The organism is Nocardioides sp. JCM 18999 (genome assembly GCF_055391175.1).
In genome coordinates this window covers 1,410,614-1,465,545 of the sequence record NZ_AP043887.1, presented here as the reverse complement: position 1 = coordinate 1,465,545, position 54,932 = coordinate 1,410,614, and the positions used below count along the sequence as shown (strand labels likewise).

At 70.2% G+C, this 54,932-nt stretch carries 59 protein-coding genes, 1 tRNA gene and 1 riboswitch (2 of these 61 running past the window's edge); of the genes, 16 read left to right on the top strand and 44 right to left on the bottom strand.

The window, feature by feature from the left end:
* Nucleotides 1-203 carry the 5' portion of an OsmC family protein gene (locus ACZ5J1_RS07090; protein WP_464563835.1) on the bottom strand. The gene continues 241 nt to the left of window position 1, outside the view, so only the first 203 of its 444 coding nucleotides appear in the window; it begins with the start codon at nucleotides 201-203; the stop codon falls past the left edge of the window.
* 22 nt (nucleotides 204-225) lie between these two features.
* On the opposite strand from ACZ5J1_RS07090, the gene pepN reads away from it, so the two are divergent.
* Both pepN and ACZ5J1_RS07080 read left to right on the top strand, forming a co-directional pair.
* On the top strand, nucleotides 226-2,697 hold the full coding sequence (pepN, locus tag ACZ5J1_RS07085; protein WP_464563834.1) for an aminopeptidase N: 2,472 nt from the start codon (nucleotides 226-228) through the stop codon (nucleotides 2,695-2,697).
* A gap of 78 nt (nucleotides 2,698-2,775) precedes the next feature.
* On the top strand, nucleotides 2,776-4,245 hold the full coding sequence (locus tag ACZ5J1_RS07080) for a DNA recombination protein RmuC (protein WP_464563833.1): 1,470 nt from the start codon (nucleotides 2,776-2,778) through the stop codon (nucleotides 4,243-4,245).
* A 26-nt stretch (nucleotides 4,246-4,271) separates the two neighbouring features.
* Here the strand turns inward: ACZ5J1_RS07080 and gcvP are convergent, their stop codons facing one another.
* The 13 genes from gcvP to ACZ5J1_RS07015 all read right to left on the bottom strand — a co-directional run bounded on the left by gcvP (nucleotide 4,272) and on the right by ACZ5J1_RS07015 (nucleotide 16,724).
* On the bottom strand, nucleotides 4,272-7,163 hold the full coding sequence (gcvP, locus tag ACZ5J1_RS07075) for an aminomethyl-transferring glycine dehydrogenase (protein ID WP_464563832.1): 2,892 nt from the start codon (nucleotides 7,161-7,163) through the stop codon (nucleotides 4,272-4,274).
* 71 nt (nucleotides 7,164-7,234) lie between these two features.
* Nucleotides 7,235-7,321, bottom strand: a riboswitch (glycine riboswitch).
* A gap of 28 nt (nucleotides 7,322-7,349) precedes the next feature.
* Complete coding sequence (locus ACZ5J1_RS07070) at nucleotides 7,350-7,952, bottom strand: MerR family transcriptional regulator (protein WP_464563830.1); 603 nt, start codon at nucleotides 7,950-7,952, stop codon at nucleotides 7,350-7,352.
* A 199-nt stretch (nucleotides 7,953-8,151) separates the two neighbouring features.
* Nucleotides 8,152-8,661 carry a bifunctional nuclease family protein gene (locus tag ACZ5J1_RS07065; RefSeq protein ID WP_464563829.1) on the bottom strand — a complete coding sequence of 170 codons (510 nt, stop codon included), beginning with the start codon at nucleotides 8,659-8,661 and terminating at the stop codon, nucleotides 8,152-8,154.
* Nucleotides 8,662-8,699: 38 nt separating this feature from the next.
* Nucleotides 8,700-9,353: a transcriptional regulator FtsR gene (gene ftsR / locus ACZ5J1_RS07060; protein WP_464563827.1), complete on the bottom strand. Its 654-nt coding sequence runs from the start codon at nucleotides 9,351-9,353 to the stop codon at nucleotides 8,700-8,702.
* 59 nt (nucleotides 9,354-9,412) lie between these two features.
* The gene (locus tag ACZ5J1_RS07055; RefSeq protein WP_464563826.1) at nucleotides 9,413-9,898 is read right to left on the bottom strand and encodes an FHA domain-containing protein; all 486 of its coding nucleotides are present in this window, start codon (nucleotides 9,896-9,898) and stop codon (nucleotides 9,413-9,415) included.
* A 91-nt stretch (nucleotides 9,899-9,989) separates the two neighbouring features.
* Entirely contained in the window at nucleotides 9,990-10,379 is a 390-nt protein-coding gene (gene gcvH, locus ACZ5J1_RS07050) for a glycine cleavage system protein GcvH (RefSeq protein ID WP_464563824.1), read from the bottom strand.
* 22 nt (nucleotides 10,380-10,401) lie between these two features.
* Nucleotides 10,402-11,130, bottom strand: coding sequence for a DUF881 domain-containing protein (locus ACZ5J1_RS07045; protein WP_464563823.1), 729 nt, complete (start codon nucleotides 11,128-11,130; stop codon nucleotides 10,402-10,404).
* Nucleotides 11,123-11,455, bottom strand: coding sequence for a small basic family protein (locus ACZ5J1_RS07040; RefSeq protein WP_464563821.1), 333 nt, complete (start codon nucleotides 11,453-11,455; stop codon nucleotides 11,123-11,125). The genes ACZ5J1_RS07045 and ACZ5J1_RS07040 overlap by 8 nt, the downstream gene beginning before the upstream one ends.
* Complete coding sequence (locus ACZ5J1_RS07035) at nucleotides 11,452-12,267, bottom strand: DUF881 domain-containing protein (RefSeq protein ID WP_464563820.1); 816 nt, start codon at nucleotides 12,265-12,267, stop codon at nucleotides 11,452-11,454. The genes ACZ5J1_RS07040 and ACZ5J1_RS07035 overlap by 4 nt, the downstream gene beginning before the upstream one ends.
* A gap of 35 nt (nucleotides 12,268-12,302) precedes the next feature.
* Complete coding sequence (locus tag ACZ5J1_RS07030; RefSeq protein WP_464563818.1) at nucleotides 12,303-12,689, bottom strand: hypothetical protein; 387 nt, start codon at nucleotides 12,687-12,689, stop codon at nucleotides 12,303-12,305.
* Nucleotides 12,686-13,750: a hemolysin family protein gene (locus ACZ5J1_RS07025; protein WP_464563816.1), complete on the bottom strand. Its 1,065-nt coding sequence runs from the start codon at nucleotides 13,748-13,750 to the stop codon at nucleotides 12,686-12,688. The genes ACZ5J1_RS07030 and ACZ5J1_RS07025 overlap by 4 nt, the downstream gene beginning before the upstream one ends.
* Nucleotides 13,747-15,066 carry a hemolysin family protein gene (locus ACZ5J1_RS07020; protein WP_464563814.1) on the bottom strand — a complete coding sequence of 440 codons (1,320 nt, stop codon included), beginning with the start codon at nucleotides 15,064-15,066 and terminating at the stop codon, nucleotides 13,747-13,749. Before ACZ5J1_RS07020 ends, ACZ5J1_RS07025 begins: the two co-directional genes overlap by 4 nt.
* Nucleotides 15,067-15,080: 14 nt before the next feature.
* Complete coding sequence (locus ACZ5J1_RS07015) at nucleotides 15,081-16,724, bottom strand: SulP family inorganic anion transporter (protein WP_464563812.1); 1,644 nt, start codon at nucleotides 16,722-16,724, stop codon at nucleotides 15,081-15,083.
* A 95-nt stretch (nucleotides 16,725-16,819) separates the two neighbouring features.
* Between ACZ5J1_RS07015 and ACZ5J1_RS07010 the strand changes: the two genes are divergently transcribed.
* Complete coding sequence (locus ACZ5J1_RS07010) at nucleotides 16,820-17,761, top strand: YihY/virulence factor BrkB family protein (RefSeq protein ID WP_464563810.1); 942 nt, start codon at nucleotides 16,820-16,822, stop codon at nucleotides 17,759-17,761.
* Here the strand turns inward: ACZ5J1_RS07010 and ACZ5J1_RS07005 are convergent.
* Nucleotides 17,725-18,642 (bottom strand): DUF1838 family protein, encoded by a 918-nt coding sequence (locus ACZ5J1_RS07005; protein WP_464563808.1) that lies wholly within the window; start codon nucleotides 18,640-18,642, stop codon nucleotides 17,725-17,727. The two genes, ACZ5J1_RS07010 and ACZ5J1_RS07005, sit on opposite strands and share 37 nt — an antisense overlap.
* A gap of 1 nt (nucleotide 18,643) precedes the next feature.
* Nucleotides 18,644-19,321 (bottom strand): nitroreductase, encoded by a 678-nt coding sequence (locus ACZ5J1_RS07000; RefSeq protein WP_464563806.1) that lies wholly within the window; start codon nucleotides 19,319-19,321, stop codon nucleotides 18,644-18,646.
* 79 nt (nucleotides 19,322-19,400) lie between these two features.
* Here ACZ5J1_RS07000 and ACZ5J1_RS06995 point away from each other — a divergent pair, with 79 nt between their 5' ends.
* Together ACZ5J1_RS06995 and ACZ5J1_RS06990 are read left to right on the top strand one after the other, a co-directional pair.
* Nucleotides 19,401-19,751 carry a DUF4235 domain-containing protein gene (locus tag ACZ5J1_RS06995; protein ID WP_464563804.1) on the top strand — a complete coding sequence of 117 codons (351 nt, stop codon included), beginning with the start codon at nucleotides 19,401-19,403 and terminating at the stop codon, nucleotides 19,749-19,751.
* 28 nt (nucleotides 19,752-19,779) lie between these two features.
* The gene (locus tag ACZ5J1_RS06990; RefSeq protein ID WP_464563803.1) at nucleotides 19,780-21,306 is read left to right on the top strand and encodes a catalase; all 1,527 of its coding nucleotides are present in this window, start codon (nucleotides 19,780-19,782) and stop codon (nucleotides 21,304-21,306) included.
* A 24-nt stretch (nucleotides 21,307-21,330) separates the two neighbouring features.
* On the opposite strand, the gene ACZ5J1_RS06985 is transcribed toward ACZ5J1_RS06990, so the two are convergent.
* The 4 genes from ACZ5J1_RS06985 to ACZ5J1_RS06970 form a co-directional block, all read right to left on the bottom strand.
* On the bottom strand, nucleotides 21,331-22,746 hold the full coding sequence (locus ACZ5J1_RS06985; protein ID WP_464563801.1) for an alanine racemase: 1,416 nt from the start codon (nucleotides 22,744-22,746) through the stop codon (nucleotides 21,331-21,333).
* Nucleotides 22,743-24,269 (bottom strand): FAD/NAD(P)-binding protein, encoded by a 1,527-nt coding sequence (locus ACZ5J1_RS06980; RefSeq protein WP_464563799.1) that lies wholly within the window; start codon nucleotides 24,267-24,269, stop codon nucleotides 22,743-22,745. Before ACZ5J1_RS06980 ends, ACZ5J1_RS06985 begins: the two co-directional genes overlap by 4 nt.
* Nucleotides 24,266-25,228 carry a 2,3-diaminopropionate biosynthesis protein SbnA gene (sbnA, locus tag ACZ5J1_RS06975; RefSeq protein ID WP_464563798.1) on the bottom strand — a complete coding sequence of 321 codons (963 nt, stop codon included), beginning with the start codon at nucleotides 25,226-25,228 and terminating at the stop codon, nucleotides 24,266-24,268. The genes ACZ5J1_RS06980 and sbnA overlap by 4 nt, the downstream gene beginning before the upstream one ends.
* A gap of 77 nt (nucleotides 25,229-25,305) precedes the next feature.
* Nucleotides 25,306-25,533: a hypothetical protein gene (locus tag ACZ5J1_RS06970; RefSeq protein ID WP_464563796.1), complete on the bottom strand. Its 228-nt coding sequence runs from the start codon at nucleotides 25,531-25,533 to the stop codon at nucleotides 25,306-25,308.
* Nucleotides 25,534-25,681: 148 nt separating this feature from the next.
* On the opposite strand from ACZ5J1_RS06970, the gene ACZ5J1_RS06965 reads away from it, so the two are divergent.
* A complete protein-coding gene (locus ACZ5J1_RS06965) occupies nucleotides 25,682-26,476 on the top strand; it encodes a sigma-70 family RNA polymerase sigma factor (protein WP_464563794.1) in 795 nt (264 codons plus the stop codon).
* Nucleotides 26,477-26,594: 118 nt separating this feature from the next.
* Here the strand turns inward: ACZ5J1_RS06965 and ACZ5J1_RS06960 are convergent, their stop codons facing one another.
* From ACZ5J1_RS06960 to ACZ5J1_RS06950, 3 genes are read right to left on the bottom strand one after another with little or no spacing between them, the layout of a single operon-like run.
* On the bottom strand, nucleotides 26,595-27,035 hold the full coding sequence (locus ACZ5J1_RS06960; RefSeq protein ID WP_464563792.1) for a response regulator: 441 nt from the start codon (nucleotides 27,033-27,035) through the stop codon (nucleotides 26,595-26,597).
* A complete protein-coding gene (locus ACZ5J1_RS06955) occupies nucleotides 27,032-28,666 on the bottom strand; it encodes a sensor histidine kinase (RefSeq protein WP_464563790.1) in 1,635 nt (544 codons plus the stop codon). Before ACZ5J1_RS06955 ends, ACZ5J1_RS06960 begins: the two co-directional genes overlap by 4 nt.
* Nucleotides 28,663-29,883 carry a PP2C family protein-serine/threonine phosphatase gene (locus tag ACZ5J1_RS06950; RefSeq protein WP_464563788.1) on the bottom strand — a complete coding sequence of 407 codons (1,221 nt, stop codon included), beginning with the start codon at nucleotides 29,881-29,883 and terminating at the stop codon, nucleotides 28,663-28,665. Before ACZ5J1_RS06950 ends, ACZ5J1_RS06955 begins: the two co-directional genes overlap by 4 nt.
* 240 nt (nucleotides 29,884-30,123) lie before the next feature.
* On the opposite strand from ACZ5J1_RS06950, the gene ACZ5J1_RS06945 reads away from it, so the two are divergent.
* From ACZ5J1_RS06945 to ACZ5J1_RS06920, 6 genes are all read left to right on the top strand, one after another.
* Nucleotides 30,124-30,537, top strand: a complete 414-nt coding sequence (locus ACZ5J1_RS06945) for an ATP-binding protein (RefSeq protein ID WP_464563786.1) — start codon at nucleotides 30,124-30,126, stop codon at nucleotides 30,535-30,537.
* Between the two features lies 1 nt (nucleotide 30,538).
* Nucleotides 30,539-30,844: an STAS domain-containing protein gene (locus tag ACZ5J1_RS06940; protein ID WP_464563784.1), complete on the top strand. Its 306-nt coding sequence runs from the start codon at nucleotides 30,539-30,541 to the stop codon at nucleotides 30,842-30,844.
* Between the two features lie 55 nt (nucleotides 30,845-30,899).
* Nucleotides 30,900-31,232: an STAS domain-containing protein gene (locus ACZ5J1_RS06935; protein ID WP_464563782.1), complete on the top strand. Its 333-nt coding sequence runs from the start codon at nucleotides 30,900-30,902 to the stop codon at nucleotides 31,230-31,232.
* Entirely contained in the window at nucleotides 31,229-31,672 is a 444-nt protein-coding gene (locus tag ACZ5J1_RS06930) for a hypothetical protein (protein WP_464563781.1), read from the top strand. Before ACZ5J1_RS06935 ends, ACZ5J1_RS06930 begins: the two co-directional genes overlap by 4 nt.
* Nucleotides 31,669-32,457, top strand: coding sequence for a SigB/SigF/SigG family RNA polymerase sigma factor (locus ACZ5J1_RS06925; RefSeq protein WP_464563779.1), 789 nt, complete (start codon nucleotides 31,669-31,671; stop codon nucleotides 32,455-32,457). The genes ACZ5J1_RS06930 and ACZ5J1_RS06925 overlap by 4 nt, the downstream gene beginning before the upstream one ends.
* Nucleotides 32,458-32,547: 90 nt before the next feature.
* Nucleotides 32,548-32,685, top strand: coding sequence for a hypothetical protein (locus tag ACZ5J1_RS06920; RefSeq protein WP_464563777.1), 138 nt, complete (start codon nucleotides 32,548-32,550; stop codon nucleotides 32,683-32,685).
* A 34-nt stretch (nucleotides 32,686-32,719) separates the two neighbouring features.
* On the opposite strand, the gene ACZ5J1_RS06915 is transcribed toward ACZ5J1_RS06920, so the two are convergent.
* A complete protein-coding gene (locus ACZ5J1_RS06915; RefSeq protein ID WP_464563775.1) occupies nucleotides 32,720-33,859 on the bottom strand; it encodes a PP2C family protein-serine/threonine phosphatase in 1,140 nt (379 codons plus the stop codon).
* Entirely contained in the window at nucleotides 33,856-34,659 is an 804-nt protein-coding gene (locus ACZ5J1_RS06910) for an alpha/beta fold hydrolase (RefSeq protein WP_464563773.1), read from the bottom strand. The genes ACZ5J1_RS06915 and ACZ5J1_RS06910 overlap by 4 nt, the downstream gene beginning before the upstream one ends.
* Before the next feature lie 130 nt (nucleotides 34,660-34,789).
* Between ACZ5J1_RS06910 and ACZ5J1_RS06905 the strand changes: the two genes are divergently transcribed.
* From ACZ5J1_RS06905 to ACZ5J1_RS06890, 4 genes are all read left to right on the top strand, one after another.
* Nucleotides 34,790-35,104, top strand: a complete 315-nt coding sequence (locus ACZ5J1_RS06905; protein ID WP_464563771.1) for an STAS domain-containing protein — start codon at nucleotides 34,790-34,792, stop codon at nucleotides 35,102-35,104.
* Between the two features lie 136 nt (nucleotides 35,105-35,240).
* On the top strand, nucleotides 35,241-36,344 hold the full coding sequence (locus tag ACZ5J1_RS06900) for a PP2C family protein-serine/threonine phosphatase (RefSeq protein WP_464563769.1): 1,104 nt from the start codon (nucleotides 35,241-35,243) through the stop codon (nucleotides 36,342-36,344).
* An 88-nt stretch (nucleotides 36,345-36,432) separates the two neighbouring features.
* Complete coding sequence (locus ACZ5J1_RS06895; protein ID WP_464563767.1) at nucleotides 36,433-36,741, top strand: dihydrofolate reductase family protein; 309 nt, start codon at nucleotides 36,433-36,435, stop codon at nucleotides 36,739-36,741.
* Nucleotides 36,738-36,887, top strand: coding sequence for a hypothetical protein (locus ACZ5J1_RS06890; RefSeq protein ID WP_464563765.1), 150 nt, complete (start codon nucleotides 36,738-36,740; stop codon nucleotides 36,885-36,887). The genes ACZ5J1_RS06895 and ACZ5J1_RS06890 overlap by 4 nt, the downstream gene beginning before the upstream one ends.
* An 87-nt stretch (nucleotides 36,888-36,974) precedes the next feature.
* Here the strand turns inward: ACZ5J1_RS06890 and ACZ5J1_RS06885 are convergent.
* The 19 genes from ACZ5J1_RS06885 to recN all read right to left on the bottom strand — a co-directional run.
* A tRNA-Pro gene (locus ACZ5J1_RS06885) sits at nucleotides 36,975-37,048 on the bottom strand.
* Between the two features lie 49 nt (nucleotides 37,049-37,097).
* On the bottom strand, nucleotides 37,098-37,856 hold the full coding sequence (locus ACZ5J1_RS06880) for an MBL fold metallo-hydrolase (RefSeq protein WP_464563763.1): 759 nt from the start codon (nucleotides 37,854-37,856) through the stop codon (nucleotides 37,098-37,100).
* Between the two features lie 49 nt (nucleotides 37,857-37,905).
* The gene (gene der / locus ACZ5J1_RS06875) at nucleotides 37,906-39,300 is read right to left on the bottom strand and encodes a ribosome biogenesis GTPase Der (protein WP_464563761.1); all 1,395 of its coding nucleotides are present in this window, start codon (nucleotides 39,298-39,300) and stop codon (nucleotides 37,906-37,908) included.
* Nucleotides 39,300-39,995 (bottom strand): lysophospholipid acyltransferase family protein, encoded by a 696-nt coding sequence (locus ACZ5J1_RS06870; protein ID WP_464563760.1) that lies wholly within the window; start codon nucleotides 39,993-39,995, stop codon nucleotides 39,300-39,302. The genes der and ACZ5J1_RS06870 overlap by 1 nt, the downstream gene beginning before the upstream one ends.
* Complete coding sequence (gene cmk, locus ACZ5J1_RS06865; protein WP_464563758.1) at nucleotides 39,992-40,687, bottom strand: (d)CMP kinase; 696 nt, start codon at nucleotides 40,685-40,687, stop codon at nucleotides 39,992-39,994. Before cmk ends, ACZ5J1_RS06870 begins: the two co-directional genes overlap by 4 nt.
* 20 nt (nucleotides 40,688-40,707) lie before the next feature.
* Nucleotides 40,708-41,781, bottom strand: a complete 1,074-nt coding sequence (locus tag ACZ5J1_RS06860; RefSeq protein ID WP_464563756.1) for a prephenate dehydrogenase — start codon at nucleotides 41,779-41,781, stop codon at nucleotides 40,708-40,710.
* Entirely contained in the window at nucleotides 41,778-42,143 is a 366-nt protein-coding gene (gene aroH / locus ACZ5J1_RS06855; protein WP_464563754.1) for a chorismate mutase, read from the bottom strand. The genes ACZ5J1_RS06860 and aroH overlap by 4 nt, the downstream gene beginning before the upstream one ends.
* A 58-nt stretch (nucleotides 42,144-42,201) precedes the next feature.
* Complete coding sequence (locus ACZ5J1_RS06850) at nucleotides 42,202-43,005, bottom strand: pseudouridine synthase (protein ID WP_464563753.1); 804 nt, start codon at nucleotides 43,003-43,005, stop codon at nucleotides 42,202-42,204.
* Entirely contained in the window at nucleotides 42,998-43,636 is a 639-nt protein-coding gene (gene scpB / locus ACZ5J1_RS06845) for an SMC-Scp complex subunit ScpB (protein ID WP_464563751.1), read from the bottom strand. The genes ACZ5J1_RS06850 and scpB overlap by 8 nt, the downstream gene beginning before the upstream one ends.
* On the bottom strand, nucleotides 43,629-44,528 hold the full coding sequence (locus ACZ5J1_RS06840; RefSeq protein ID WP_464563750.1) for a segregation and condensation protein A: 900 nt from the start codon (nucleotides 44,526-44,528) through the stop codon (nucleotides 43,629-43,631). The genes scpB and ACZ5J1_RS06840 overlap by 8 nt, the downstream gene beginning before the upstream one ends.
* 5 nt (nucleotides 44,529-44,533) lie before the next feature.
* Nucleotides 44,534-44,875 carry a hypothetical protein gene (locus ACZ5J1_RS06835; RefSeq protein WP_464563748.1) on the bottom strand — a complete coding sequence of 114 codons (342 nt, stop codon included), beginning with the start codon at nucleotides 44,873-44,875 and terminating at the stop codon, nucleotides 44,534-44,536.
* Complete coding sequence (locus ACZ5J1_RS06830; protein WP_464563746.1) at nucleotides 44,860-45,813, bottom strand: ParA family protein; 954 nt, start codon at nucleotides 45,811-45,813, stop codon at nucleotides 44,860-44,862. Before ACZ5J1_RS06830 ends, ACZ5J1_RS06835 begins: the two co-directional genes overlap by 16 nt.
* Nucleotides 45,755-48,328: a DEAD/DEAH box helicase gene (locus ACZ5J1_RS06825; protein WP_464563744.1), complete on the bottom strand. Its 2,574-nt coding sequence runs from the start codon at nucleotides 48,326-48,328 to the stop codon at nucleotides 45,755-45,757. The genes ACZ5J1_RS06830 and ACZ5J1_RS06825 overlap by 59 nt, the downstream gene beginning before the upstream one ends.
* Nucleotides 48,329-48,346: 18 nt before the next feature.
* Nucleotides 48,347-49,279, bottom strand: a complete 933-nt coding sequence (gene xerD / locus ACZ5J1_RS06820) for a site-specific tyrosine recombinase XerD (protein ID WP_464563742.1) — start codon at nucleotides 49,277-49,279, stop codon at nucleotides 48,347-48,349.
* A complete protein-coding gene (locus ACZ5J1_RS06815; protein ID WP_464563740.1) occupies nucleotides 49,276-49,854 on the bottom strand; it encodes an NUDIX domain-containing protein in 579 nt (192 codons plus the stop codon). The genes xerD and ACZ5J1_RS06815 overlap by 4 nt, the downstream gene beginning before the upstream one ends.
* 8 nt (nucleotides 49,855-49,862) lie before the next feature.
* Entirely contained in the window at nucleotides 49,863-51,578 is a 1,716-nt protein-coding gene (locus tag ACZ5J1_RS06810) for a CTP synthase (RefSeq protein ID WP_464563739.1), read from the bottom strand.
* 11 nt (nucleotides 51,579-51,589) lie between these two features.
* On the bottom strand, nucleotides 51,590-52,450 hold the full coding sequence (locus ACZ5J1_RS06805; RefSeq protein WP_464563738.1) for a copper transporter: 861 nt from the start codon (nucleotides 52,448-52,450) through the stop codon (nucleotides 51,590-51,592).
* The gene (gene steA, locus ACZ5J1_RS06800) at nucleotides 52,447-53,589 is read right to left on the bottom strand and encodes a putative cytokinetic ring protein SteA (protein WP_464563736.1); all 1,143 of its coding nucleotides are present in this window, start codon (nucleotides 53,587-53,589) and stop codon (nucleotides 52,447-52,449) included. The genes ACZ5J1_RS06805 and steA overlap by 4 nt, the downstream gene beginning before the upstream one ends.
* Before the next feature lie 55 nt (nucleotides 53,590-53,644).
* Nucleotides 53,645-54,932, bottom strand: partial view of a DNA repair protein RecN gene (gene recN / locus ACZ5J1_RS06795; RefSeq protein WP_464563734.1) — the 3' portion only. It continues 449 nt past the right edge of the window; the window shows 1,288 of its 1,737 coding nt (coding positions 450-1,737); its start codon lies off the right edge, out of view — the gene reads right to left on this strand; it ends in the stop codon at nucleotides 53,645-53,647.

Sequence of the window (54,932 nt, the reverse complement as noted above, 5' to 3'; positions counted from 1 at the left end):
CGCTTGCCGGTGATGAAGTCGACGTCGAGCGCGCTGCACCCGACGACCGCGGCCAGCAGCAGCTCCACCGGGGTGAAGTCCGGGTCGTCGCCGTGACCCATGCTGATCACGCCACCACGGTCGTTGGTGGCCTTGAACCGGTGCTCACCCTGCTTGGTGAGTTCCACACGGCGCGGCGACGGGACTGGCTTCTGCTCGCTCATGGCTCAACATTAGGGTCGAGCCATGGTCGATCTCATGCCGAGCCTCAGCTTGACCCGCGACGAAGCGGTAGCCCGCAAGGAGCTGCTGGGGCTCCAGGCCTACGACGTCTCCCTCGATCTCGCCCGGGACGAGGCCACCTTCGGCTCCCAGGCCACGATCCGGTTCACCAGCGGCGACGGCACCACGTTCCTCAACCTGCGCCCCGTCACGCTGCACCGGATCCGCCTCGACGGCGCCGACCTGGACGTCGACCGTCTCGAGAACAGCCGGTTCCCGTTGACGCTGACGGCCGGAGAGCACCTCCTCGAGGTGGACGCCACGATGCCGTTCCGCAACGACGGTGAGGGGCTGCACCGCTCGGTCGATCCCACCGACGGGAAGCCCTACGTCTACGGCATGTCCTTCATGGACGCGGCGCCGACGATCTTCGCCTGCTTCGACCAGCCCGACCTCAAGGCGCCGTACACCTTCCAGGTGACCGCTCCCACCGACTGGGTCGTGCGCGCCAACGCCGCGGGAACCCAGGACGCCCCCGGACACTGGGTGTTCGAGCCGAGCCAGCCGCTGTCGACGTACTTCGTCACCCTGGTCGCCGGGCCGTACCACGTGATCGAGACCGAGCACGACGGGATCGCCCTCGGGCTGCTCGCTCGCGCCAGCCTCGCCACCCAGCTCGAGGAGCAGGCCGAGGAGATCTTCACGATCACGAAGCAGTCCTTCGACGAGCAGCACCGGCTCTTCGGGATCCGCTACGCGTTCGGCAAGTACGACCAGTGCTTCGTGCCGGAGTTCAACGCCGGCGCGATGGAGAACCCCGGCTGCGTCACGTTCCGCGACGGCCTGATCTTCACCTCGCGGGCCACCCGCGGCGCCCGGATCCAGCGGGCCACCACGATCGCCCACGAGCTGGCCCACCAGTGGTTCGGCAACCTGGTCACGCCGGCGTGGTGGGACGACCTCTGGCTCAACGAGTCCTTCGCGGAGTACGTGGGCAACCGGGTGACGGCCGACGTCACGCAGTACGACGACACGTGGACCGACATGGCCTACGCCCGGCGCCAGTGGGGCCTGATCGCGGACCAGTCCCCCACCACCCACCCGGTGGCCGGCAACGGGGCGGCCGACGCGCTCGGTGCCCTGCAGGACTTCGACGGGATCTCCTACTCGAAGGGGTCGGCGCTGCTCAAGCAGCTGGCCCGGACGATGGGCGACGAGGTCTTCTTCGCCGGCGTGAGGGCCCACTTCGAGGCCCACCGGTTCGACAACGCCACGCTCGCGGACCTGCTCGGCGCCTGGAAGGACGCCGGGGCCAGCGACCTGGACGGCTTCGCCGACGAGTGGCTCGTCACCCCCGGCGTCGACCGGCTGCACTGGGACCGCGACGCCGACCGCCTCGTCCGCACTCCCCCCGCGACCGCCTCGGTCGACGCGACCCCGGGGCGGACCCACCGCTTCCGGACCGCGGTCGCTCGCGACGGCGCCTGGAGCCTCGACGAGGTCACGGTCGACCCGAGCATCGACGCCGGCGGGACGCCGTACGCCGTGGAGGCCGACGCCGTGCTCCTCGACCCGCTGGAGGACACCTGGGCGGTGGCGGTTCCCGATCCCGCCACGGTCGAGGCGCTGGTCACCCTGCTGCCCCGGATCACCGACCGCCGGCTGACCGCCGGGGTATGGAACACCCTGCGCAGCGGGTTCTACAACGCCGCGGTCGACCCGGCCCGGATCATCGACATCGCCGTCGCGGCGCTCCCCCTCGACGACGCCGAGGACACCCCGCGTCGCACCTCGGGCTGGCTCAGTCGCCAGGTGATCCCGCTGGCGCCGGCCGGATCGGCCGACCGGCTGCACGCCGCGGCGCTCACGGCCGTCGGGGTCGAGGAGACCGGCTCCGAGCGTCAGCTGGCCGCCTTCCGCACCCAGATCGGCACCGCCAGCGACGCGGCCGAGCTCCGCGGCCTGCTCGAGACGGCCCCCGACGGCATCGTGGTCGACCGCGCCCTGCGGTGGCGCATCCTCACCCGGCTCGCCAGCCTGGGCCGGATCGACCGGGACGAGCTGGCCGCCGCCTTCGAGGCGGACCCTGCCGTCGACGCCAAGGTCGCCCTGACCGCGGCGTTGTGCTCACTGCCCGACGAGCAGGCCAAGGCGCACGCGTGGTCGATCTTCCTGGGCGAGACCGAGGCGTCGAACTACGAGATCACCGCGGCCGGCGGCGGCCTGTGGCAGGGCGGCCAGGAGGAGCTCACCGCTCGGTACGTCGACGCCTACTTCGACTCCATCGCCGGCACCGCCCGGGTCCGCAGCGGATGGGTGCTCGGGGATGCCGCCGCGGCCTTCTTCCCGACCGGCTCCGTCGCCCCGCGCACCTTGGAGCGTGCCCGGGCGACGATCGCCGATCCTGAGCTGGCCGGCCCGCTCCGGCGGCGGTTGAGCGACCTGACCGACGAGCTGCGACGCCTGCTCGCCGTCCAGGAACGCTTCGGTTCCTGACCCGTTCACCCCGGGTGAGCACTGGGGTCCCGGCGTGGGTCCCCGGTTCTGTCGGTAGGCGCTGCGAGACTTCGGCCCATGGGAGCGGAGTTGTTGGTGTTCATTGCCCTCGTGGTCGGTCTGGCCGCAGGTGCAGCAGTCGGAGCGATCGCTGGATCGGCACGGACGGCGGCCACGTGGAGCCGTCGTGTCGACGAGGCGAGCGCGACGGCCTCGACCGAGTTCGACCAGCGGTTCCAGATCCTCCAGGCGCGCCTCCAGTCCGAGGCCGCCGCGTCGACCCAGGCGGAGGTCGCTCAGGCCGAGGCGATGATGGCGGCCCGACAGGACGCCACGGTCGCCCAGCTGCTGCAGCACGAGAGCGAGATCCGTTCCACCACCGAGGCGGAGCTCGCCGCGGCTCAGGCGGCCCTGATCGGCATGCAGGAGACCGTCAGCGAGCTGCGCCAGCAGTACCGCGAGCTGTTGGAGGCCCAGCGGGTCACCGCGGCCGAGCGGGAGCGCACCGAGGCCGGCCAGGCCCAGGTGCTCAAGACCATCGCGCCGGTCGCGGAGCAGCTCGAGCAGATGCAGAAGCGCGTCCACCAGATGGAGGCCCAGCGCGCGGAGCAGCACGGCGAGCTCGCCCAGCAGATCCGGCAGACCCAGACCAGCGTTGAGGAGTCGCGCCGCGCCGCCGACAGCCTGGCCGGCGCCCTGAAGAACAACGCGGTCCGCGGCGTCTGGGGCGAGACCCAGCTGCGCACGCTGGTCGAGTCCGCAGGCCTGCTCCCCCGGGTGGACTTCTCGGTGCAGCACACGATGGAGGCCGAGTCGGGCGCCCGCCGTCCCGACATGGTGATCAACCTCGCGGGCGGGAAGCAGATGGCGATCGACGCCAAGGTCCCGTTCAGCTCCTTCCTCGAGTCCCAGCGTGAAGGGATCGAGGCCGGTGAACGACTCAGCCTGCTGCAGGACCACGCGCGCAAGGTGCGCGGTCACGTCGACGTGCTCAGCCAGAAGGGCTACTGGACCGGCCTCGACGCCAGCCCGGAGTTCACGGTGGCGTTCATCCCCAACGACCAGATCCTCGCCCTGGCGCTGGAGACCGACCCCTCGTTGATGGAGTACGCGTTCCGCAGCGGCGTGATCCTGGCGACCCCGACGAACCTGTGGGGCCTGCTCAAGACCGTGGCCTACACCTGGAAGCAGGAGGTCCTCACCGAGGACGCCAAGGTGCTCTTCGACCTCGGCAACCAGCTCTACGACCGGATCGCCACCATGGTGACGAAGATCGAGAAGATGCGCCGCTCGCTCGAGACGACGGTCAAGGACTACAACGGGTTCGTCAGCACGCTGGAGACCCGGGTCCTCGTCTCGGCGCGCAAGATCCACAACCTCGACGAGTCCCTGGTGCTCGGCTCCCCCGCCCAGATCGACACCACCCCGAAGCCGCTCACGGCCAGTGACTTCGACGCGCTCGCCGACGTCGAGCGGCCCGAGATCCCCGAAGGCGCCGACCGGATCACCCTCGAGGCCGTCCGGCTGGACGACTCCGAGGCGATCTGATCGACGCCTCCGGTCGCTGCTGAGTCCTACTCGGCGAAGGCCTCCACCGGCGGGCAGGCGCACACCAGGTTGCGGTCGCCGTAGGCGTTGTCGATCCGCGCGACCGGCGCCCAGTACTTGTCGGGGTCGATGCCGGTCGGGAAGACGGCCTCGGTCCGCGAGTAGGCCCGGTCCCAGTCGCCGACGAGTGCACGGGTCGTGTGGGGTGCACCGCGCAGCACGGAGTTCTCCGGGGTCCACTCCCCTGAGGCGACCCGGTCGATCTCGCCCCGGATCGCGATCATGGCGTCGATGAACCGGTCGAGCTCGGCCAGGTCCTCGGACTCGGTGGGCTCGACCATCAGCGTGCCGGCGACCGGGAACGACATCGTCGGGGCGTGGAAGCCGTAGTCGATGAGTCGCTTCGCGACGTCGTCGACCGTGACTCCCGTGGCCTGGGTGAGGGGACGCAGGTCCAGGATGCACTCGTGCGCGACCAGTCCCGAGTCGCCGCGGTAGAGCACCGGGAAGGCCTCACCCAGTCGAGCCGCGATGTAGTTCGCCGACAGCACCGCCGTCGCGGTGGCCCGGGTCAGTCCCTCGGCCCCCATCAGCCGGACGTAGGCCCACGAGATCGGCAGGATGCCGGCGGAGCCGTGCGGCGCCGCCGAGATCGGACCGATCCCGTCGCGACGCTCGACCTCCGGGTGCAACGGGTGCGTGGGCAGGTACGGCGCGAGGTGCTCGCGCACCGCCACCGGACCGACACCCGGGCCACCGCCGCCGTGCGGGATGCAGAAGGTCTTGTGCAGGTTGAGGTGCGAGACGTCGCCCCCGAACTGCCCGGGCTTGGCGTAGCCCAGCAGCGCGTTGAAGTTGGCGCCGTCGATGTAGACCTGGCCACCGTGGGAGTGCACGATCTCGCAGAGCTCGGTGATCCCCTCCTCGTAGACCCCGTGGGTCGACGGGTAGGTGACCATGATCGCCGCGAGGTCGTCGCTGTGCAGGTCGCACTGGGCGCGCAGGTCGTCGAGGTCGACCGTGCCGTCCTCGTGCGACTTGACCACGACCGCGCGCATCCCGGCCATGATCGCCGAGGCGGCGTTGGTGCCGTGCGCCGAGGAGGGCAGCAGGCAGACGTCGCGTTGACCCTCGCCGTTGGCCAGGTGGTAGCCACGGATGGCGAGCAGCCCGGCCAGCTCGCCCTGGGATCCGGCGTTGGGCTGGATGGAGACGCGGTCGTAGCCGGTCACCTCGGCCAGCCACCCCTCGAGCTCGGCGACCAGGACGGCGTAGCCGGAGGCGTCCTCGGCCGGGACGAAGGGGTGCAGGTCGGCGAAGCCCGGAAGGCTGATCGGCTCCATCTCGGTGGTGGCGTTCAGCTTCATCGTGCACGAACCCAGCGGGATCATGCCGCGGTCGAGCGCGTAGTCACGCCCCGAGAGCTGGCGCAGGTAGCGCAGCATCTGGGTCTCGGAGCGGTGCGCGCCGAAGACCTCGTGGGTGAGGAACGGCGTCCGGCGCACCAGGGCGTCCGGGATCGCCGACGCGGTGGTCCGGTCGAGCTCGTCGACGAGACCCTCGACGTCGGTGCCAGCCGGCACCGCACCGAACGCGGTGAGGACGCCGACGACCGTGGCCCGAGAGGTGACCTCGGAGGTCGAGAGCGCGACGGTGTCGGCGTCGACCAGACGGAGGTGGAACCCGGCGGTGCGGGCAGCCTCGACCACAGCCGCAGCCCCGCCCGGCACCGCGACGGTGATCGTGTCGAAGAACGACTCCGAGACCAGCGCGAGGCCGGCGCGACGCAGGCCCGCGGCGACCACGGCGGCGTAGCGGTGGGTGCGCCGCGCGATGTCGGTCAGGCCCTCGGGACCGTGGTAGACCGCGTACATCGCGGCACCGACGGCCAGGAGCACCTGGGCGGTGCAGATGTTGGAGGTCGCCTTCTCCCGGCGGATGTGCTGCTCCCGGGTCTGCAGCGCGAGCCGGTAGGCGGGCCGGCCCTCGGCGTCGATCGACACCCCGACCAGGCGTCCGGGCAGGTGCCGCTCCAGACCCTGGTGCACGGCCATGAACCCGGCGTGCGGGCCACCGTAGAAGAGCGGGATGCCGAACCGCTGGGCCGATCCGACGACGACGTCGGCACCGAGCTCGCCCGGCGACTCCAGCACCGTGAGGGCCAGCAGGTCGGCGGCGACGACCGCGAGGGCACCGCGCTCGTGGATCCGGGCGACCAGCGCACCGAGGTCGGGCAGCGACCCGTCCGCGGCGGGGTACTGGACGAGCACACCGGCGATCGAGCCCTCGGGGAGCTCGTCGGCGAGGTCGGCGACGATGACGTCGATCCGCATCGCCTCGGCACGGGTGCGCACGACCTCGATGGTCTGCGGCAGCGCGCGGGCATCGACCACGAAGGACCCGTTGCCGTTGGCCTTGTTGGCGCGGCGGACCAGGGTCATCGCCTCGGCGGCGGCCGTTCCCTCGTCGAGCAGCGAGGAGTTCGAGACCGGCAGACCGGTGAGGTCCCCGATCATCGTCTGGAAGTTGATCAGGGCCTCGAGGCGGCCCTGGGAGATCTCGGGCTGGTACGGCGTGTAGGCGGTGTACCAGGCCGGGTCCTCGAGCACGTTGCGCCGGATGACGGGCGGCGTGATGGTGGCGTGGTAACCCAGGCCGATCAGCGACTCCGCCGGGTTGTTGCGTCCAGCCAGCTCACGGGCCAGGGCGCTGACCGCCTGCTCGCTCATTGCGGGCGGCAGGTCGAGCTGCTCGTGGCTGCGGATGCCGGCCGGGACAGCGGCGGCCATCAGCTCGTCGAGCGAGCCGAAGCCGAGTCGCGCGAGCATGGTCTGCTCGGCCTCGGTGGTGACACCGATGTGGCGACGTACGAACGGGGACGCGGCGTCGAGCTCGGCGAGCGTGGGCGAGTCGGTCACTCAGACCTCCAGGGGCGTAGGGGTGATCACCCTCCCCCTCTGTCGCCCCGACGGTGGGACTTCAGACTCGCCATGTCCGCGCGGTCGTGGTGCCTGAGAGATTCCGGGGAGGAATTGCCCCTTCGGCGCCCGACTCGGGACTCTCCCGCGCGGCCTTCGTAGCAGCGCTGAGTCTAGCGCAGCCGATCAGCCGATCTTGCGGGCGGCCCGACGCGCGGCGAGTTCGTCGCCCTCGACGGACCCCGTGGACTCGTCGTCCGCGGCACGCTCGCTCGGCAGGGCCGACAGCGTGCCCTCGATCTCGCGCCACACGCCACCGATCGCGATACCGAACACGCCCTGACCGCCCTGGAGCAGGTCGATGACCTCGTCGTTGCTGGTGCACTCGTAGACCGAGGCACCGTCGCTCATCAGGGTGACGCGGGTGAGGTCGTCGGTGCCGCGCTCACGCAGGTGGGTGACGGCCGTGCGGATCTGCTGCAGGGAGATGCCGGCGTCGAGGAGGCGCTTGATCACCTTGAGGATCAGGATGTCGCGGAACGAGTAGAGCCGCTGGCTGCCCGAACCGCTGGCACCACGGACGCTCGGCTCGATCAGGCCGGTGCGGGCCCAGTAGTCGAGCTGGCGGTAGGTGATGCCGGCCGCGTTGCAGGCCGTCGGTCCGCGGTAACCCGCGTCACTGGGCAACGGAGAGACGTCATCAGTGAACAGCAGGCCCTGCTCGTCCGCTTCGGCGGCGGCCGCGAGTACCTCGGCGCTCTGGCCGTTCTCCTGCTCGTGCTCCAACACGTTGTCCTCCGTGAGGTCTACTCCGTTGAGCGTAACTCCGAAAGGGGAAGTCCGGGTCATCCCGATCAGGGAATCTCACCGGTGGAGTTACAACAGAGACACTTCACCGTAGGCCTCGTCCCCCATCGGGTCAAAGACCTTCCCGGCGTGTCGCAACCCTCAACCTCAGATTGAGACTCAGGGTTGGTGCCGAACCTGCTCAATCGGTGGAGAAGTCCTCCGGGCTGACGTGGTCGAGGAACTCGCGGAACCGCTCGACCTCCTCCGCGGCATCGACCTCGGGCGCCTCGGCGTCGGCCTCGTCATCGTCCCCGCCCTCGGGGATGTAGACCCCCGCCTCGGCGAGCACCCCGTCGGCACAACGGACCGGCGCGCCGACCCGCAGGGCCAGGGCGATCGCGTCGGACGGACGGGCCGAGACCTCGACGCCGTTGTCGAAGGCGACCACGGCGTAGAAGACGTTGTCACGGACCTCGGTGATCCTGACCTCGGCGACCTCGGCGCCCAGCGCGGTGATCACGTCTCCGAGCAGGTCGTGGGTCAGCGGTCGCGGTGGCACGACGCCCTGCTGGGCGAAGGCGATGGCCGTGGCTTCGACGGCACCGATCCAGATGGTCAGGTAGCGCGAGCCGTCGACCTCGCGGAGCAGCACGAGGGGCTGGTTCGAGGGAACCTCGACCCGCACCCCCAGGACGTCGACCTCACGCACGTCGTCAGCCTACGTCAGTGGAGAAGTCGGGGGTCGGGTCAGTCGCGGAGCGAGGACTTGAGCAGCAGTCCGTGCATCCGTGCCGTCAGGGCAGCCAGCGTCGCGCCCACCTCGTCGCTGTCGCGTCGCCCGCTCAGCGCCTGCCGGACGAGGTCGGCCTCACGGTCGGCAGCATTGCGGAACACGCGGAACGCCGCGGCGTGGAACCCGAAGTCAGCCAGGTCGCTCGCCGTCCGGACCAGCGAGAGGTCGTCGGTCGTGTAGTGCCCGGAGCGCGACGGAGTGACCACCTTGGCCGCCTCCAGCTCGGCCAGGAACTCCTCGGTCACTTCAGCCACCTTGAGGACTTCCTTCCGCGACAGGCGCAACGCGTCGCGTCGCTCGAACAGCTCCTCGGTGGGCAGCCCGTCCTCCGAGACGGACTCGACCGGCACCGTCGGAACGGTCACCTGCACGGTCGGCGGCTCGAGACCGCGGTCGATCGCGTCGAGGTGCTCGGCGATCACCTTCTTCGGGAGGTAGTGATCGCGCTGCATCGTCAGGATGTAGCGGATCCGGGCGACGTCGGCGTCGGAGAACTTCCGATAGCCGGCAGCCGTCCGCTCCGGCGCGATCAGCCCGTCCTCCTCGAGGAGCCGGATCTTGGGGATGCTGATCATCCCCGGGAACTCCGGGGCGAGCAGGTCGAGCACGCGCCCGATGTTGAAACGCTCAGCGTGGTCCGACGAAGCGTGTGCGACGCCGTACGACATCAGCTGGCGTGCCCCGCGTAGAAGACCAGGCGGAACTTGCCGATCTGGACCTCGTCGCCGTCCTTGAGGACGGCGCGATCGATCCGGTCCCGGTTGACGTAGGTGCCGTTGAGGCTGCCGGAGTCCGAGACCACGTAGGTCTGGCCGTCACGGTCGAACTCGGCGTGCCGACGGGAGACCGTGACGTCGTCGAGGAAGATGTCGCTCTCCGGATGGCGCCCGGCGTGCACCGTCGGCTGGTCGAGCAGGAACCTGCTCCCGGAGCCGGGGCCGCGCTGCACCACGAGCAGCGCCGAACCGGGCGGCAGTGCGTCCACCGCGGCAGCATCGACGGGAGCGAGCAACCGGTCGGAGGTCTCGGAACGGCCGTCGGCGAGGTTGATCGTCGTCGTGGCGTCCGAGCCTTCGGGCAGACGCGATCCGCACTGCGCGCAGAAGCGCGCGCCCTCGGCATAGGACGTCCCGCAGGATCCGCAGAACGGCATGTCGCCCCCTCCTTGATTCCTCGCCCGGGCCATCACGTTAGACGCCTGACCCTCAGGCTCACCGTGATGGTTTCCCCGAACTTACCAGCCCTCAGGCGTCGAGCGTCGCCTGATAGGCCACCGCGTCGAGCAGACCGTCCACGGCGCCGGCATCGGACGGCACGACCTCGAACAGCCAGCCGGCGCCGTACGGGTCGCCGTTGACCTGCTCGGGAGCAGCGTCGAGTGCGCTGTTGACGGCGACGACCTCACCGGTGACCGGCGCGTAGAGGTCGCTGACCGACTTGGTGGACTCGAGCTCGCCGACGGCGTCGCCGGCGTTGACCGTCGCGCCGACCTCGGGCAGCGAGACGTAGACGATGTCGCCGAGGGCGTCCTGGGCGTAGTCGGTGATACCGATCCGGACGGAGCCCGCGGCGTCGCCCGGGGTCCGCACCCATTCGTGCTCAACGGTGTAACGGAGGTCGTCGGGATAGCTCATGTGCCGACCCTACTGCGCGGAGTCAGTGGTCGTGGACGGCGGTGATGTCCAGGTTCGGCAATTTCGTGACGGTCACGGTGGCGCCGTCGTCCTCGAACTGGTCCTGAGGCCCGCGGGCGAAGGTCACCGCTCCGGCCAGGGTGGTCGGTTCACCGATCGCCTCGACCGTGTACGGCGGGGAGAGCACCGTCCCGTCGACGACCAGTCCACCGGGCACCTGGTCGATGTAGCTCTGGGCCACGAGGCGCTGGGATCCGTTGACCTGGATCGCCTCGGCCCCCACGGAACGCAGCTCCTCGATCAGGTCCAGGAAGCTGTCCATGTTGACGGCGGCCGTGTCCTCCACGATCCGGACCCGCACACCGGGGCCGGTCACGGGCACCGTGCCGGCCAGGATGCTGAGCGTGGTCACCTCGCTGCGGGCCTCCTCGAGGGCCGCCTGACGCTTGGACGTGCTGTCGCGGAGGTCGTCGCGAGCCTGCTCGAGACGGACGATCTCGGACTGCGCCCGCTGGGTGGTGCCGGCCAGGCCGTTGAGCACGTCGATCAGGTCCTGCTCCCGATAGCCGGTGAACGCGGTGTCCTGGTCGTTGGCGCGCACCTGGGTCACGGCGGCGAAGCCGACCAAGGCGAGCAGGATCCCGACCACGAACTGGGTCCGACTGGCTCGCCAGAACGCACCGCGGTCACGGGGCTCCTGGCCGGTCTCGGGACTGGTCTCGGGACTGGTCTCGGGCGTGGGCTCAGGCATGGAAGATGTGCCGCCGGATCGCGGCGACGTTGGTGAAGATGCGGATGCCGAGGACGACGATGACGCCGGTCGACAGCTGGCCACCGACACCAAGCTTGTCGCCCAGGAAGACGATGCCGGCCGCGATGACGACGTTGCTCAGGAACGAGACGACGAAGACTTTGTCGTCGAAGATCCCGTCGAGGTAGGCACGCAGCCCTCCGAAGACAGCGTCCAGCGCTGCCACGACGGCGATCGGAAGGTACGGCTCCAACGCCACGGGGACGTCGGGCTGCACGATCAGACCGATCACGACACCGACCACCAGACCGAGAGCGGCGATCACTGTTCCTCCTGCATCATCGACTTGGGTTGACGATCGACGGGCTTTGCATACCACAACCGCAGCCGCGAAGCGGGAGCCGCGGGCAGTGCCCGTTCGCCCACGGTGTGGATCTGGACCCCCATCCCGACCTGGCCGGCCAGGGCGAGGAACTGGGCACCGGACGTCGAGGAGCGGAACTTCTCCTCCATCGACCCCGGGCCGACGGCACTGACGGTGTACGGCGGCGACAGCGACGTCCCGTTCAGCCGGATCACCTCGGCCGAGTTGCGGAACGCGCTCAGCGCCGTCAGCCGCAGGCCGTTGACCGCGATCGCCGTCGCTCCCCCGCCCCACAGTCCGTTGACCACCAGCGCGAGGTCGCTGTCGCGCACCATCCCGCTCTCGCTGCCCGAGGTGCTGTCGCGCACCACGACGTCGAGACCGTCGCCCCGTACGCCGGTCCACCCGGTGCTGACTCCCAGGGTCTCGACGAGTCGCTTCTGGGCCGCGAGCTGGACTCCCAGCTTCCGGTTCGCCTCCCGAGCCATCTCGTTGGAGCGCTGGAGCTCGTTGATCCGCTGCTGCTGGTCCAGCGCCGTGGCGCGCCGCTGCTCGATCCGCGAGATCAGCTGCTCCCGACCGGCCGAGGCCACGTCACTGTTGCGGGCCGTCTGCACCGCGGCGACGGCGAGGAGCCCGCCGAAGAGGGCGACGACCGTCAGCGCGCCGATGTGGCGCCGACGACGGTGCGAGTGCGGGTGCTCCGCGTCCTCGGTGTGGCGGCGCTGAGCGACGACCTCGTAGTCCTGGTCCAGCGACTGCTGGGTCAGCACGACCAGCAGTGGAGGAGGCGGCGGAGGACCGGACGTCACCGGAGGCCGTCGCGGCGGACCAGCAGGTGACGGAGGTCCGGGCCGCGTTCGATGACGACGGCCCAGGAGAGCCCTGCTCCCCACCAGCACAGCGCCCAGCCGAAGACCCGACCCAACGAGCCGAGGGCACTGTCGCCGGTGGCGAAGGCCACCAGCAGCATCCCCGGCCCGAGCAGTCCGGCGCTGACCAGCATCACCGGTGCGGGGCCGAACCGGCCGATCCCGCTGCGACTGCGGCCGAACAGCATGGTGGCGGCGACCAGGTCGCGCACGATCACCAGTGCGGCGAACCACCAGGGCAGGCGATCCACCAGCGCGAGCACGAGGGCGAGGGTCGACAGCAGCGCGCGGACGCCCACCAGCCAGGCCATCGGTCGAGTCACGGCGTCCACCCTAGTGCCGCTGACGGGTCGCCGTGCGCAGCGTCACGGATCTCGCCGACCAGCTCTTCGATGACGTCCTCCAAGGTGGCCACCCCGAGCGTGGTGCCGTCGTCGGCGACCACCCGTGCCATGTGGGAGCCGCGCCGCTGCAGGGTCTCGAGGGCGTCGTGCAGCGAGTCGTCGGGCCGGACGGAGGCGAAGGGCCGGATCCACTTCGGGTCGATCGGACGCAGCCTGCGTGCCGTGTCGGGTTCGAGGACGTCCTTGATGTGGAGGTAGCCGACCAGCTCGTCGTCCTCGGCGACGGGGAACCGGCTGAACCCGGTAGCACCGCACAGCTCCTCGACGTCGGCTCCGGTCGCCCCACGCGGGACCGTGGCGAGTCGGGCTCGGGGCATCAGGACCGCCGTCACCGTCTTCTCGGTGAACCCGAGGGCACCCGCGAGCCGGTCGTACTCGTCCTCGGCCAGGAGTCCTTCGCCGCGCGACTCCTCGACCAGCACCGCGACCTGCTCGAGGGTGAAGGTCGACTCGACCTCGGCTCGCCGCTCCACCCGGATCAGGCGCAGCGCCAGGCTCGCGATCGCGTCGAGGGCGAGGATGAGCGGGCGGAGCACCCGGACCAGGCCGAGCATGGCAGGCGCCAGCAGCAGGACGGCCCGCTCCGGGCCGGCGAGGGTGAGGTTCTTCGGCACCATCTCGCCCAGGACGACGTGCAGGTAGGAGACGAGCGCGAGGGCGATCACGAACGAGATGGGGTGCACGAGCTCGTGCGGGGCGTGCACCGCCTCGAGCAGGGGGGAGATCAGGTGCGCGATGGCCGGTTCGGCGACCGCACCGAGCATCACCGAGCAGACCGTGACGCCGAGCTGGATCCCGGCGACCATGGCGCCGATCTGCTCCATCGCCACCAGGGTGGATCGGGCCATCCGCGAACCCTCCTGGGCCAGCGGCTCGATCTGGCTGCGCCGGGAGGCGATCAGGGCGAACTCGGTGGCGACGAAGAAGGCGTTGCCGGCCAGGAGCACGACGGTCAGGAGGATGCCGACGACGGGACTCATCCGATTCCCCCGTCGTCAGCACGGTCCAGGACCCGGAGCGCGACCCGGTCCACCCGGAGTCCGTCCATGTGCTCGACGACGAGAGTCGCCAGGCGTTCGAGGACGGCATCCGGGTCGCTGCGGTCCGGGACGACGACCTCGGCGACGTCGCCCTTCTGCGGGATCCGTCCGAGGGTCTGCATCACCAGACCGCCGACGGTGTCGTACTCGTCGCCCTCGGGGAGCTCGACCCCGGTCAGGTCCTCGACCTCGTCCGGGCGGAGCAGACCGCTGATCGACCACGAGCCGTCGCGACGCAAGCGGGCCTGAGCGCGGATCGAGTCGTGCTCGTCGGCGATGTCCCCGACGATCTCCTCGATCACGTCCTCCAACGTGACGATGCCGGCCTGACCGCCGTACTCGTCCACGACGACGGCGAGCTGGAACCCCTCGGTCCGCAGCAGGGCCAGCAGCGGGTCGAGGCGCAACGTGTCCGGGACCACGACGGCCTTGGCCATCAGGTGCTTGATCCGGGTCGTCGACCGCTCGTGGACGGGCAGCGCGACCGCGTGCTTGACGTGCACGGTCCCGACCACCAGGTCGTCGTCATCGAGGACCGGGAACCGGGAGTGGCCGGTCCGCCGGGTCAGCTCGATCACCGCCTCGGCACGGTCGTTCTCGTCGAGGCTGTGGGTCCGGATCCGCGGCGTCATGATCTCGCCGGCCGTCCGGGTGCCGAACTCGACAGCACGCTCCATCAGCTCGGCGGCGTCGGCGTCGAAGACCCCTTCATCGGCGCTGCGCTGGATCAGGGAGGCGAGCTCGGCCGAGCTGCGGGCCGATCGGAGCTCCTCCTGGGGTTCGACCCCCAGCCGCCGGACCAGGGCGTTGGCCGAACCGTTGAGCAGCCGGATCGGAGCGGCGTTGATCGCGGTGAAGGTCCGCAGGAAGCGTTGCGTGGCCAGGGCGGTCCGCAACGGCAGGGAGAGCGCGACGTTCTTGGGCACGAGCTCGCCGAAGACCATGGTGAGGACCGTCGACCCGATCAGACCGACGGCGACCGCCAACGGCTTGGGGTCGATGAAGTTCGAGACCGCCGGTTCGGCCAGGAATCCCACGCCCAGGTTGGTCAACGTGATGCCGAGCTGCGCCCCGGAGAGCTGGGTGGACAGCCGGGCGAGCGCGACCTGGACACCGATCGCGCCGCGGTTCCCCTCCGCAACTCCGGCATCGACCTGCGCCCGGTCGACCGTGACCAACGCGAATTCGGCGGCGACGAAGATCCCGCACAGGCCGATGAGAACCAGGGCGAGCAGCAGGAGGAGGACATCGGTCATGGGCGCGGCACACTCTACGGGGTGGTGAGTGCGGCGACGGCGGCGCGGTTGGTCTCGAAGGTCCGGGCGTCTCCGAGCAGCTCGAGCCGCTCCAGTCGGGCGAGCGAGTCGGGTCGGACCCGGCTGAAGGCGAGCTCCACGTCGTGCTCGCCGAGCCAGTCCTTGAGCGAGGCGAACGCTTCGGCCGCCGTCACGTCGATGTCGGTGACGGCCTCCATGTCCAGCACGACGTGACGCACCGGTCCCCCACTGACCGTCTCGGTGACCGCGTGCTTGACCGCCTCGCTCAACGTCGTCCCGTTGGCGAAGAACATCGGTGCGGCCATCCGGATCACCACCACGCCCGGGGCGGTCGTGGTTCCGATCGCGGCGCCGTCGAGCAGCGACTGGGCCGGCGAGTCGCCGGGCGCGAGCACGTCGATCGGTGGACGCGCGGCGCGCTGGGCGAGGTTGATCAGCGCCAGCAGGAACGAGACCACGATCCCGGCGATCGCTCCCACGAAGAGGGTGACCACGAAGCAGGCCATGGCGATCGCGAACTCGACCCGGTCGAGCCGCCACAGGTCACGGAGCTCGGGGACACCCAGCAGCGGAAGCACCGCGACACCCACGATCGCGCCGATCGCCGGCGACGGCACGTCGGCCAGGAGGGCGGTGCCGAAGAGCAGCAGGAGCAGGGTCCCCGCAGCGAGGACGAGCGACGGCAGCTGGGTCCGTGAGCCCGCCTGGTCCATCGCCGCCGTCCGCGACGTCGACGACCCCACCGCGAAGCTCCCCGACAGTCCTGAGGTGATGTTGCCCAACCCGAAGGCGAAGAGATCCCGGTTGGGCTCGGTCCGGTAGCCGTGCCGCTCGCCGTAGGAACGCGCCACCAGCAGCCCCTCGGCGGTCGTGACCAAGGTGAGTGCCACTGCGGAGGGAAGCAGCGCCACCCACTGTCCCCAGCTGATCGTCGGCCAGGCCAGGTCGGGCGGCCCGGCCGGAACGTGGCCCAGCACCGCGACGCCGTGCGCCGCCAGGTCCCAGACACCGACGGCGACGGTCGAGCCGACCAGGACGATCAACGCCCACGGGACCGTCCGTGCGAGCCGGCGCCCGGTGAGCAGGACGACCACTCCCGTCAGGGAGATCAGCACCGACGGACCGTTGATCGTGTCCAGTCCGGAGATGAGGTCGGTGAGCTTCTCGACGAACTCACCTCCGGAGTCGATCTTGACCCCGAGCATCTTCGCGACCTGGCTGAGCAGGATGTCGAGCGCCAGCCCGCCGACGAACCCGATCAGGATCGGCTTGGAGAGGAAGTTGGCGAGGAACCCGAGCTTGAAGCCGGCGAGCAGCAGGAACAGGAGGCCGCTGAGGATGGCCTGAGCCACGGCGAGCTCGAGGTAGTCAGCGCTCCCCGCAACCGCCAGCGCGCCCACCGATCCGGCGACCACCGCAGCCGCCGCGGCATCCGGCGAGGCGACGACCTGCCGCGACGAGACCGTCAGGGCGTACACCACCGTCGGGATCACCAGCGCGTAGAGACCGGCGGTCGGCGGGAGCCCGGCGATCTGGGCGTAGCCGATGTTGAGCGGGATCGCGATCGCCAGCAGGGTGATGCCGGCCGTCGCCTCGGTGAGCAGGTTGCGGCGCGAGAGCCCGGGAAGAAGCGTCACGAGAGCGGCCCCCTGCAGCATGGTCGGCGGGTCAGTGCTCCCACAGTAGGGCGTGCCCCAGGACAGGTCGGCTACCTCCTCGGTAACCTGCCTGCGTGTCCGAACCGACTCCGGAGCAGCTCGCGCTGCTGGAACGAGGACTGAACGTCCTGCCTCCGCGGTTGCGACGCATCGCCGACTGGATGTTGGCGCGCTGGATCGGACGCATCGGACTCGGGTTCGCCTGGGGTCTGCAGCGGATCGAGATCTTCGACCGTTCGATGGCGATCGCGGCCCAGGTCTTCACCTCGATCTTCCCCGTCCTGATCGTCACCGCCACCTGGTTCGGCGACACCGACCACCTGTTCGCCAACTCCCTCGGGATCCCCGCGGGCGCAGCCGATGCGCTCTCCGTCGCTCTGAACGACAGCTCGTCCAGCAGCTTCGGGGTGATCGGTGCGATCATCGTGCTCGCCTCGGCGACCAGCCTTTCCCGGGCCCTGGGGCGGGCGTTCTCCACGATCTGGCACGTGCCCAAGCCGAAGTACAACGTCAGCTCCGCGTGGCGGTGGGTGGCGGTCGTGCTGGCCCTGGCGATCACCTTCGTCGTGCTGCGTCAGGCGAAGGCTTGGACCAACGACCTCCCGCCGCCGGAGCTGTGGCTGGTCATCGTGCTGGGGATCCTCTACGCCGGGATGGCGATCCTGATCCCGTTCGTGCTGGTGATGGGCCACGTCAGCGTGCGCGGGCTCCTGCCCGGGGCGCTGATCTTCGCGATCGTCATGGTCGCGGTCAGGCCCTTCGCCGACATCTGGCTGCCGCACGCCCTGCAGACCAGCGCGCTGCGGTACGGCGCCATCGGCGTCGCCTTCACCTACCTCGCCTGGTTCTACCTGGTCTCGTGGATCTACCTCGCCGCAGCGGTGCTCGGGAAGGTGATCATCACCGACCCCGGGAAGATCGGGACCTGGCTGGCCGGGCCGAAGCCGCTGATGCGGGAGTTCCCCCACCGAGGCGAGCGTCAGTCGTTCATCTCCGCCGGCACGTCGCGGGAGTAGGCCTCCCAGGAGGACAGGATCGGGCCGGACACGTCCCAGTCCGCCGGCGGTTCGAAGTAGTCGGCGTGGTGGCGCTCGATGTAGGCGCGGATCTTCGGCGGTACGTCGTCGAGTCCACGGATCGTCTTGCGGCTGTGCAGCCGCCCGGTCATCACGCCGTTCTCCAGCCCCGAACCGCCCATCCGCATCCAGGGCCAGAACGGCGAGACCCGGGAGAAGCCGCCGCGGAAGTGCGCCGAGGCGAGATCGCGGTCCTCGAGCTCCGTGCGCGAGGTGTAGATCACGAAGTGCTCCGACGGGTTGATCGTCTCCCCGGTCGACGAGCGCGGCCAGCGCGCCGGAGTCACCGGGTTGGGGTACTCGTGGGCGTAGTCCCACTCCAGCAGCACCTCGTCGCCGTACGTCGCCCACGGCAGGAGGAAGGGACGGGTGCCGTCGTCGGCCACGTCGACGTTCTCGTTCATGTCGACCCCGTGCTCCTCGGCGTCACCGACGAAGAGCCTCGGCATCTCGAGGGTCAGCTCGCCGCCGATCCTGTCGTTGAGGAACGCGAAGACGTCCACCCGCTCACCGGTGAAGGGGTTGTCCCAGGACTCGATCACGTCGCCGGTCGCGAGGTCGTAGAAGAAGCCGGTCTCCTTGCCGCGCATCTGGAGTCGCTCGGCCGATCCCTCCCCCACGAACCGGACCTTGGTCAGGCCGGTCCCGGCGTAGCCGAACAGCGGCTTCAGCCGGGCGGTGCCGAGCGAGGCGTACATGGCGCCGTGGAAGGTCGAGATCACCGGATCCTCGCTGAACGTCCCCCAGGTCTTGCCGAAGGCGTAGAGGTTGTCGCGTGCCGAGGCGGCGAGGTCGAGCGCCTCGCCCTGCTGCCCGCTCACCTCAGGCCCGCCAGCTGACGACGTCGCCGAGCGGGGCGCGGGCGGTGCGGAACCCGTTGACCGGGTGGGACTCGTCGGCGTACCCGAAGGAGACACCGAAGACCACCCGTTGGTTCTCCGGCAGACCGAGGTGCGCGCGGAGGAACGGCGCGTAGCCGGCGAGCGCGGCCTGCGGGGCGGCCGCGATCCCGAGGCTCTGTGCCGCCAGCAGGAAGCTGTTCAGCCACAGGCCGCAGTCCACCGCGGCGTAGACACCGAGGCTCTCGTCGCAGGTCACGATCGCGACGTGCGGGGCGTCGAAGAGGGCGAAGTTGCGGAGCATCTGCTGGAGCCGGCCCGCCCCGTCCGCCTGGGCGATGCCGACACTGTCGTAGAGCTGCGCCCCGCACGCGCGCCGTCGATCCTGGAAGACGCCCGTGTAGGACTCGGGAAAGGCGAAGTCGGGTTCCATGGCAGAGGTGAGCACGTGGGCCGTCAGCGCCTCGCGCAGCCGGTCGGTGGCCTCACCGCTGATCACCTCGACCTGCCAGGGCTGGGTGTTGCACCACGACGGGGTGCGCTGCGACACCGTGAGCAGTCGCTCGATGTCGGCCTCCGCCACCGGCTTCGGGAGGAACTGGCGACACGTGGATCGCTCCTCCAGCAGGCTCTCCAGGACGGCGAAACGGTCATCGGTCATGGGCACAGACCCTAGGGGAAGCATCGGCTCGTAGAAGGGTGGACGGTTGAGATCGTCGGCCCGCGGGTACCGCACCGTCATGACACCCACCCGCACGGCGACCTCGAAGTCGACCACGAAGCGCCAGACAGGCGGTCCTGCAAGCGCACCGGGTGGTAGGGCGGCGTCGCTGCTCTACAAACCCTGGGGACTGGTGGCGGGCATGCTCGGCGGGTTGATCGCCACGCAGATCTTCCAGCAGGTCTGGAAGCGGATCGATCCGAGCAACCCCGATGATCCGCCGAAGCCGCTGCAGTCCGAGACGCGACTGCGCACCGTCCTCCTCGCCGCCGCGTTGCAAGGTGCCATCTTCACCGTCGTCCGGGCCCTCATCACGCGCGGCGGCGCCCGCGTCTTCGAACGCTGGACGGGTGAGTGGCCGGGCGAATGAGGGCCGACGCCGTGGGTACTGACTCCGCATGGCACCCGAACAGAGCCCGACCCCGACGACGACCGACGCCGGGATCCCGGTAGCCAGCGATGAGCACTCGCTCTCGGTCGGACCGGACGGCCCGCTGCTGCTTCAGGACCACTACCTGATCGAGCAGATGGCCCAGTTCAACCGGGAGCGGATCCCGGAGCGGCAACCTCACGCCAAGGGCGGCGGTGCTTTCGGCCGTTTCGAGGTCATCGGCGACGTGTCGGCGTACACCCGTGCTGGGCTCTTCCAGCCCGGCACGGCCACCGACGTCCTGGCCCGGTTCTCCACGGTGGCCGGCGAACGGGGCAGCCCGGACACCTGGCGGGACCCGCGGGGGTTCGCGCTGAAGTTCTACACCGACGAGGGCAACTTCGACCTGGTCGGCAACAACACCCCGGTGTTCTTCCTGCGCGACCCGATGAAGTTCCAGCACTTCATCCGCTCCCAGAAGCGGCGGTTGGACAACAACCTGCGCGACCACGACATGCAGTGGGACTTCTGGACGCTCGTTCCCGAGTCGGCGCACCAGGTGACGTGGTTGATGGGTGATCGCGGGATCCCGCGGACCTGGAGACACATGAACGGCTACTCCAGCCACACCTACTCCTGGATCAACGCGGGCGGGGACCTGACCTGGGTGAAGTACCACTTCATCTCCGACCAGGGCATCGAGTTCTTCACCCAGGACGAAGCCGACCAGATGGCGGCCGTCGACACTGACTACCACCAGCGCGACCTGTTCGAGCACATCCGTGACGGGGAGCCGCCGTCCTGGACACTCAAGGTCCAGCTGATGTCGCTCGAGGAGTCGAAGACCTACCGGTTCAACCCGTTCGACCTGACCAAGGTCTGGCCGCACGGCGACTTCCCGCTGCACGAGGTCGGTCGGCTCACCCTCGACCGCAATCCGACGGACTACCACACCGAGATCGAGCAGGCGGCGTTCGAACCGAACAACGTCGTGGCCGGCACCGGGCTCTCCCCGGACAAGATGCTGCTCGCCCGCGGGTTCAGCTACTCCGACGCCCACCGCGCCCGACTCGGGGCCAACTACCGCCAGATCCCTGTCAACGAACCGAAGTCACCGGTGCACAGCTACTCCAAGGACGGGGCGATGCGGGTGCGGAACGCGTCCGACCCGGTCTACGCCCCGAACTCGTACGGCGGACCGTCGGCCGATCCTGGGCTGACCGACGACGGCGGGCTCTGGTACTCCGACGGCGACATGGTCCGTGCGGCGTACACGCTCCGCGAGGCCGACGACGACTGGGGCCAGGCCGGGACACTGGTCCGTGAGGTGCTCGACGACGCGGCGCGGGACCGTCTGGTCGACAACATCGTGGGGCACCTGCTCAATGCGGTGAGCGAGCCGGTCCTCGTGCGGGCGTTCGAGTACTGGCGGAACGTCGACGGCGATCTCGGGTCACGCGTCGAAGCAGGCGTCCGTGCGAAGCAGGGTCAACTGGATCCCAAGGCTGAGAAGCAGTCCAACCCGGCTCGGACGAGCATGCAGGAGAAGGCTTGATCGAGCCGCAGCGCGAGGCTCACCTCACCCATCCGCTTCCCTGACGGGTCCGTCGATCGGATCGAGTGCCCAGCGCCCGCCATCGGTGCGGATCAGATTCCGGGCGAGTGGGATCTGGTGAGAGGCGCTCTCGAGGATGTGCATCTGGTAGCCGCCCGTGTTGACGAAGGCCACCAGGTCCCCGACGGCCACGCCAGCAGGGAACGAGAGGCGTCGCCAGGTGAGGAGCTCGGCTTCGATGCAGTAGGCACCGACGAGGAACCCTTCGCCGGCCTCGCTGCGCGGTCCCTCATGGGTCGGCACCAGGATCGGGTCGACGAGGAAGTCGTCGGCCGCCGATCGGCACTGGGTCCGGTTCATCGCCAGGCCGATCAGCCAGGTCCGGTCGGCCTGCTGCTTGCGGTACTCGACCCGGGCGACGGTCAGACCACTGCCGTCGGTCAGGGCGCGTCCGGGCTCGCAGTGGAGCTCGACGCCGGCACGGTTCAGCCAGTCCGCTGCGGTCCTGCCCTGGACGCGAGTGGTCAGGACCTGGTCGAGCCAGGCTCCCCGGACCGGTGTCTGCCAGGCTGGATAGACCTTCCCCAGCTCCCGGTTGTTCCAGGTGAGCCGGTCGGCGCCACGGTGGCGGCGCCAGAACTGCGTCCATGCCATCTCGTCGTCGAGGTAGCGGATCGGAATGCCGCCTCCCATGTCGACGTAGGTCGGCCGATGGCCGTGCCTGCGCGCGGCCTCGACGAGCGCGAGGGCTTGGACGATCATGACGGCGCGCTCGTCGGGGTCGTACCCGTCGAGGTGGAAGTGGATCCCGTCGAGGCGAAGGTGGTCCCAGTCGCTGTCGCTGGCGATGAGGTCGAGGAGCTCGGCGTCCGGCTGGCCGAAGCGACTCGGATTGACTCCGTCCAGCGCCGGTTGGAGGCGGAGCACGACCGGGACCGGATTCGCAGGGGGCGCGGCGGAGACGATGGTGTGGAGGAGGTCCAGCTCGTCGGTGTTGTCGATGCAGATCGTGACTCCACCGGCCACGGCACGCTCGAGCAGCCGTGCTGGTTTGACCGCGGCGGTCAGGATGATCGCCGCGTCCGGCCTCGTGCCGTGCGGTAGGCGACTGAGCACCTGGTCGAGCTCGCGGTCACTGGCGACGTCGATCCCGTGACCTGCCGCGAGGGCAGCATCGACGAGGCCGAGGGACTTGTTCGCTTTGCGGGCGAAGAAGACGCTCAGCGGGACGCCCCGGCCGCGGGCGACGTCGACAAGCTCATCGGCGTGCGTCGCGAGCAGGCTCGGGTCGATCAGGTTGATCGGCGAGCCGTGGGTCGCGATCAGGTCGGACAGCATCCCGTGGTCGGCGAGCGTCTGGTCCATCCACGGTTCCCGACGTGCCCGCAGCGGGACGACGCCGGCCAGCAGGTCCCGCTGGAACTCTGTCACGCCGTTCATCGCAGCACGCTCCGTGCCCACGCATCGACCTGAGGGTGCAGTGTTCGGATCAGGGTGTCGTTCCCGATCACGTCGTCCTCGGTGGCCCGACCGATGAGCGCGAGGCCCGGGATCGTTCTCCCCGATGAGTCGAGGACGCGGGCGTCGGGGCCGGTCCGCGCGCCTCTCCGGGTCCGAGTGTGGCTGAGGGTCCCGCACTCGCGAAGCCGTCCGAGGAGCCCCCCGGCCGGAAGGTCGGCGACACCGGGTGGAGGCAGCACCGCGTCGACCACGAGGTCGGCACCGGCGCCGACCTCCCGGACGTCACCCGTGACGACTCGGACGTTGCCGCTCTGCATCGCCTCGAGGAGCAGCTCCGCGTTGACCAGGGGTGGACCGAACGCGACGCGCTCGAGCTCAGCCGACCACCGGTGGTACTCGGGCCAGTGCAGCGGTGGCACCTCGGCGTCGACGGACCGTTGCCGAGCCACCAGGGCGCCGTACAGGAGACGCCACGCCTGCCCGAGCCCCCACCAGGTGTCGGGTTCCCGTTGACCGCGGGCGATCTCGATCCGGGTGCGCAAGGTGGACACCGGGTCGGACCAGTCGAGGGCTTCGGGCATGTCGGAGTGGAGGGCCCCGTCCGAGGAAGGTGTGGCGCCGAGCAGCGCGGCGGCGACCTCCAGCAGGACCGGCAGCACGGGAGCACCTTCCTCGATCGTGCGCGACGCCTTGTCGAGATCGCCGGCACGGTCGACCCGGGGCCGGAGGACCGAGGGCTCCGGCTTGGGTGACATCAGCTGCCCCGTCCTGCTGACCAGAACGATCTGGAGATCGCAGTCTGCCGGCCGTCGCCCGCGTCCGAGGGTCAGGGCGAGCACCGCGTCGATGGCCGTGAGCGCAGCGCCTCGCACCGCGATCGTGGCGCCGGGCCTCACCTCAGGGCGGGCCAGCAGGTCCGAGACGGGAAAGACTGCCGGGTGGAGCGGAGGATCCGTGGGTCGCCAGTCCTGGGCGAGCGCTCCCGGCCACGAACGCGCGTGCCCGACGGCCAGCATCACCTCGTCGAAGGCGCCCTCCTCCCCCAACGACCACCGGTGTCCGTCTGCCGCCCGCGCGATGGCCCCGATGGTGACGGGTCGGACGGTGACTGCTGCTTCGCCCAGCCGATGCCGCAGGTGATCCAGGACCCGGTGGGCCTGCTCTGCCAGGTAGTCACCCGTGAGTGCGCGCGACGGGAACTGGTCCTGGGTGGAGCCGGGTGCGCGTCGTTCCCTCCACGCGTCGAACGACGGTGCCTGCGCTGTGCCGGCCGACCCGACGTCGACCGAGCTCGAAGGCAGGTTGATACGCAGGTAGTCCGGTTGGGACTGGTCGTAGACCGCGCCCGCACCGAGGCGGCTGCGACCGAACACCGTGATCCGTGCCGGCGGTCGTGCGTCGTCATCCTCCAGGTGAGCGGCGAGGCGTTCCAGCGCCCACAGCGCCCGCGGGCCGTCACCGATGATCGCGATGGAGCGGCCTGCGCTCGGCTGGACGCTCATGCGACGCGCGCTCGAGGAGCCGAACCCGGACGGAGTCGCCGTTCGAGCTCTTCCCGGTCGCAGTTCAGCGAGGCGGCGACCCAAGCATCGTCGTAGACCGAGCCGAGGTAGCGCTCGCCACCGTCGTGGATGACCATCGCGACGACGGCGTCGGCTGCGAGGTCGGGAAGCAGGCGTTCGAGCGCGGACACGACTCCGCCGCCGGAGGCCCCGACCAGGATGCCCTCGTGGCGGGCGACCCGGCGGCACCCGACCACGCAGTCGAGGTCGTCGACCCGGACGACGTGGTCCGGTCGTGCCGTCGCGGCAAGCTCGGGGAGCACGCTGGCGCCGAAGCCGGGCAGGAGTCTGTCGCCCTCGTCCCCACCGAAGAGCACACTGCCCTCGGCGTCGACCGCGATGACCTTGGTTGCGGCGCCGGACGCGATGAGTCGTTGCTGGCAGCCCTGGAGCGTGCCCGTGGTGCTGGTGGCGACCAGGAGGACGTCGGGGGCTTCGCCCAGGGAGTCGAGGATCTCCTGCATGGTTCCGGAGGCATGAGCCGTCGGATTGTGAGGGTTCCCGTACTGGTCGGGCGTCCACGCTCGTGGGTTGGCGGCCAGGTGCTCCTTGACCGCCTGCTGGCGGGCCTCGAGCCAACCACCGGGTCCCGGTGCGTACTCGGTGACGGTGTGGACGGACCCGCCGAATGCCTCGATGATCCGCACGGTGTCGACGTTGGTCTTGGGGTCGACCACGCAGATGAGGTTCAGGTCGTACCAACCGCACATCTGGGCCAGAGCGACGCCCAGGTTGCCCGAGCTCGACTCCACCACCGTGTCACCGGGACGCAGCTCTCCGGAGGCGAGTGCTGCCTCCACCATGGCCGCAGCCGGCCGGTCCTTGGCGCTCCCACCCGGGTTGAACGACTCGAGCTTGGCGAAGACTCTGGCGTCCGCGTCGGAGAACAGACGTCGCATGCGTAGCAGTGGCGTGCCGCCCACCAGACCGGGGAGCCCGTCGACCGCTGGCCGGACACGGACCCGCGCCGGATCTCTCATCGGGGCCTGACAGCTGGGAGAACGGCGCCACCGTAGGCCTGGATCTCCCGGTAGTGGGGCCCGATATTGGCGACGTCGACCTCGTCGAAGCTTGCCGCGTGCCAGGGCTCGAACCCGTGGATGTGGCGGTCGAGGTCGCTCTCGGGCGACGTGGTGATGAGCCCGTCCGCGAACGGTGCGACCGCTTCGGCGCACGAGAGGAAGTACCCGATGGTCATCGTCATGGGAGCGCAGTACCCGCAGCCGGTGACGGCGAAACGAGACGGAGTTGTTTGACCTGGCACCACGGCGGGCAGACGTCTCAGTAGAGCCATTCGATCCGGGCAGTCGAGACCACGGCAGCCCCGCGCACCAACTCAACGAGGTGACGACGTGAGCACCACCGCGACATCGAAGAACCGACTCCGCCCCCTCCACCGACTCTCCGATTCGATCGACCAGGACCTGGGTCGAGCCCTCACCCTCCCACCCGCCTCTCGCAAGGAGATCCACGACCGGGTGATCTGTCAGGTCATGCCCGTTGCCGCGTCCCTTGCGCGTCGGTACGCGGGACGCGGCCTCGCCGTCGACGATCTCGAACAGGTGGCGTTCCTGGGCCTCGTCAAGGCCGTCCAGGGCTATGACCCCTCGCACGGTTCAGCGTTCATGGCGTACGCCGTCCCCACCGTTCGCGGTGAGCTGCAGCGACACTTCCGCGACGCCGGCTGGAGCGTCCGTCCGCCACGGCGCATTCAGGAGCTCCAGGGACGTCTCACTGCCGCCGAGAATGATCTGGCCCAAGAGCTCCAGCGTTCACCGAGGCCCGAAGAGCTCGCCGCCCGACTCGGCGAACCCGTCGGCGACGTGATGGAGGCTCTCGCCGCGGGCGGATGCTTCACGCCGACCTCGCTCGACGCCCCGGCTCCGGGCAGCGGCACCGGGAGCATCGGCGATCGGCTGGAAGCGGATGAACCCGGCTTCAGCGAGGCGGAGGCGCGAATCATGCTGAGCGCGGCACTCCGCGGTCTCGGGGCGCGGGACCGTCAGATCGTCATGATGCGCTTCTTCGAGGAGAGGACGCAGCAGGAGATCGGCCGGGAAGTCGGGGTCACGCAGATGCAGGTCTCCCGTCTCCTCACCCGCATCCTGCGCGACCTGCAGACCACGCTGACCCCTCAGGCCGCGTGAGGGGTCGCCGTGAGTTCGCAGGAGCTGATCCTGCTCGCCGTGACCGGTGGGTGGACCCCCCTGATGGTCCTCGCATTGATCGAGATGTCGCGGGACGAGCTTCGTCCGGGGCGAGTCCTCAGTTTCGGCCCGGCAGGCGCACGACGGTCAAGAAGAACTCGTCGATCTGACGGACCGCGGCGATGAACTGATCCAGGTCGACCGGCTTGGTGACATAGGCGTTCGCATGGAGCTTGTAGCTGCGCAGGATGTCCTCCTCCGCCGAGGACGTCGTGAGGACCACGACCGGGATGTGGGCGAGGTCCTCGTCCGACTTGACGATCTGGAGGACCTGGCGACCGTCGTACTTGGGGAGGTTCAGGTCGAGCAGGATCAGGTCAGGGCGTGGCGCGTCTTCGTGTCCAGCCCGCCGGTAGAGGAAGTCGAGCGCCTCCTCCCCGTCGCGGACGACGTGGAGCGTGTTGTTGATCTTGTTGTCCTCGAACGCCTCTCGGGTCATCAGCTCATCGCCCGGGTCGTCCTCGACCAGAAGGACCTCGATCGGCTGGGCGTTCATCATGAGGCGATTCCTTCGGTGGGGGTGAGCTCGGTCGGGGTGGTGTCGTGGTGGGGTTCGAGGACGGGAAGGGTGAAGCAGATCCTGGCGCCGGACGTCTGCTCCAGGTCGAGCCAGATCCGGCCGCCGAAGTAGTCGACGATCTTCTTGCACAGCGCCAGACCGATGCCCGTACCGGGGTACGCGTCGCGGGCGTGGAGTCGTTGGAAGATGACGAACACCTTGTCGGCGAACTCGGGGGCGATCCCGATGCCGTTGTCACTGACGGCGAGGGTCCACTCGGAGATGCCGTCGGCGCCCTCGGAGCCACACTCGATGGTGATCACCGGTGGGCGTCCGTCTGCGCGGAACTTGATGGCGTTTCCGATCAGGTTCTGCCAGAGCATGACCATCAGGGTCCGATCGGCCCGGACCTCGGGAAGGGCGACGGGTCGCACGATCCGAGCTCCTGACTCGGCGATCGCGATCTCGAGGGTTCCCAGTGCTTCGTCCAGGGCGCCGTCCAACGCGACCACCTCGTCAGAGTCGTGGACCCGGCCGACGCGGGAGAAGGTCAGGAGGTCGTTGATGAGCACCTGCATTCGCTTGGCTCCGTCGACGGCGAACTCGATGTACTGCAGGCCGCGTTCGTCGAGCTGATCGGCGTAGCGCTTCTCGAGCAGCTGGCAGAAGGACGCGACCTTGCGAAGAGGTTCCTGGAGATCGTGCGATGCGACGTAGGCGAACTGCTCGAGCTCGGCGTTGGAACGGCGTAGCTCGATGGCCTGGTCGTCGAGGTCGGCAGCCTGCTGCACCACCAGCGCGCGCTGGGCCCGGGCCGTGTTGAGCTCGCCGACGATCCGTTCGCGCATGTTCTCCACCGCGGTTGCCAGCTCGCGCAGGTCGCCCGGCCCCGTCGGCACGATCGGTTCGTCGAATCCGCCCTCGGCGATCCGACGTGCCGATCCCTTGAGCAGCTCGAGCGGCCGCAGCACCAGGAACCGGATCAGCATGAGCAGGACGGCGACCGTGACGAAGAAGGTGATCACCATCGCGGTCAGGACCCAGGTCCGCTGCTGTCGGGCTCGATCCAGGTCGTCGCGGCTGTCCTGGGTCAGGGAGCTCAAGGTCGCGTTCTCCGCGTCGAAGAGCCCGCGGATCTCGTCGAAGGCGTCCTTGGCCCGCGTGACCTGTGCGGGGTTCAGACTGTCGCCCGATCCGGCGACGACGTTGCTGATCAGAGGCTCCGCGAACTGTTCCCGCCACCGCGCGGTTGCAGCCTCGAGCCGGTCCAGGTCGGCGAGGACGTTCGCGTCGGTGGGAAGGAGGCGCCGGATCTGCTCTGCCGCATCCTTCTCGTCCTGGAGCCCGACGGTGTACGGCGCCAGGAACTCGGGGTCTGCCGTGAGGGCGTAACCACGGACGCCGGTCTCCTGATCGACCAGGGTCGACTGGAGCCGGTAGGCAGCCGTCTGGGCAGGCTCGATGTTCGTGATCAGACGGTCCGAGGCCGTGTTGGTCTGATGGAGGAGGCTCGCTCCGATCACGGAGCCGAGGGCGACGATCGCGACCATCACGGCAACCACGATGTAGAACCACGCCTGCACCGAGAGTCGACGCACGGCGACGCCGAACGGCGATGCCGCGGCGTTCATGCCGACACCTTCCACTGCAGGTGCACCGCTGCGAGGTCGTCGTCAAGGCCGCCGAAGGGTTCCGATGCGTCCTGGGCGAGCTGGATCAGTCGATCGAGGAACTGGTCGGGTGGTAGGCCGAGCTCCCGGCGCGCCAGTGCGAGGAGGCCGTGCTCCCCGAGACGGTCCCCCGACGTACTGACGCGCCCTTCGAACAGCCCATCGGTCAGAAGGACGACCGCCCACTCCTCCCCCGGCATCTCCAGCTCATGGATCGGCCACTCGGCGCCAGGGAGGATGCCCAAAGCCGGGCCTCCGGCGACCTCCATCCATTCGAGGCCGCTGGCGGTGTGCAGCATGAATCCGGGATGCCCGGCACGGACCGCCTCGATGCGTCGCCTGCCGGGGTCCAGAGCGAGGCAGGCGACGGTGGCGAAGATGTGCGCCTTGGCTCGTTCCGCCACCAGCAGCTGCTCGAGGCGGCGGAGTCGGGTCGTGCTGTCGACCCCGCTGAGGACGAGGGTGCGCCAGGCGATCCGCAGGGCGACGCCGAGCGCGGCCTCGTCGGGCCCGTGCCCGGAGACGTCACCGATGAGGACGTGGACGGTGCCGTCTGGAGCTTCGATGACGTCGTAGAAGTCACCGCCCAGCAGAGCATCAGCGCGGCCGGGCTGGTAGCGCGTGACGATTCCGAGACCACATCCGGGGGTCAGCAGGGGCGTCGGCAGCAGCCCCCGCTCCAGTCGGGCGTTCTCCTGAGCCTGCAGCTCGTTGGCATGGAGCGCGAGCGCGGTCCGCTCGGTCTGCTTGCGCTGGACGGCGTAGCGCACGGCGCGGGTGAGCCACTCCGGGTCGACCCGCCCCTTGACCAGGTAGTCCTGGGCGCCGGCGGAGACGGCGGCCAGCCCGGCGGCCTCCTCAGCGAGCCCGGTCAGGACCACGACGGCGACGTCGCCGGCCCAGGTGCGCAGCGCGCTGAGCGCGTCGAACCCCTGCGAGTCCGGGAGATTGAGGTCGAGCAGGATGCAGTCCGGGCGCTGGACCATGAGCAGGTCCCGCGCACCGGCGAGGGTCCGCGCGTGCCGCAGAGTCATCCGGGGCCGGCACTCCGAGACGAGCTCGTCGACCAGGAGCGCGTCCCCCGGGTCGTCCTCGACGAGCAGGAGGTCGAACTCCTCCCACCCCGCAACCGGACCGTCGTTGCGCCGCGGACCCGCAATCGGCGCTGGATCGGACATCGCCTTCGTACCTCCACCTTGAGCCGAACGAGGATCGCCCATCGGACACCGCAGCGCACAGTACCCCGGAGCGCGGCATGCACAAACGCGCGCCTCGCTAGGAGGCACCGGTGCCCGACATGAGCGGTTTGTTTGGCTACGGTGCAACCAGGGCACAACAGCATCGCAATGACTGATCGAGGATCCCGGGAGGGCGACGTGGCACACCGGGCGAACCGTGGGATGGGCGAGGAGGTCCACGTGGTGCTGCCATCGGATCCGCGTTCCATCGCTCACGCCCGGTCCGTCGTCAACGACGCCACCCGCACCCTCTCCCCCGACACCGGCGGCGATGCCGAGCTGTTGACGTCCGAGCTGGTCACCAATGCGATCCGCTACGGCGGGCCGACGATCGAGCTCTCGGTCTCGCTCGAGGCCGGCGACCTGACTGTTCAGGTCTACGACGACGGCAGCGGAGTGCCGGAGCCAGGGGCAGGCGTCCCCTCTCCCGGCGCCGTCTCCGGCCGTGGCCTCCAGATGGTCGATCGCGTGGCGCACGCGTGGGGCATCGACGCGATCGAGGGGCGCCCCGGCAAGACGGTCTGGTTCCGTCTCGACGGGTCCGACCAGCAGCAGCACGACCTGAGCTCCGATCGAATGGATGAGGTGGAATGACATGCAACTGGTGATCACGTCGACAGCGGTCGACGACGGCCGCGAGACGCTCACGCTCGTCGGGGCCATCGACCTGGTGACGCGCGCCGACCTGGTGGCAGCCGGCTCCGCCGTGCTCTCCGCAGGACGCGACCTCGCGCTCGACCTGTCGGCCGTCGACTTCATCGACTCCACGGGCATCGGTGCGCTCGTCGAGCTTCACAACATCGCGAAGGCGCACGACGCCGTCCTCCTCATCCCGGAGCGATCAGTCCGGGTCGAACGGATCCTCGAAGTGACCGGACTCTCAGGGACGTGGATGTCCTAGCCCCTCCGAGCACCTCCCCGCGACGATCACCACGAAACCAAGGATCAAGAGAACAGTGTCGACCTTTGACGTAACCCGACAGACCGATTCGAACGGCCACGAGATCATCGTGGTCAGCGGCGAGCTCGACTTGGCCACAGCCCACCGAGTCTCGGTCGTCGCATCAGCCTGGAACGAGTCGGACGACGCGACGCCGGTCCGGTTCGATCTCGCCGGAGTCACCTTCCTCGACTCGACCGGGCTCGGCACGATCCTCGAGGTCCGCAACGCCGCCCTGGCCGCCGGGCGCCGGGTCGAGATCGTGGCGACCTCGCCTGCGGTGGATCGGGTCCTCTCCCTCACGGGTCTGAGTGACCTGTTCGACCCTGCGTCGGGAGAGACGGCGTGAACGCCTCGGACCAGGCCGGCGACCGCGACGACCTCACGGTGGCGGAGGACATGCCGTGGCCCGGGACGTTCACCTCGCTGACGGTCCCGGCCCACCGCGACTTCGTCGCATCGATCCGAGCTCTCGCACGGTCCTCCGCCGTCCTTGCGGATCTCTCACTCGATGACGTCGAGGAGCTGCAGATCGCCGTGGACGAGGCAGCGACGCTCCTCCTCCCCGTGGTGGATCCGAGCGCACGCTGGCTCGGCGCGCGTTTCGACATCGCCCCGGGACACCTGCAGACCAGCCTGTCTCTCAACTGCCGCCCTGGCTACCGACTCGACCGGGCGAGCCTCGCCTGGGTCATGCTCACGGCTGTCGATCCTGGCGTGGCCGTCATCGAGGACGGCAGCCACGTCACGATCAGGATCGAGCGCGGCAGCTCGAGTCCCACGACGTGAGCGGGTCGGACGCCCGGCCCGCTGCCGGCGTCGATGAGGACGACCGGTCGTTCGCTCGACTGGCCGCGCTTCCGTCCGACTCCTCGGAGCGGACGGCGCTCCGCGAGCAGGTGATCGAGGCCAACCTCCCGTTGGTCAGGCACGTCGCTCGGCGCTACGCGAGCTGGAACTTCCCTCTGGAGGACGCCGTCCAGATCGGCTCGGTGGGCTTGATCAAGGCTGTCGACTCCTTCGACCCGGAGCTGGGACACCGGTTCGCTGCCTACGCGGTGCCCAAGATCATGGGCGAGATCCGTCGCTACCTCCGTGACTCGAACTGGCTCATCCGGGTGCCACGACGTACCCACGAGCTTCAGGGCGCCGTCGCGCAGGCCCGGGACGCGCTCACCCAGGAGCTGGGCCATCCACCGTCCATCTCCGAGATCGCCGAACGGATCGACGCCACCCCCGCCGAGGTCGTGGAGGTGGTCGAGAGCTTCCGCATCCGTGAGGGCCGTTCCCTCGACGCCGCCGAACCGGGGCAGGCGCCGGATGCGGAAGTGCTGGCAGCGATCGCCTTCGACGAGCACGGATTTGCGAACTCGGAGCTCGCCGTCGACCTCAGCGAAGCGATGGCCGGGCTCACCGACGTCGAGCGCACGGTGCTGGCCCGGCGTTTCGTGTCCGGGTTGTCCCAGAGCGAGATCGCCGAGGAGATCGGCGTCTCCCAGATGCAGGTCTCGCGGGTGCTTCGCCGCACCTTGGATCGGATGCGACAGAGGATGTCCGACGACCCGCCCGACTAGCCGGCGTCCGTCGCAACGACCTGTTTGAGATTCCGTCCTCCCGGGCACATCACCGCCGGAACGGTTGGAAAACGAACAACGGGAGAAGCAGTGTTGATCGACGACGTGGTGCTCAAGGCGATCCGGGTCCGGGCACGACAGTTCTTCCACCTGGCAGCGCGACGCGTCCGCGCCGCGCGAGCCAGCGAGAGGCCCATCGCCTCCGGCCTCCCCCTCGGCTCCGCGTGAGCCGGTCCTCGTCCTTCGGACAGGGCCGCGACGCCTAGCCTTCCAGGCTGGCGAACGTGATGACGGCGATGTCGTCGCTCGCGACGCCGTCCTGGAAGTCGAGGGCCTCCTGCGTGATGCGCTCGGTGATCTCGTACACGTCGTGCGGCGACGCCGCGATGAGTTCGTGGAGACGCCGCTCGCCAAACAGCTCGTCACCTCCGCGCGCCTCGGTGATGCCATCCGTGTAGAGCGTGACGGTCTCGTCCCGCAACCGGTGACGGACCGTGGTGAACCTGGCGCCAGCGATCAGGCCGACAGGATTCCCGGGGATCCCCAGCTCCCGGACCTCACCGGTCCGGCGACGGACGAGTGCCGGCGGATGGCCGGCCAGTGCGAGGTCGACCCACCAGCCGTCCTCCATGTGGTCGAGCCGCGCCACCACGAGCGTGCAGTAGTGCTGCGTCCGGTGCACCCGCATCGCTCGGTCGAGCTGGTGCAGCAGGTCGCTCGGATCCTGGTGGTCGAGCGCCAGTGCGCGCGTGGTGTAGCGGACGAACGAAGTGACCGCAGCGGCCGAGATCCCCTTGCCGCTGACGTCGCCGAGGACCACGAGCCAGGATTCCGGACCGACCTTGAAGACGTCGTAGAAGTCGCCACCCACGATGCCGCCGTCCCCGGCCGGCCGATAGGCGGCCGCGAGATCCACGAGCGGGATCCGCGGCGGCTCGGGTGGGATGAGTGTCTGCTGGAGGGTGTTGGCCAGCGCTGTGGCCTCGGCGCGCGCCTGCTCCGCGGCCCGCGTCGACAGCAGGAGGTTCTGCTCGTACCGGTGCCGCTCCGTCGTCTCGACGACCCCCAGCCGGCTCGACCCGTCTTCGGCCAACCGGGCGTTGAGCAGGACGGGCACCCGGGTCCCGTCCGGCCGCACCAGGTCGAGTGCGACCTCCCGGACGACCCGATCGTGCACGAGCATCGGCTGGAGGTGGGTCTGCGCGAAGACCTTCCCGCCCGCGGTGAGCAGGGAGGCGAAGGTGGTGCCCGTGAGGAGCTCGGACGCGCTCCGCCCGGTCAGGCGCCTGAACTCGGCGTTGACGCGGCTGAGCCGACCGTGCGGGTCCACCACGGCGTACCCGCAGGGCGCTTCCTCGAAGAGCTCCTCGAAGCCCGACTCCCCAACCCTCGGAGCGCTCATTCCGGCGCGGTTCCGAGGAACCGTCGGATCGCGAGGACGGTCTCGTCCGGGGCGGTCAGATGGGGACAGTGACCACGGGTCTCGATGATCTCGATCTCCGAGTTCGCCACGGCGCTGTGGACGTAGGCGCCGGCGCTCACCGGCGCGATGGCGTCGTCGCGCGCTTGGACCACCAAGGTCGGCGCGGCGACGTCCACCAGGTCGGACCGGTTGTCACCACGGAAGGTGACGCTGGCGAACTCGGCCGCAATCTCGGGATCGGTGCGACAGAACGCCTGCTCCAGCTCGGCCTGGGTCTCACCCTCGGGGCCGCCCGCGACCATGCCGGCAAGCGGGTTCTGCCATCCGAGGTGGTTGCGACTCATCAGGTCCAGCAGGTCATCGATGTCACTGGCCGTGAACCCGCCGACGTAGTCCACGTCATCGAGGTACCGGGCCGAGGGCGAGATCAGCACCAGCTTCGCCACGAGGTCGGGATGGCTGTTGCGCAGCAGGACCCCGATCATCGCCGAGACCGAGTGCCCGACGAGGACGACCGAGCGGAGGTCCAGCTCGCGGAGCAGCGCAGCCAGATCGTCGGCGTACCCCTGGAGGGTGCCGTGGCGCCCCGAGTCGTAGCTGGTCAGCGCCGACCCGCCCGAGCCCGGAAGGTCGAGGAGGACCACCCGGTACTCGTTCTCGAACGCCGGGGCGACGTGGCGCCACATCTCCTGACCGCATCCGAAGCCGTGCACGAACACCATCGCCTGGCCGCCCACCGGCCCGCGAACAGCAACGTTCAGAAGCTCCGCCCATCCCATGGCCGAAACCTAGCCGACGAACCGCTGTGCGGCCGATGCCGGAGCAGTGTCGGCGATGGGCCCACTGTGGGAGCATGGCATCAGGAGTGCGGATCCGTTCGCATCGCGACCCAGGTGAAGAGGGAAACTGGTGGAGCTGACGATCACGCGCCACAACGGCGACGACGGTGAGGCTGTTGCTTCGCTGTCGGTGAGCGGGTTCCTTGACCTGTCCACCCGCCAGGAGCTCATCGACGCCGGCTTGGCCGCCCTCGATGAGGACCGGTCCCTGATCCTCGACCTCGGCCCGGTGGAGTTCATGGACTCGAGCGGCATCGGGGCGCTGGCGCAGCTGGCGAAGGCCTGTGCAGCACAGGGCAGGTCCTTCGCCGTCTCGGCTGTCTCCCCCCGTGCGGGGCGAGTGCTCGAGATTGCTGGCCTGGCGGATGTCTGGCGCCTTGCCTGACCGGGGCGCTGAGCGCGACACGCCCTCCGCCGAGGCGGCTGCCGCGGCGCAGGGACGGATCCAGACGGCCTTCGCCTCTGCAGCAGCGGAGGCTTATCCGGAACTTCGAGATGTCCTGGCCGAGATCCATCACGAGATGGGGGCCGATACCGCCACGGTGCTCCTGCTCGATCGGACTCGCACCGTGCTCGAACCGGCAGCGACGATCGGGCTCGACCCCACGCTGCACGGCGCTCGCCGGGTTCCGATCGGTCGCGGCTTCGCCGGCCGCGTCGCCCAGACCCGGCAGCCGGTCGCGATCAGCGACGTCACCCCCGACCAGGTGATCAACCCCGTGCTCCTGGCCCATGGCGTCCGGTCCCTCCTCGGCGTTCCGGTGACCGACGGCAGTGAGCTGCTCGGCGTTCTGCACGTCGGGTTCCTGAGCACCCACCGGTTCGGCGACAACGAGACACTCCGCCTGACGCAGTACGCCCACACGCTGGGTGAGCTTCTCCGTGATCGGTTCAACGACACCGAGCACACCACAGCCCTCACCCTGCAACGCAGCTTGCTTCCACCAGCCCCCGCTGCACCACCCGGGATCGCGATCGCGGCTCGCTACGTGCCGGCCGAAGGGGACCTCGGCGGAGATTGGTACGACGTCTTCGAGCTGCCCGACGGTCGCCTCGGGCTCGCGATGGGAGATGTCGTGGGCCACGGCCTCGACGCTGCGATCGTGATGGGCAGGCTCCGCAGCGCCTTGCGCGCCTACGCGTTGGATCACGACGAACCCGCCGAGGTGCTCCACCGGCTGGATCGCAAGATCTGCCACTTCGAGCCCGAGGCGCTGGCCACGGTCCTCTTCGGCGTGGCCGCTCCTCCCTACGCGGAGTGGCGGTTCAGCTCTGCCGGCCACCTCCCACCGCTCGTCGCCGAAGCCGGCGAACGGGGCGAACCCGTCGACATGGGCGTCGACCCGCTCCTCGGACTCACCCCCGACGCGGCACGGCACACCAGCACGATCCGTCTGCCGCCCGACGGGCTGCTCTGCCTGTTCACCGACGGGCTCGTCGAGCGGCGCCCAGCTCCCGACCAGGCCGACCACGATGAGGTGGCCGAGAACCTGGACCGCGTGGCCGAGTCACTCAGAGACGCGGAGGACCCCGAGATGGCCTGCATCCGGGTCCTCACCCAGGTCGTCGGGCAGCACCGCACCGAGGACGACATCGCCGTCCTGGTCGCGCAACGCACAAGCTGACCTGACGTCGGCGACCGGTCACCTCTCCGAGGATGCGGACGCGCCCACGAGAGCCCGCACGCGGGGCAGCACCTCGTCGCAGAGCAGCGTGAGCCCCGAAACGGACTACCTGGTGCTCCTGGGCGCGAACACGTACCGCCTCATGCACGGCTTCACCCAGGACGGCGAACCCGGGACGGACGTGTTGGGAGCGCTCTCCAAGATCGTCTTCTCCAGCACGTTGACTGCACCGCTCGAGTGGTCGAACTCAACCCTGGTCGCCGGCGACGCCGTTGCGGCGGTGCGCTCGATGAAGGAGACCGGCACCACGTCCATGCGCACCATCGGCAGCTTGGCATTGAGCCGGTCCCTCCTCGAAGCCGGTCTCGTCGATCGATTCCGTGTGGTTTCCCCGTGATCACCGGGGCGACGGGTGCGGAGCGGATCGACGACAACTACCCCGACGTCGGCCTCGACATGACCGACAGCCGTACCTTCGACGGCCGCATCCAGCTGGTCGAGTACACACCGAGGGTGCTGCACGGCCCGCCAGGAACGACGTGAGGACGACCGGCGACACAGGTGAGAAGGTACAAACAGAAAAGGGCCTCTGCTGCGTGTTTCCGCAGTTCAGAGACCCTTTTCGATCGGTCGGGCTGACAGGATTTGAACCTGCGACCCCCTGACCCCCAGTCAGGTGCGCTACCAAGCTGCGCTACAGCCCGAACACTCCGTCACCGGAGCGTGTGAACACTACAACAGCCAGGGAGCGGGTCAGGAATCGGGGCCTAGTTCGGGGACTCCGACGAACCCTTCGGGATCGTGCGCCGCGAAGACGTGCAGGTCCGTCGCCTCCGGCGCGGCGATCAGTTCGGCCAGTCGACGATGGTTCGCCTGCACCTGCGGCCAGTCCAGGGCGAAGGCTCGCTCGCTGAGCAGCACCGTGCGCGAGGTACGTCGGCCGTCGAGCTGGGTCCGGCTGTAGAAGGCGTCACCGGCGTGCAGGAGCCACCGCTCCCCCGCCTGCACCGCGACCATGCAGTGCCCGCGGGTGTGGCCCGGGAAGCCGACGAGCAGGACGCCGTCGAGGATCTGCTCGACCGCCTCGAACCCCCGCCAGCTGGTGCCGGCGACCTCGTGGTGCACCCAGTCGGGTCGGTGGTCGAGCTGCGGGCCGGCGTACCGCGTGCGTTCCAGGCGGGTCGTGGGGTGCAGGGCCGCGGCGATCTCGGCACCCGACGTGTGAACGCGAGCCCACGGGAAGTCGGCCAAGCCACCCGTGTGGTCGATGTCGGCGTGGGTGAGCACGATGTCGCGGACGTCGTGCGGGTCCAGGCCGCGTGCCTCGATCTGCCGGATCGCTGTCGTCGCCGGGTCCCCGGACGGCCGCAGGATGAACCGGGTCGAACCCAGCCGTGCCTTCGGGTCCGCGGCGTCGGCGAGCCCGAACCCGGTGTCGACCAGGATCAGCCGGTCAGCCGCCTCGATCAGGAGGCAGTTCGCCGGGAGGCGTGGGGTGAGCGGCGGGGCCATCGGTCCACAGTCGAGTCCGTGCACCCGCATCGCTCACACTCCGGTCAGATCAGGAACGCTTCCGCTTCTCGCGGACGCGCTGCTCGAGGACGATCGGCGTGCCGACGAACCCGAAGTCCTCGCGCAGCCGACGCTCAATGTAGCGCTCGTAGGACGCGTCGAGCTTGCCCGAGGTGAAGAGCACGAAGGTGGGCGGCGCCGCGGCGACCTGGGTGCCGAAGAGCACCTTGGGCTGCTTGCCGCTGCGGACCGGGTGCGGGTGCTCGGCGACGAGTCGGCCGAGGAACGTGTTCAGCGCCCCGGTGCCGACCCGGGTCTCCCAGCCGGCGAGGGCCTTGTCCAGGGCGGGCACGATCCGGTCGATGTGCCATCCGGTGCGAGCCGTCACGTTGATCCGCGGGGCCCACTGGACCTGGACGAGCTCCCGCTCGATCTCGCGCTCGAGGTAGTAGCGACGCTCGTCGTCGACGAGGTCCCACTTGTTGAACGCGATCACGAGCGCCCGGCCGGCCTCACGCACGGTCTGCAGGATCCGGACGTCCTGCTCGGCGATGGACTGCTCGGCGTCGAGGACGAGCACCGCCACCTCGGCGCGGTCGATCGCGGTCGTGGTGCGCAGGCTGGCGTAGTACTCGTGGCCGGAGGCTTCCTTGACCCGCTTGCGGATGCCGGCGGTGTCGATGAACCGCCACTGCCGGCCGCCGAGCTCGATCAGCTCGTCGACGGGGTCGACGGTGGTGCCGGCGACGTTGTCGACGACGACGCGCTCCTCGCCCGCGAGCTTGTTCAGCAGGCTGGACTTGCCGACGTTGGGTCGACCGACGATCGCGATCCGGCGCGGTCCGCCGATCTCGCGTCCCTCGGCCACCGGGGGCGGCTCCGGCAGCGCTTCGAGTACGGCGTCGAGGAGATCACCCGTGCCACGACCGTGCATCGCGGAGATCGGACGCGGCTCACCCAGTCCGAGGTTCCACAGCAGCATCGCGTCGGCCTCGGTGCGGTCGTCGTCGACCTTGTTGGCCGCCAGCACGACCGGCTTGCCGCTGCGACGGAGCACCTGGACGACGCCCTCGTCGGCGTCGGTGATGCCGACCTTGGCGTCGACGACGAAGAGCACGGCGTCGGCGAGCGAGATCGCGACCTCGGCCTGGTAGGCGATCCGCTCGGCCATGCCCTTGGCGTCCGGGTCCCAGCCGCCGGTGTCGACGACGGTGAACGCACGGCCGGACCACTCGGCGTCGTAGGAGACGCGGTCGCGGGTCACCCCGGGCACGTCCTCGACGACCGCCTCACGGCGTCCGATGATCCGGTTCACCAGGGTCGACTTGCCGACGTTCGGCCGACCGACGACGGCGAGCACCGGCACGGGGCCGGTGGGCTCGGAGCCGAAGTCGGCCTCGTAGCCGTCCTCGTCGAAACGGTCGACGGGAGCCTGGTCAGTCATCAGTTGTCCTCCGGGGACGGTAGCGGTCCGGGCAGGGTGAGCCCGGTGGCGTGCAGGGTGGCCTCCAGGTGCGCGATCAGGTGGGAGCGCACGCGAGCGGTCGCCGCACCTACATTGTCGCGCGTCCGGGGCCAATTCACCCGATCGAGGCGCAGCGGCTCGCCGAAGACCAGGTCGATGCGCCGCCCGGCGGGCGGGATCCATCCGCTCGGGGCGCCCGGGTCACGGGTGCCCAGGAACACGGCGGGGACGATCGGTGCACCGCTGACCAGGGCGAGGTAGGCGGCACCTCGGTGGATCCGCGCGAAGTCGCCGGCGCCGCGGGTGCCCTCCGGGAAGATCCCGACCGCGCGTCCTGCCTCCAGGGTGGCCAGGCTCGCCCTGATCGCGGAGAGGTCGGCGCGGCCCCGGTCCAGGCGGATCTGGCCGCTCTGCCGCAGGAACGCTCCCCCGATGCCGTGGAACATCTCGGCCTTGGTCAGGGCGTGCACGGGGCGGGGTCCGAGGATCGCCAGCAGGGGGCCGTCGATCACCCCGATGTGGTTGGCGGCGACGATCACGGGGCCGTCGGCGGGAACGGTTGCCGACTCGACGTGCACGTCCCACCGTCGGCGCGCAGCCCGTTGAGCGAGTGCACGGACCGGCGAGTCGAGCAGGACGCGCGGCGGTGGCGCGGCACCCACGAGGACGTTCACGCCGGCGTGGTCGCGCGGACCTCGTTCGCCCAGTCGACCACGGTGCTGATGGCCTGCTCCAGGGTGATGTGGGTCGTGTCGAGCGCGATCGAGCCGTCGGCCCGGGTCAGGGGTGCGGTGCTGCGGCCGGAGTCGATCACGTCCCGGGCCTCGAGCGAGGCCTGGGTGGCGGCCACGTCGCCGCCGGCCTCGGCGGCCCGACGCGAGGCGCGGGCGGAGGCATCGGCGGACACGTAGAGCTTGAGCTCCGCCTGGGGCCAGACCACGGAGCCGATGTCACGGCCCTCGACCACGATGCCCTCACCCTCGAGGGCCGCGGTGATGATGCTCCGCTGCAGCTCCAGCAGGCGGGTGCGGACGGCGGGGACAGCACTGACCGGCGAGACGGCACCGTTGACCTCGTCCGAGCGGATCTCGGTCGAGACGTCGGTCCCGTCCAGGGTGATGGTGGGCGCGAGCGGATCGGTGCCGGAGAGGATCTCGGGACGCGACGCCGCAGCGGCGACGGCGTCGGCGTCGTGGACGTCGACGCCGTGGCTGAGCATCCACCAGGTCATCGCACGGAACTGGGCGCCGGTGTCGAGGTAGCGCAGTCCCAGCCGGTCAGCGGCACCGCGCCCCGTGCTCGATTTCCCGGAGCCGGAGGTGCCGTCGACAGCGATGACCAGCGGGGCGTGACCGGAGTTGCTCATGGGCCACGATCTTAGTGCGGTCAGCGGTGGGGCACCCAGCCACGGGACTCGAGCGCGACCAGGAAGTCGTCGGCCAGCGAGTCCTCGACGACGAGCTCGACGATCCCGACCTCGCGGGCCGGGTCGTGGTCGATCCGCACGTCCTCGATGTTCACCCCGATCTCACCGGCGTCGGCGAACAGGCGGGCCAGCGACCCCGGTGCGTCCGGGATGGCGACGTAGACCGAGCGCATCGCGCGTGCGGGTCCGCCGTGCTTGGCGGGGATCACCTGGGTGCCGTCGTTGCCTCGCCGCAGCAGCTGCTCCACCGAGGCGCGGTCGGCCTGCTCCACCGCTCCCAGCAGGGTGTCGAGGTCGTCGCGGACCTCGCGCAGCAGTGCGGCCACCGCAGCGGAGTTGCCGCTGACGATCTGGCTGTACAGCGCCGGGTCGCCGCCGGCGACGCGGGTGACGTCGCGGACACCCTGGCCGGACAGCGCGAGGTGTCCTGCCGGGGCGCCGGCCAGACGTCGCGCGGTGAGCACCGCCATCAGGTGCGGGACGTGGCTGATCAGGGCGACCGCCCGGTCGTGGTCGGCCGGGTCGAGCTCGATCACCGCTCCGCCGCAGACGGCGGCCAGCCGGCGCACCAGCTCGATCGCGTCCGGGTCGGCGTCGGGGTGCGGCGAGATCGCCCAGGGACGCCCGTCGAAGAGGGAGGCGCTCGCCGCGAGCGGGCCCGACCGCTCGTTGCCGGCCATCGGGTGCGATCCGACGTAGCGGGCCACCCCGGGATTGCCGGCGAGGGAGGCCAGCGGAGCGCCCTTGACGCTGCCGACGTCGGTCACAACGGCGTCGCTGTCGGCGAGCGCCTGGGCGATGACCGGGCCGAGCAGGTCCGGCGGGACCGCGACGACGACCAGCTGAGGGCGGTCGGTCGCGGTCCGGGCACGGCCCGCACCCAGCGACGTCGCGGTGCGGACGTGGTCGGCGTCGAGGTCGCTGAGCAGGACCTCGAGGCCGGCCCGGCGGCAGGCCAGGGCGACCGAGGTGCCGAGCAGACCGACCCCGATGACCTCGACCGGGCCGCGCAGCAGGGCCGCAGGACCGGTCATCGCTCAGTGAGGTCGGGCCGCAGCACGGTGGCGCCGTACTGGTAGACGTGGACGATCTCGTCGCGGCGCCGATCGGTCTCGATGTGGAGCATGAACCGGACAGCGCGCGGGAGGCTGCCCTCGATCTCGAGCTCCCTGGCACAGATCAGCGGCACGTCCGCGAAGCCGAGGCTGCGCGCTGCCACCGCCGGGAATCGGGAGTTCAGGTCAGCGGTCGCGGTGAAGAGGACGGAGATCACGTCGTCGGTGGTGAGTCCGTTCGCCTGCATCACCGCCCGCAGGAGCTCGGTGACGCGCTCGTCCATGTGAGCGGCGTCGTCGACCTCGAGCTGTGTCGCTCCCCGGATCGCCCGCACGGCCACAGCCGCCTCCTTCGTCTGTCCTGCACTGGTCGCGGCCCGTTCGGGCCGCCGCCACAGACTAGCGATCCGCGGCGTCGTCCTCGGCTGCTGTCTCACCCGGCGAAGCGGGGAGGTCGGTGTCGAGCAGGATGCCGAGCTCGTCATCGGTCAACGGGCGCATCACCCCGGGACGCAGCTTGCCGAGCTTGACCGGACCGACCTGGATCCGGGTCAGCTGGGTCACCGGGTGACCTACCTCGGCCAGCAGCCGGCGGACGATGTGCTTGCGGCCGTCGTGGATGGTCAGCTCGACGATGGACTTGTTCGCCCGGGTCTCCACGACCTTCGCGTGGTGCACCTGGGTCGGACCGTCGTCCAGCTCGACACCGGCGAGGAGCTGCTTGACCGTGCGCGGATACACCTGCCCCTCGACCTCGGCGACGTACGTCTTGAGGATCTCGAACGAGGGGTGGGCGATCCGCTGGGCGAAGTCGCCGTCGTTGGTGAGCAGCAGCAGGCCGGTGGTGTCGGTGTCGAGGCGGCCGACGTTGAACAGCCGCTCGGGCCGGTCGGCGACGAACTCGGCGAGCGTGCGCGCCGCGTGCGGATCGCTCATCGTCGAGGTGACGCCCCGCGGCTTGTTGAAGGCGAGGTAGACCTTGTCGCTGATCGGGGGCAGCAGCCTCCCGGAGACGCGGATCTTGTCGACCGCCGGGTTGACCTTGGTCCCCAGCCGCGTGATCACCTCACCGTTGACCTCGACCTCGCCGTCGAGCATCAGCTCCTCGCACCCGCGACGGGACGCGATCCCGGCCAGCGCGAGCAGCTTCTGCAGTCGGATCAGCCCTTCGTCGTCGAGGGCATCGGGTGAGATGTCAGGCATCGTCGTTCTCCGTCGTCATCGGGTGCGCCGAGGGGGAGGTCATCCCGACGAGCTCGTCCTCGAGCTCGTCCATCTCCGGCAGGTACGGCGCCAGCTCGGGCAGCTCGGCCAGGCTGGTCACCCCGATCCGCTCGAGGAAGTACGTCGTCGTCCGGTACAGGTTGGCGCCGGTCTCCGGGTCGTTGCCGGCCTCCTCGACCAGGCCGCGCGCCAGCAGGGTGCGCATCACGCCGTCGACGTTGACCCCGCGGATCGCGCTCACCCGGGCGCGCGAGACCGGCTGCCGGTAGGCCACCACGGCGAGGGTCTCCAGCGCGGCCTGGGTCAGGCGGGCCTGCTGGCCGTCCAGGACGAAGCCTTCGACGACGTGCGCGAACTCGTCGCGGGTGTAGTAGCGCCAGCCGCCGGCGACGTTGCGCAGGTCGAATCCTCGGCGCTCACGGTCGTACTCCTCGGCGAGCTCGCGCAGGGCGGTCTCCACCTGCCCGGCGGGATGTCCGACCGCACTCGCGAGGGTGGCGACGTCGAGCGGCTGGTCGGCGACCATCAGCAGGGCCTCGAGGCCCGGACGCAGATCGACCACGGGCACGGCGAGGGACTCCTCGCTCGACTCGGTTCCGGCGTCAGTCATCGGTCTCCTCCTCGGTGTCGCCGACCGCGTCGGGCAGCGGCGGCGCACCATCGAACTCATCATGGATCAACGCGTCGACGTCCGCGTTCTCGTCGCCGGTCCAGCGGACCGTGAGCTCACCCAGCGGCGTGACCTGGTCGAAGGCGACGGCGCCCTCGCGGAACAGCTCGAGCAGGCTGAGGAAGCGTGCGACCGTCGTGAGCGTGTCGGGAGAGTCACCGACCAGGGCTCGGAAGGTGAGCATCCCGGAGCGGCGCAACCGGTCCACGACGATGCCGGCCTGCTCCCGGACGCTGACGGCCGGGGCATGGATGTGGTGGAGGGTGAGCTGCGGCGGGCCCGGCTTCGGTGCCATCGCCTTGGCCGCGAGGTCGGCGAACGCCTCGAGCCCGATCCCGATCAGCACCTCGGGCAGCAGGTTCGCGTACCGGGGCTCGAGGGTGACGGCGCGGGGGAAGCGGCGCGACTCCTCGGCCAGGCGCTGGTCGAGGACGCTCGCGACCTGCTTGAACGCCTTGTACTGCATGAGCCGGGCGAAGAGCAGGTCCCGTGCCTCCAGCAGCGCCAGGTCCTCCTCGTCCTCGACGTCGCCGGACGGCAGCAGGCGGGCCGCCTTGAGGTCGAGCAGGGTGGCGGCCACCAGCAGGAACGACGAGGTCTGGTCGAGGTCCCACTGGGCCGGGTTGTCCGCGGATCCGCCGGCCTTGACGTGGGCGATGAACTCGTCGGTGACGGTCGCCAGCGAGACCTCGGTGATGTCGAGCTTGTGCTTCGCGATCAGGCTCAGCAGCAGGTCGAAGGGACCCTCGAAGTTGTCGAGCCGGACCTCGAACGAGTGCTCGGAGGCGTCGCGGTCCGCGACCAGAACCTCGCTGCGGTCGTCGGTGCTCATCGCGATCAGCTCTGGCGGAGACGCTTGACCAGGGGGCTGCGCTCACCCTTGGCGTCGTACTCCGCGAGCACGAGTGCGAGCGCCTCGCGGACCAGTCGGCCACGGTCGACCACGATGCCCTGGCCGCGACGGAGCCGCAGGCGGGCCTGCTCGATCTCCATCAGCTCGTCGTCGGTGATGTAGACGGTCATCTTCGCGTCGTGCTTGACCCGACCGCTGGGCTTGCGCTCGGCGGGCTCCGCGTCGGCGGCCGGCGGGGCCGGTGCGGTGACGTCGGCCGCGATCGCGTCCGGGGTGGTGGGCCGGAAGAGGTCGTCGGCCTTGGGCAGGCTTACTCGGCGCGCCATCGAGCGAGCACCTCCCGGGCGAGTTGGCGATACGCCTCCGCGCCGGTGGAGTCGGGGGCGAACTCGGTGATGGGCTCGCCGGCGACGGTGGCGTCGGAGAACTTCACGGTACGCCGGATCACGGTGTGGAACACCGCGTCGCCCCACGCCTGGACCAGGGTCGCCATCACCTCACGGCTGTGCAGGGTCCGGCCGTCGAACATGGTGCCGAGCAGGCCGTCGATCCGCAGCTTCGGGTTGAGCCGCTTGCGCACCCTATCGATGGTCTCGGTGAGCAGGGCGACGCCGCGCAGCGCGAAGTACTCCGACTCCAGCGGAACGATCACCGAGTCGGAGGCGGTCAGGGCGTTCACCGTGAGCAGCCCGAGCGAGGGCTGGCAGTCGATCAGGACCACGTCGTAGTGCGGGATCAGGTCGCTGATCTTGTCCTTGAGCACCTGCTCGCGGCCGACCTCGGAGACCAGCTGGATCTCGGCGCCGGCCAGGTCGATCACGGCCGGGAGGATGTCCATGCCGGGCACGGACGACTCCTGGACGATGTCGCGCCAGGTGACGTCGGAGTCCATCAGGAGGTCATAGGTCGAGATCTCGATCTCGTTGGGGTCCAGCCCCACGCCGACGGAGAGCGACCCCTGCGGGTCGAGGTCGATCAGCAGCACCTTGCGGCCGTACTCCACGAGCGCTGCGCCCAGGCTGATGGTGGTCGTCGTCTTGCCGACGCCACCCTTCTGGTTGCACATCGCCACGACCCGCGCGGGGCCGTGGCTCGTCAGCGGCTGCGGCTCGGGGATGACCGGCAGAGGGCGACCGGTGGGGCCGAGAACGGTGTCGGGCATGGGCGCGAGGCTATCAGCGTCGCCACCCTCCGGGGCACCCGGTTCAGGCACGACGGAAGGCGACGATCTGCAGGGCTGGCTCCCCCAACTCGTCGGACGCATCGAGGTCGACGAGTGCCTCGATCCGCCAGTCGTGGTCACCCTCCGGATCGGCCACGATCTGCTGGACCCGGCGGACCCGACGGCCGTCATCGAGCTCGTCCGCGACGAGCAGGTGCTGGGGCCCGCGCGCGTCCCCGTCGAGCACGATGTCGTCGTACTCGGCGAAGTAGTCCTCCAGGGCGGCGTCCCAGGCGCGGTGGCCCATCAGGACCTCGCGAGCCGGCTCGAACCGTGCGGCGTCGACGTCGTCCATCGCGGCCAGGTCGCGCACCCGGTCGTAGGCGATCAGCTCGACCCGACGCCACATCGCGTTGCGCACCATCACGGCGAACGCGGGCTGGCTGCTCAGCGGACGCGGCGGCGGAGCGGGCTCGTGCACGTCGTAGGGCACGTGGTCGGGGTCCTCCAACGCACGCCACTCGTCGATCAGGGACGAGTCCACCTGCCGGATGGTCTCCCCCAGCCACTCGGTGAGCTCGACCAACGCCTGCGGCCGGTGCGCCTCGGGGACGGTGTGCGACAGCGCCTTGTAGGCGTCGGTGAGGTAGCGCAGGACGAGGCCCTCGGAGCGGGCGAGCTGGAACCGGGAGACGAGGTCGGTGAACCCCATCGCGTGCTCCCACATCATCCGGACGATCGCCTTGGGCTGCAGCGCGTCGTCGGCCAGCCAGGGGTGGTGGGCGCGGTAGAGGTCGAAGAGCGGCGTCAGGTACTCCAGCAGCGGCTGGGGCCACGTCACCTCCTCGACCAGGGCCATCCGCTCCTCGTACTCGACGCCGTCGGCCTTGAGCCTGCCGATCAGGTCGCCCCGCTCGGCGTGCTGCTGGGCGAGCAGGATCGCGCGCGGCCCCTCGAGGGTCGCCTCGATCACGGAGACCACGTCGAGGGCGTACGTCGGCGAGGCGGTGTCGAGCGTGTCGAGCACCTCCAGCGCGAAGTGCGAGAGCGGCTGGTTGAGCGCGAAGTCGGGCGGCAACGCGTCGGTGAGGACGTAGCGCCGGCCGAAGCCGTCCGGCTCGTCGAGCCGCTCCACGACCCCCGAGGCGATCAGCGAACGGGTCAGCCGCAGGGCCCGGCGCGCCAACCGGAGCTGGGTCTTGCGGGGCTCGTGGTTCTCGGTGAGCAGCCGGCGCAGCACGCCGAAGGCGTCCTCCTCGCGGGCGAGGACGTTGAGGATCATGCCGTGGTCGACCTGCATCCGGCTGACCAGCGGCTCTGGCTCCCCCGCGACCAGCTTGTCGAAGGTCGCCTCGGTCCACACCACGGCGCCCGGCGGCGGCTTCTTCAAGGTCGGCTTAGAGGCCCGCTTGGCCCGTTGGGCCTCGCTCATCGCGGCGTTCTTGGCCTCGGCCTTCGCCTTGGCCCGCTCGTTCTCGATGGTGTGCTCGGGCGCCTGGACCACGACGTGGCCGACGGTGTCGTAGCCGGCCCGGCCCGCGCGCCCGGCGATCTGGAGGAACTCGCGGCTGCGCAAGGTGCGCATCCGTTGGCCGTCGTACTTGGCCAGGGCGGTGAACAGCACGGTGCGGATCGGGACGTTGATGCCGACGCCGAGGGTGTCGGTGCCGCAGACCACGTGGAGCAGTCCCTGCTGGGCGAGCTGCTCGACCAGGCGTCGGTAGCGCGGCAGCATCCCGGCGTGGTGCACCCCGATCCCCTTGCGCAGCAGCGCCGAGAGGGTCTTGCCGAAACCAGAGGCGAACGCCACGGTGCTGAGCCGCTCGGCCAGCTCCGGCGAGGGAGCCGGCAGCCCGCCGGCAGCCACCAGGGAGGTGGCGTGCTCGACGGCAGCCGCCTGGGTGAAGTGCACGACGTAGACCGGGCCCTGACCGGTGGTGATCAGCTCGGCGAGCTTCTCGGTCTGGGGTTCCAGCGACCAGTCGAAGGTGAGTGGCACGGGCCGCTCCACACCGGTGACCACCTCGACGTCGCGGCCGGTCCGTTCGGTGAGGTCGCGGGCGATCTCGGAGGTGTCGCCGAGGGTGGCCGACATCAGCAGGAACTGCGCCTGGGGCAGCTCGAGCAACGGGACCTGCCAGGCCCAGCCGCGCTGCGGGTCGCCGTAGTAGTGGAACTCGTCCATCACGACGAGGCCGACGTCGGCGGCGCGGCCCTCGCGCAGCGCGAGGTTGGCCAGCACCTCGGCGGTGCAGCAGATGATCGGCGCGTCGGGGTTAACGCTCGCGTCACCGGTGAGCATGCCCACCTCGGAGCTGCCGAAGATGGAGCACAGGTCGAAGAACTTCTCGTTGACCAGCGCCTTGATCGGTGCGGTGTAGAACGACACCCGGTCGGTCGCCAGCGCGGCGGCGTGGGCGGCGACCGCGACCAGCGACTTGCCGGACCCGGTCGGCGTGGCCAGCACGACGTGGGATCCGCTCAGCAGGCCGAGCGTCGCCTCCTCCTGGTGCGGGTAGAGGTCCATCCCGCGCCCGGCGGCGAACTCCTGCACGGCGAGGAGTACGTCGTCCGGGTCCGCGCCGTTCGCGGGCCAGGTGATCGCGCCGGCGCTCATCGGAGGCTCATCGGGGGCTCATCGGGCGCGCGGGTGGGAGGCCGCGAAGACCTCGCGCAGGTTGTCGACGGTGACCAGGGTGTAGATCTGCGTGGTCGTGACCGAGGCGTGACCGAGCAGCTCCTGGACCACCCGCACGTCGGCACCGCCGTCGAGCAGGTGCGTGGCGAAGGAGTGCCGCATCGTGTGCGGCGAGACCTCACGGGTGACGCCGGCACGCTCGGCGGCACGGGTCAGCACGGCCCAGGCCGACTGCCTCGACAGGCGTCCCCCACGGGCGTTGAGGAACACCGCCGCACCAGGACCGCGGCGGTCGGTGGCGCCTGCGGCCAGGTCGGGACGCCCCCGGACCAGCCAAGCGTCGAGGGCGGCGCGGGCGTAGGAGCCGAGCGGCACGAGCCGCTGCTTGCCACCCTTGCCGCGCAGCAGGACCGATCCACTGATCAGGTCGATGTCGTCGATGTCGAGCCCGACCGCCTCGGAGATCCGTGCCCCGGTCCCGTAGAGGACCTCGAGCAGGGCCTTGTCCCGCAGGCCGAGGTGGGTCTCGGTCTCGACGCTGCCGAGGATCGCCTCCACGTCGGCCAGCGGGAGGGCCTTGGGCAGTCGTTTGGCGGGGCGCATCGGACGCACGCTCGCCGCCGGGTCGGTCCGGCTGAGTCCGTCGGCGAGGGCGAACTTGTGGAAGCCGCGGACCGCGACGACCATGCGCGCCACCGACGTCGGGCTCAGCGCCGCGTGATCGCGGTCCCCCTCGCGCAGACGAACCTGGAAGTCGGAGATCGTCGCTTCGCTGACGGCGTCGAGATCCACGATCCCCTGCTCTGCCAGGAAGTCCAGGTACCGACCCAGGTCGCGGCGGTAGGCGGCCAGGGTGTTGGCCGAGAGGCCCCGCTCGACCGTGAGGTGGTCGAGCCAGGTCCGGACCGCGCGCGCCGGGGTGCCGGTCACAGCTGCCCGCGGCGCGACATCACGTTGTAGGCCAGCACCGCCGTGACGAGAGCACCGTCCCGGACGCGGCCGGAGACGACGTCGTCGAGGAGGTCGGTGAAGCGCACCCATTCGGTGACCAGGTCGGCCTCCTCGTGGACGAGCTCGAAGTCCCCCCGGTCGGCGGGACTGAGGTCGCGCGCGAGGAAGATGTGGAACTCCTCGTTGGTCAGCCCCGGCGAGACGAAGTAGGAGATCAGCGGCGTCCAGGACGCGGCGGCGTACTCCGCCTCCTCGCGCAGCTCGCGCTGGGCGACCTCGAGCGCGCTCTCCCCGTCGTGGTCGATGATCCCGGCGGGCAGCTGCACCATCCGGTGCCGGACGGCGTGCCGGTACTGACTCATCACCAGGACGCGGTGCTCGTCGTCGACGGCGAGCACGATGGCCGCGCCGGGGTGGCTGACCACCAGTCGCTCGAACGGCTCACCACCCTCCGGGCGGGTGATGGCGTCCTTGCCGACGCCGACCACCCACGCGTCGGCGTGGATCGTGGTCTGGTCGACGATCGGCCAGCTCTCCGGTTTGTCAGCGGACACGGAGCGGCTCAGTCCAGCGGAGCTTCGGTCGGCTCCACCGTCTCGGGCTCGCGGTGCAGGCCGCTCTCGTCGATCGGGAAGCGCTGCTCCTTCTGGCGGGTGATCGCGGCGGCGATCAGCCCGGAGAACAGCGGGTGCGGGCGGGTCGGGCGGGACTTCAGCTCCGGGTGGGCCTGGGTCGAGATGTAGTACGGGTGCACGTCGCGGGGAAGCTCGACGAACTCGACCAGGTTGTTGTCCGGGCTGGTGCCGGAGAAGACCAGGCCGGCCTCCTCGAGCCGCTCGCGGTAGGCGTTGTTGACCTCGTAGCGGTGACGGTGCCGCTCCTCGATGACCGCTTCGCCGTCGTACACCTCGCGGGCCAGGGAGCCGGCCTTGAGCGCGGCCGGGTAGGCACCCAGGCGCATCGTGCCGCCGAGGTCGCCGGCGCCCTCGACGAACGCCATCTGCTCGGCGATCGTGGCGATGACGGGCTCGGGGGTCTCGGGGTCGAACTCGGTCGAGGCTGCCTTCTCCAGGCCGAGGACCTGGCGGGAGTACTCGATCACCATCGACTGCAGGCCGAGGCAGATGCCGAGCGTCGGGATGCCGTGGGTGCGGGCGTAGGTGAGCGCGCCGAGCTTGCCCTCGAGGCCACGGATGCCGAAGCCGCCGGGGACCAGGACGGCGTCGACGTCGCTGAGGTGGTGAGCGGCGCCGGCGGGGGTCTCGCACTCGTCGGAGGCGATCCAGCGAACGTTGACCTTCGCCTCGTTGGCGAAGCCGCCGGCCTTGAGCGCCTCGGCGACGGAGAGGTACGCGTCGGGCAGGTCGATGTACTTGCCGACCAGGGCGACCTCGACCTCCTCCTTCGGGTGGTGCACCTTGCGCAGCAGGTCGTCCCACACCGACCAGTCGACGTCACGGAACGGCAGGCCGAGCTTGCGCACCACGTAGGCGTCGAGGCCCTCGCGGTGGAGCACCTTGGGGATGTCGTAGATGCTCGGCGCGTCCGCGGCGGTGACCACGGCCTCGTCGTCGACGTCGCACATCAGCGCGATCTTGGACTTGATCGACTGGGGCAGCTCGCGGTCGGCGCGGCAGACGATCGCGTCGGGCTGGATACCGATCTGGCGCAGCGCCATCACCGAGTGCTGGGTGGGCTTGGTCTTGAGCTCCTTGGACGGGCCGATGTACGGCACCAGGGAGACGTGCACGAAGAACACGTTGTCGCGGCCGAGCTTCTGCCGCACCTGGCGGGCGGACTCGATGAACGGGAGGGACTCGATGTCACCGACCGTGCCGCCGATCTCGGTGATGCAGACGTCGATCTCGGGGCTGTGCATCGCCAGGATCCGGTCGCAGATCTCGTTGGTGATGTGCGGGATCACCTGCACCGTCTCGCCGAGGTAGTCGCCGCGGCGCTCCTTGGCGATCACGTTGGAGTAGACCTGTCCGGTGGTGACGTTCGCGTGGCCGACCAGGTCGACGTCGAGGAAGCGCTCGTAGTGGCCGATGTCGAGATCGGTCTCGGCGCCGTCGTTGGTGACGAAGACCTCGCCGTGCTGGAACGGGTTCATCGTTCCCGGGTCCACGTTGAGGTACGGATCGAGCTTCTGCATCGTCACCCGCAGACCGCGGGAGCGGAGAAGTCGGCCCAGGCTGGATGCCGTGAGGCCCTTCCCGAGCGAGGAGGCGACGCCTCCGGTGACGAAAACGTGCTTAGTACTGGACCCCGACCTCATGGGCCTCGATCCTATCGCAGGACGACCGATCCGTCAGAACCGGACGCGCCGTAGGAGCCACCGGGCTTGGCGATCTGGAGCGCCAGCAGGTTGACCGCGCTCACCTGTCCGCCCGCGGTCTCGGCGCCGTCGTACGTGCCGAGGACCAGGGCGGCGTCGCGGACCGAGGCGATGTCGCCGTCGTTGGTCACGCCGGCGAGGACGAGGCCCTTGGTCTGGGTCTGCATCCCGGCGAGGAGTCCGGTGATGATGGCGTCGTCGAGATCGTCGCCGGCCACGACCAGGAGCAGGGACGCCGGGCCCCCGGTGATCGGCCCACTGACGAAGGACCCGGTGGCGAGCGCGTCGCGGATCGTCTCCACGGCGGCGGTCGGCGGTGTCGTGGTCCCGTTGCTGCCGACCGCCGCGCCGAGCAACGCACCCATCCGCGGATAGGTGGTCAGGGCGGGATCGACGACGCCGGGGACCTGGGTGGTCAGCTGCGTGCCGAGCGAGTCGACCAGCTGCTTGCTGGCGGGGTCGGTCAGCTCGTCGGTGACCTGCACGGTGCTGGCGACCGCTCCCCCGGCGGCGACGATGTTGGCGTCGACGGCGGCTCGGATCGTCTCCGGGGCTCCCGGCAGGGTGATGATCGAGACCTGCTGGCCGGTCAGCGCCCCGGCGAGCTGCTCCGGTGCCAGGCCGGCGATGAAGGCGCTGTCGAGCGGATCGGAACCGCTGGCCCCCTCCGGATCGGGAGCGCCCGAGCCGTCCGCCGTGGTCGGCTCCGACCCGAAGCGGTCGTCGATCCGGTCGCCGAGAGGTCCAGCGCCCAGAGCGACGCCGAGGGCCAGGACGAGCAGGAGGGCGACGAGCCCGAAGAGCTTCCTCATCCGACCCACTCTGCCAGCGTGTCCCACCAGGCCTGGCCGGCCGGGGTCGAGGAGACGGCGACGACGAGCGCCGCGACACCCACCAGGAGCGCGGATCCGATCTGCCACGGGCGCACCCGCCCGGTGTGCAGACGGGCCACCGCCTCCGCGTCGACGTAGGCGGCGCCAGCGACGAGGCGGGCGAGGAACGTGCCGGCGAGTCCGGGGCGCTGCTGGTCGAGCAGGTCGCTCAACGAGGTCGGCAGCCCAGCACCGACGATCAGCCGGGCTCCGCCGTGGTGGGCGATCAGGAGTCCGACCTCGTCACCGCCCAGGTGGGCGCTGACGAGCCCGGCCCGTACCCCGGTGCGGCTGATCTGCTCGACGAGCTCGGCGGCCCCCGACTCCTCGCTGACCGCGAGGACGTCACGCGCCTGGGTGAGGATCTTGGTGGCCGGGATCCGGTCGGGCTGGGTCAGCACGAGGATGTCGGCGCGGATCCGGTGCGCGCGGAGGCGATCGGCGGCCGAGTCGATGGCGATGACCACCGGCTTCTCCTGGGCGACGAAGGAGCGCAGGTGATCGATGTCGGCCGGGTTGGCGTGACCGACCACGAGGACGGGTCGGTCGGTGAGGACGCAGTTCAGCGCCGGCAGGCCGAGTCCCTCGAGGAGGAGGTCCCGGTCGCGCTGGACCAGGTGGGTGCTGTTGTAGGTGAGGGTCTCGAGCTGGGCCGCGAGGCCCTGACGGGCCGCCTCCATCTCCTCGAGGATCTCCTCGCGCGCGACCTGCCGCCCCGAGACCACGACCTGGTTGGGCAGGTAGATCCGGCCGTCATGGATCCGGATCGACTCGGGGTTGTCGGCGAGGCGGGCGTAGGCGGACATCCCGATCTCCTCGACCATCGGGATGTTCGCGTCGGCGAGCACGAGTGGCCCGAGGTTCGCGTAGCGGCCCGAGATCATCGGCCGAGCGTTCACCACCGCTCCCACGCCGGTGCGGACCAGCGCCTCGGCGGTCGCGCGGTCGAGGTCGCGGTGGTCGAGGACCGCGATGTCGCCGGGATTGAGCCGCGGGAGCAGGGCATGGGTGGGCCGCCCGACCCGCGCCGGGCCGGAGATCCCGGGCAGCGCTGGGGTGGTGCGGGGGGCGATCCTCATGACCGTGCCATCGTCCCATCGTGACCGGAGCGATCCGGGCAGCGGGTGCGGCGTGTCAGCGGTCCGCGCGGGCCGCTTCGAGCAGGTCCCGAGCGTGGGCGAGGCCCGATTCGGAGTCGGCCATACCGGCCAGCATCCGCGACAGCTCCCGCTCCCGCCCGGCCTCGTCCAGGACGGTGAGTCCGGAGCTGGTGACGGTCCCGTCGTGGGACTTCTGCACGACCACGTGCCGATCGGCGAAGGCTGCGACCTGGGGCAGGTGGGTGACCACGAGCACCTGGGCGACGTCAGCGAGCTTGGCCAGGCGTCGTCCGACCTCGACGGCGGCGGCTCCACCCACCCCGGCGTCCACCTCGTCGAACACGAACGTCGGGACCGGACTGGTGATGGCCAGCACGACCTCGAGGGCGAGCATCACGCGGGAGAGCTCTCCGCCCGACGCACCCTTGTGCAACGGTCGGGGCTCGCTGCCGGTGTTGGCCGCGAGCAGGAACTCGACCTCGTCCACACCTCCGGAGCCGAACCGCAGGTGCCGACCGGCGATCTCCAGCGGCACCTTCGGCGAGTCGGGGGCCGCCTCGGTCTGGGTGACCGCGATGCTCACCCGCGCGTGCGGCATCGCCAGGTGGGCCAGCTCCGCGGTGACCTCGACCGCCAGTCGCTCGGCCGCCTGGCCCCGCAGGCCCGACAGGACGGAGGCTTCCCCGGCGAGCCGGTGCCGCAGGTCGAGGCGCTGCTGCCGCAGCTCGTCGAGCCGTTGGTCGGTGCCGTCGAGGTCGAGGAGTCGCTCGCCGGCCGTGGTGGCCCAGGCCAGGACGTCGTCGACGGTCTCGCCGTACTTCCGGGTCAGCGCCGTCAGCGCGGCGCGCCGCTCCGAGACCGCGGCCAGCCGGGCCGGGTCGGTCTCGATCCGGGAGGCGTAGGAGGCGACGTCGGCGGCGAGGTCGGCGAGCAGGTAGGTGAGCTCCCCGAGCCGGTCGGCCAGCTGCGCGGCCTCCGGGTCGTGGGAACGGACGCTCTCCAACGCGCCGCGCGCCGAGCTGACGAGTCCGAGGACGTCGGTGGCTCCGTCCTCGCTGGACAGCGCGTCACGGGTGGTTTCCGCGGCGGTGCGCAGCGAGTCGGAGAAGCCCAACCGCTCCTCGTCCGCCGCCAGCTCCGCATCCTCCCCCGCCACCGGGCTCACGGCGTCGATCTCGGCGACCCCGAACCGGAGGAGGTCGGCCTCGCGGGCGCGCTCGCGGACGGCGGAGCTGACCTCGGCCAGCTCCTGCTCCACCGCGACCAGGGCACCGTACGTCGCCGCGTAGGCGTCGCGGGCAGCCAGCAGCGGCCCCCCGCCG

Bases quoted from the DNA above. Each gene is read 5' to 3' on its own strand.
- ACZ5J1_RS07000 (WP_464563806.1), bottom strand. From the start codon at position 19,321: ATGACCGATGACCGTTTCGCCGTCCTGGAGAGCCTGCTGGAGGAGCGA.
- steA (WP_464563736.1), bottom strand. From the start codon at position 53,589: ATGAGGATCGCCCCCCGCACCACCCCAGCGCTGCCCGGGATCTCCGGC.
- ACZ5J1_RS06900 (WP_464563769.1), top strand. From the start codon at position 35,241: ATGGGGGCCGATACCGCCACGGTGCTCCTGCTCGATCGGACTCGCACC.
- ACZ5J1_RS06840 (WP_464563750.1), bottom strand. From the start codon at position 44,528: ATGAGCACCGACGACCGCAGCGAGGTTCTGGTCGCGGACCGCGACGCC.
- cmk (WP_464563758.1), bottom strand. From the start codon at position 40,687: ATGAGCAACTCCGGTCACGCCCCGCTGGTCATCGCTGTCGACGGCACC.
- ACZ5J1_RS07020 (WP_464563814.1), bottom strand. From the start codon at position 15,066: ATGACCGATGTCCTCCTCCTGCTGCTCGCCCTGGTTCTCATCGGCCTG.
- ACZ5J1_RS06810 (WP_464563739.1), bottom strand. From the start codon at position 51,578: ATGAGGTCGGGGTCCAGTACTAAGCACGTTTTCGTCACCGGAGGCGTC.
- ACZ5J1_RS06960 (WP_464563792.1), bottom strand. From the start codon at position 27,035: ATGATGAACGCCCAGCCGATCGAGGTCCTTCTGGTCGAGGACGACCCG.
- ACZ5J1_RS06910 (WP_464563773.1), bottom strand. From the start codon at position 34,659: ATGGGATGGGCGGAGCTTCTGAACGTTGCTGTTCGCGGGCCGGTGGGC.
- pepN (WP_464563834.1), top strand. From the start codon at position 226: ATGGTCGATCTCATGCCGAGCCTCAGCTTGACCCGCGACGAAGCGGTA.
- ACZ5J1_RS06955 (WP_464563790.1), bottom strand. From the start codon at position 28,666: ATGAACGCCGCGGCATCGCCGTTCGGCGTCGCCGTGCGTCGACTCTCG.
- ACZ5J1_RS06990 (WP_464563803.1), top strand. From the start codon at position 19,780: ATGGCACCCGAACAGAGCCCGACCCCGACGACGACCGACGCCGGGATC.
- ACZ5J1_RS07080 (WP_464563833.1), top strand. From the start codon at position 2,776: ATGGGAGCGGAGTTGTTGGTGTTCATTGCCCTCGTGGTCGGTCTGGCC.
- ACZ5J1_RS06805 (WP_464563738.1), bottom strand. From the start codon at position 52,450: ATGAGGAAGCTCTTCGGGCTCGTCGCCCTCCTGCTCGTCCTGGCCCTC.
- ACZ5J1_RS06950 (WP_464563788.1), bottom strand. From the start codon at position 29,883: ATGTCCGATCCAGCGCCGATTGCGGGTCCGCGGCGCAACGACGGTCCG.
- ACZ5J1_RS06825 (WP_464563744.1), bottom strand. From the start codon at position 48,328: ATGAGCGCCGGCGCGATCACCTGGCCCGCGAACGGCGCGGACCCGGAC.
- sbnA (WP_464563798.1), bottom strand. From the start codon at position 25,228: ATGCGACGTCTGTTCTCCGACGCGGACGCCAGAGTCTTCGCCAAGCTC.
- scpB (WP_464563751.1), bottom strand. From the start codon at position 43,636: ATGACTGACGCCGGAACCGAGTCGAGCGAGGAGTCCCTCGCCGTGCCC.
- ACZ5J1_RS06985 (WP_464563801.1), bottom strand. From the start codon at position 22,746: ATGAACGGCGTGACAGAGTTCCAGCGGGACCTGCTGGCCGGCGTCGTC.
- gcvH (WP_464563824.1), bottom strand. From the start codon at position 10,379: ATGAGCTATCCCGACGACCTCCGTTACACCGTTGAGCACGAATGGGTG.
- ACZ5J1_RS06940 (WP_464563784.1), top strand. From the start codon at position 30,539: ATGCAACTGGTGATCACGTCGACAGCGGTCGACGACGGCCGCGAGACG.
- ACZ5J1_RS06860 (WP_464563756.1), bottom strand. From the start codon at position 41,781: ATGACCGGTCCTGCGGCCCTGCTGCGCGGCCCGGTCGAGGTCATCGGG.
- ACZ5J1_RS07045 (WP_464563823.1), bottom strand. From the start codon at position 11,130: ATGCCTGAGCCCACGCCCGAGACCAGTCCCGAGACCAGTCCCGAGACC.
- ACZ5J1_RS06880 (WP_464563763.1), bottom strand. From the start codon at position 37,856: ATGGCCCCGCCGCTCACCCCACGCCTCCCGGCGAACTGCCTCCTGATC.
- ACZ5J1_RS07025 (WP_464563816.1), bottom strand. From the start codon at position 13,750: ATGAGTCCCGTCGTCGGCATCCTCCTGACCGTCGTGCTCCTGGCCGGC.
- ACZ5J1_RS06980 (WP_464563799.1), bottom strand. From the start codon at position 24,269: ATGAGCGTCCAGCCGAGCGCAGGCCGCTCCATCGCGATCATCGGTGAC.
- ACZ5J1_RS06995 (WP_464563804.1), top strand. From the start codon at position 19,401: ATGACACCCACCCGCACGGCGACCTCGAAGTCGACCACGAAGCGCCAG.
- ACZ5J1_RS06850 (WP_464563753.1), bottom strand. From the start codon at position 43,005: ATGCCTGACATCTCACCCGATGCCCTCGACGACGAAGGGCTGATCCGA.
- ACZ5J1_RS06830 (WP_464563746.1), bottom strand. From the start codon at position 45,813: ATGCGTCCGACGAGTTGGGGGAGCCAGCCCTGCAGATCGTCGCCTTCC.
- der (WP_464563761.1), bottom strand. From the start codon at position 39,300: ATGACTGACCAGGCTCCCGTCGACCGTTTCGACGAGGACGGCTACGAG.
- ACZ5J1_RS06970 (WP_464563796.1), bottom strand. From the start codon at position 25,533: ATGACGATGACCATCGGGTACTTCCTCTCGTGCGCCGAAGCGGTCGCA.
- ACZ5J1_RS07055 (WP_464563826.1), bottom strand. From the start codon at position 9,898: ATGCCGTTCTGCGGATCCTGCGGGACGTCCTATGCCGAGGGCGCGCGC.
- ACZ5J1_RS06915 (WP_464563775.1), bottom strand. From the start codon at position 33,859: ATGAGCGCTCCGAGGGTTGGGGAGTCGGGCTTCGAGGAGCTCTTCGAG.
- ACZ5J1_RS06835 (WP_464563748.1), bottom strand. From the start codon at position 44,875: ATGGCGCGCCGAGTAAGCCTGCCCAAGGCCGACGACCTCTTCCGGCCC.